Source organism: Agromyces sp. H17E-10 (assembly GCF_022919715.1).
Classification (GTDB): domain Bacteria; phylum Actinomycetota; class Actinomycetes; order Actinomycetales; family Microbacteriaceae; genus Agromyces.
This window is the reverse complement of sequence record NZ_CP095042.1, coordinates 2,786,079-2,842,369: the sequence shown is the minus strand read 5'-3', so window position 1 is coordinate 2,842,369 and position 56,291 is coordinate 2,786,079. Positions and strand designations below refer to the sequence as shown.

General features: G+C 69.1%; 54 protein-coding genes and 3 tRNA genes (2 of these 57 cut by a window edge). 21 read left to right on the top strand and 36 right to left on the bottom strand.

Annotated elements, in window-relative coordinates; genetic code table 11:
• Positions 1-520 carry the beginning of a C40 family peptidase gene (locus MUN74_RS12835; RefSeq protein ID WP_244852684.1) on the bottom strand. It extends 818 nt beyond the left edge of the window, so the window shows 520 of its 1,338 coding nt (coding positions 1-520); its start codon is at positions 518-520; its stop codon lies beyond the left edge, outside the window.
• Positions 513-1,811 (bottom strand): M23 family metallopeptidase, encoded by a 1,299-nt coding sequence (locus MUN74_RS12830; protein ID WP_244852682.1) that lies wholly within the window; start codon positions 1,809-1,811, stop codon positions 513-515. The genes MUN74_RS12835 and MUN74_RS12830 overlap by 8 nt, the downstream gene beginning before the upstream one ends.
• Positions 1,812-2,102: 291 nt before the next feature.
• Between MUN74_RS12830 and MUN74_RS12825 the strand changes: the two genes are divergently transcribed.
• From MUN74_RS12825 to MUN74_RS12815, 3 genes are all read left to right on the top strand, one after another.
• Positions 2,103-2,175, top strand: a tRNA-Glu gene (locus tag MUN74_RS12825).
• A 53-nt stretch (positions 2,176-2,228) separates the two neighbouring features.
• Positions 2,229-2,302: transfer RNA gene (locus MUN74_RS12820), tRNA-Asp, on the top strand.
• Positions 2,303-2,373: 71 nt separating this feature from the next.
• A tRNA-Phe gene (locus MUN74_RS12815) sits at positions 2,374-2,446 on the top strand.
• A gap of 37 nt (positions 2,447-2,483) precedes the next feature.
• On the opposite strand, the gene MUN74_RS12810 is transcribed toward MUN74_RS12815, so the two are convergent.
• Entirely contained in the window at positions 2,484-3,782 is a 1,299-nt protein-coding gene (locus MUN74_RS12810) for a tyrosine-type recombinase/integrase (protein WP_244852680.1), read from the bottom strand.
• Entirely contained in the window at positions 3,782-3,979 is a 198-nt protein-coding gene (locus MUN74_RS12805) for a hypothetical protein (RefSeq protein ID WP_244852678.1), read from the bottom strand. Before MUN74_RS12805 ends, MUN74_RS12810 begins: the two co-directional genes overlap by 1 nt.
• A 140-nt stretch (positions 3,980-4,119) precedes the next feature.
• Between MUN74_RS12805 and MUN74_RS12800 the strand changes: the two genes are divergently transcribed.
• Entirely contained in the window at positions 4,120-4,830 is a 711-nt protein-coding gene (locus MUN74_RS12800; RefSeq protein WP_244852676.1) for a hypothetical protein, read from the top strand.
• A gap of 362 nt (positions 4,831-5,192) precedes the next feature.
• Here MUN74_RS12800 and MUN74_RS12795 read toward each other — a convergent pair whose 3' ends face one another.
• On the bottom strand, positions 5,193-5,666 hold the full coding sequence (locus MUN74_RS12795) for a ParB N-terminal domain-containing protein (protein ID WP_244852675.1): 474 nt from the start codon (positions 5,664-5,666) through the stop codon (positions 5,193-5,195).
• 185 nt (positions 5,667-5,851) lie between these two features.
• Here MUN74_RS12795 and MUN74_RS12790 point away from each other — a divergent pair, with 185 nt between their 5' ends.
• Positions 5,852-7,231, top strand: coding sequence for a restriction endonuclease (locus MUN74_RS12790; RefSeq protein ID WP_244852673.1), 1,380 nt, complete (start codon positions 5,852-5,854; stop codon positions 7,229-7,231).
• Between the two features lie 370 nt (positions 7,232-7,601).
• Here MUN74_RS12790 and MUN74_RS12785 read toward each other — a convergent pair whose 3' ends face one another.
• Positions 7,602-7,760: a hypothetical protein gene (locus MUN74_RS12785; RefSeq protein ID WP_244852671.1), complete on the bottom strand. Its 159-nt coding sequence runs from the start codon at positions 7,758-7,760 to the stop codon at positions 7,602-7,604.
• A 22-nt stretch (positions 7,761-7,782) separates the two neighbouring features.
• Here MUN74_RS12785 and MUN74_RS12780 point away from each other — a divergent pair, with 22 nt between their 5' ends.
• Positions 7,783-8,112 (top strand): hypothetical protein, encoded by a 330-nt coding sequence (locus tag MUN74_RS12780; RefSeq protein ID WP_244852669.1) that lies wholly within the window; start codon positions 7,783-7,785, stop codon positions 8,110-8,112.
• Between the two features lie 80 nt (positions 8,113-8,192).
• Here the strand turns inward: MUN74_RS12780 and MUN74_RS12775 are convergent, their stop codons facing one another.
• Positions 8,193-10,598 carry a S8 family peptidase gene (locus MUN74_RS12775; RefSeq protein WP_244852668.1) on the bottom strand — a complete coding sequence of 802 codons (2,406 nt, stop codon included), beginning with the start codon at positions 10,596-10,598 and terminating at the stop codon, positions 8,193-8,195.
• Positions 10,599-10,738: 140 nt separating this feature from the next.
• The gene (locus tag MUN74_RS12770; protein WP_244852666.1) at positions 10,739-11,737 is read right to left on the bottom strand and encodes an AAA family ATPase; all 999 of its coding nucleotides are present in this window, start codon (positions 11,735-11,737) and stop codon (positions 10,739-10,741) included.
• Between the two features lie 195 nt (positions 11,738-11,932).
• Between MUN74_RS12770 and mobF the strand changes: the two genes are divergently transcribed.
• The gene (gene mobF / locus MUN74_RS12765; RefSeq protein ID WP_244852664.1) at positions 11,933-14,563 is read left to right on the top strand and encodes a MobF family relaxase; all 2,631 of its coding nucleotides are present in this window, start codon (positions 11,933-11,935) and stop codon (positions 14,561-14,563) included.
• Between the two features lie 124 nt (positions 14,564-14,687).
• Here the strand turns inward: mobF and MUN74_RS12760 are convergent, their stop codons facing one another.
• The 3 genes from MUN74_RS12760 to MUN74_RS12750 are packed head-to-tail and all read right to left on the bottom strand — an operon-like array spanning position 14,688 to position 15,538.
• Entirely contained in the window at positions 14,688-14,900 is a 213-nt protein-coding gene (locus MUN74_RS12760; RefSeq protein WP_092668337.1) for a hypothetical protein, read from the bottom strand.
• Between the two features lie 15 nt (positions 14,901-14,915).
• Positions 14,916-15,359, bottom strand: a complete 444-nt coding sequence (locus tag MUN74_RS12755) for a hypothetical protein (RefSeq protein WP_244852662.1) — start codon at positions 15,357-15,359, stop codon at positions 14,916-14,918.
• Positions 15,359-15,538 carry a hypothetical protein gene (locus MUN74_RS12750; protein WP_133988495.1) on the bottom strand — a complete coding sequence of 60 codons (180 nt, stop codon included), beginning with the start codon at positions 15,536-15,538 and terminating at the stop codon, positions 15,359-15,361. The genes MUN74_RS12755 and MUN74_RS12750 overlap by 1 nt, the downstream gene beginning before the upstream one ends.
• Before the next feature lie 155 nt (positions 15,539-15,693).
• On the opposite strand from MUN74_RS12750, the gene MUN74_RS12745 reads away from it, so the two are divergent.
• From MUN74_RS12745 to MUN74_RS12735, 3 genes are all read left to right on the top strand, one after another.
• The gene (locus MUN74_RS12745; protein ID WP_166670891.1) at positions 15,694-15,849 is read left to right on the top strand and encodes a hypothetical protein; all 156 of its coding nucleotides are present in this window, start codon (positions 15,694-15,696) and stop codon (positions 15,847-15,849) included.
• 57 nt (positions 15,850-15,906) lie between these two features.
• On the top strand, positions 15,907-17,001 hold the full coding sequence (locus MUN74_RS12740; protein ID WP_244852661.1) for a fatty acid desaturase family protein: 1,095 nt from the start codon (positions 15,907-15,909) through the stop codon (positions 16,999-17,001).
• 330 nt (positions 17,002-17,331) lie between these two features.
• Positions 17,332-18,306, top strand: a complete 975-nt coding sequence (locus MUN74_RS12735) for an epimerase (protein WP_244852659.1) — start codon at positions 17,332-17,334, stop codon at positions 18,304-18,306.
• A 51-nt stretch (positions 18,307-18,357) separates the two neighbouring features.
• Here MUN74_RS12735 and MUN74_RS12730 read toward each other — a convergent pair whose 3' ends face one another.
• Positions 18,358-18,924, bottom strand: coding sequence for a helix-turn-helix transcriptional regulator (locus tag MUN74_RS12730; protein WP_244852657.1), 567 nt, complete (start codon positions 18,922-18,924; stop codon positions 18,358-18,360).
• A 103-nt stretch (positions 18,925-19,027) separates the two neighbouring features.
• On the opposite strand from MUN74_RS12730, the gene MUN74_RS12725 reads away from it, so the two are divergent.
• Positions 19,028-19,963, top strand: a complete 936-nt coding sequence (locus MUN74_RS12725) for an NAD(P)/FAD-dependent oxidoreductase (protein WP_244852656.1) — start codon at positions 19,028-19,030, stop codon at positions 19,961-19,963.
• 15 nt (positions 19,964-19,978) lie between these two features.
• Here the strand turns inward: MUN74_RS12725 and MUN74_RS12720 are convergent, their stop codons facing one another.
• Complete coding sequence (locus MUN74_RS12720; RefSeq protein ID WP_244852655.1) at positions 19,979-20,569, bottom strand: dihydrofolate reductase family protein; 591 nt, start codon at positions 20,567-20,569, stop codon at positions 19,979-19,981.
• 62 nt (positions 20,570-20,631) lie between these two features.
• Complete coding sequence (locus MUN74_RS12715; protein WP_244852654.1) at positions 20,632-21,462, bottom strand: helix-turn-helix domain-containing protein; 831 nt, start codon at positions 21,460-21,462, stop codon at positions 20,632-20,634.
• 66 nt (positions 21,463-21,528) lie between these two features.
• Here MUN74_RS12715 and MUN74_RS12710 point away from each other — a divergent pair, with 66 nt between their 5' ends.
• The 3 genes from MUN74_RS12710 (at position 21,529) to MUN74_RS12700 (ending at position 23,470) form a co-directional block, all read left to right on the top strand.
• Entirely contained in the window at positions 21,529-21,798 is a 270-nt protein-coding gene (locus tag MUN74_RS12710) for a hypothetical protein (RefSeq protein ID WP_244852653.1), read from the top strand.
• A 171-nt stretch (positions 21,799-21,969) separates the two neighbouring features.
• Positions 21,970-22,761: a hypothetical protein gene (locus MUN74_RS12705; RefSeq protein ID WP_244852651.1), complete on the top strand. Its 792-nt coding sequence runs from the start codon at positions 21,970-21,972 to the stop codon at positions 22,759-22,761.
• Between the two features lie 124 nt (positions 22,762-22,885).
• Positions 22,886-23,470: a hypothetical protein gene (locus MUN74_RS12700; RefSeq protein ID WP_244852649.1), complete on the top strand. Its 585-nt coding sequence runs from the start codon at positions 22,886-22,888 to the stop codon at positions 23,468-23,470.
• Here MUN74_RS12700 and MUN74_RS12695 read toward each other — a convergent pair.
• Positions 23,460-23,834: a nuclear transport factor 2 family protein gene (locus MUN74_RS12695; protein WP_244852647.1), complete on the bottom strand. Its 375-nt coding sequence runs from the start codon at positions 23,832-23,834 to the stop codon at positions 23,460-23,462. The two genes, MUN74_RS12700 and MUN74_RS12695, sit on opposite strands and share 11 nt — an antisense overlap.
• A 76-nt stretch (positions 23,835-23,910) precedes the next feature.
• Here MUN74_RS12695 and MUN74_RS12690 point away from each other — a divergent pair, with 76 nt between their 5' ends.
• On the top strand, positions 23,911-24,165 hold the full coding sequence (locus MUN74_RS12690) for a hypothetical protein (RefSeq protein ID WP_244852645.1): 255 nt from the start codon (positions 23,911-23,913) through the stop codon (positions 24,163-24,165).
• Between the two features lie 22 nt (positions 24,166-24,187).
• On the opposite strand, the gene MUN74_RS12685 is transcribed toward MUN74_RS12690, so the two are convergent.
• The 6 genes from MUN74_RS12685 to MUN74_RS12660 form a co-directional block, all read right to left on the bottom strand.
• The gene (locus tag MUN74_RS12685; protein WP_244852643.1) at positions 24,188-24,730 is read right to left on the bottom strand and encodes a DUF1697 domain-containing protein; all 543 of its coding nucleotides are present in this window, start codon (positions 24,728-24,730) and stop codon (positions 24,188-24,190) included.
• A 15-nt stretch (positions 24,731-24,745) separates the two neighbouring features.
• Positions 24,746-26,218 (bottom strand): cardiolipin synthase, encoded by a 1,473-nt coding sequence (cls, locus tag MUN74_RS12680; RefSeq protein WP_244852641.1) that lies wholly within the window; start codon positions 26,216-26,218, stop codon positions 24,746-24,748.
• Between the two features lie 103 nt (positions 26,219-26,321).
• On the bottom strand, positions 26,322-27,083 hold the full coding sequence (locus MUN74_RS12675; protein WP_244852639.1) for a phosphotransferase: 762 nt from the start codon (positions 27,081-27,083) through the stop codon (positions 26,322-26,324).
• Positions 27,084-27,103: 20 nt separating this feature from the next.
• Positions 27,104-27,982, bottom strand: a complete 879-nt coding sequence (locus MUN74_RS12670; RefSeq protein WP_244852638.1) for a hypothetical protein — start codon at positions 27,980-27,982, stop codon at positions 27,104-27,106.
• The gene (locus tag MUN74_RS12665; protein ID WP_244852636.1) at positions 27,982-28,803 is read right to left on the bottom strand and encodes a hypothetical protein; all 822 of its coding nucleotides are present in this window, start codon (positions 28,801-28,803) and stop codon (positions 27,982-27,984) included. The genes MUN74_RS12670 and MUN74_RS12665 overlap by 1 nt, the downstream gene beginning before the upstream one ends.
• Positions 28,800-29,816 carry a PHP domain-containing protein gene (locus tag MUN74_RS12660; RefSeq protein WP_244852634.1) on the bottom strand — a complete coding sequence of 339 codons (1,017 nt, stop codon included), beginning with the start codon at positions 29,814-29,816 and terminating at the stop codon, positions 28,800-28,802. The genes MUN74_RS12665 and MUN74_RS12660 overlap by 4 nt, the downstream gene beginning before the upstream one ends.
• 119 nt (positions 29,817-29,935) lie before the next feature.
• On the opposite strand from MUN74_RS12660, the gene MUN74_RS12655 reads away from it, so the two are divergent.
• The gene (locus MUN74_RS12655) at positions 29,936-31,396 is read left to right on the top strand and encodes an MFS transporter (RefSeq protein WP_244852632.1); all 1,461 of its coding nucleotides are present in this window, start codon (positions 29,936-29,938) and stop codon (positions 31,394-31,396) included.
• 73 nt (positions 31,397-31,469) lie between these two features.
• Here MUN74_RS12655 and MUN74_RS12650 read toward each other — a convergent pair whose 3' ends face one another.
• The 4 genes from MUN74_RS12650 to MUN74_RS12635 all read right to left on the bottom strand — a co-directional run bounded on the left by MUN74_RS12650 (position 31,470) and on the right by MUN74_RS12635 (position 36,240).
• Positions 31,470-31,679, bottom strand: a complete 210-nt coding sequence (locus MUN74_RS12650) for a hypothetical protein (protein ID WP_244852630.1) — start codon at positions 31,677-31,679, stop codon at positions 31,470-31,472.
• Positions 31,680-31,768: 89 nt separating this feature from the next.
• Positions 31,769-32,521, bottom strand: a complete 753-nt coding sequence (locus tag MUN74_RS12645; RefSeq protein ID WP_244852629.1) for a DUF2510 domain-containing protein — start codon at positions 32,519-32,521, stop codon at positions 31,769-31,771.
• A gap of 76 nt (positions 32,522-32,597) precedes the next feature.
• Entirely contained in the window at positions 32,598-33,641 is a 1,044-nt protein-coding gene (locus MUN74_RS12640) for a zinc-dependent alcohol dehydrogenase family protein (RefSeq protein WP_244852627.1), read from the bottom strand.
• 97 nt (positions 33,642-33,738) lie between these two features.
• Entirely contained in the window at positions 33,739-36,240 is a 2,502-nt protein-coding gene (locus MUN74_RS12635) for an HAD-IC family P-type ATPase (protein ID WP_244852625.1), read from the bottom strand.
• Positions 36,241-36,346: 106 nt separating this feature from the next.
• Between MUN74_RS12635 and MUN74_RS12630 the strand changes: the two genes are divergently transcribed.
• Entirely contained in the window at positions 36,347-37,420 is a 1,074-nt protein-coding gene (locus MUN74_RS12630; RefSeq protein ID WP_244852623.1) for an EamA family transporter, read from the top strand.
• Positions 37,421-37,430: 10 nt separating this feature from the next.
• The gene (locus tag MUN74_RS12625; RefSeq protein WP_244852622.1) at positions 37,431-38,129 is read left to right on the top strand and encodes an alpha/beta fold hydrolase; all 699 of its coding nucleotides are present in this window, start codon (positions 37,431-37,433) and stop codon (positions 38,127-38,129) included.
• A gap of 18 nt (positions 38,130-38,147) precedes the next feature.
• Here MUN74_RS12625 and MUN74_RS12620 read toward each other — a convergent pair whose 3' ends face one another.
• From MUN74_RS12620 to pip, 3 genes are all read right to left on the bottom strand, one after another.
• Entirely contained in the window at positions 38,148-38,366 is a 219-nt protein-coding gene (locus tag MUN74_RS12620; RefSeq protein ID WP_244852620.1) for a hypothetical protein, read from the bottom strand.
• 154 nt (positions 38,367-38,520) lie between these two features.
• A complete protein-coding gene (gene ypfJ, locus MUN74_RS12615) occupies positions 38,521-39,414 on the bottom strand; it encodes a KPN_02809 family neutral zinc metallopeptidase (RefSeq protein ID WP_244852619.1) in 894 nt (297 codons plus the stop codon).
• Between the two features lie 9 nt (positions 39,415-39,423).
• Positions 39,424-40,497 (bottom strand): prolyl aminopeptidase, encoded by a 1,074-nt coding sequence (gene pip / locus MUN74_RS12610; protein WP_244852617.1) that lies wholly within the window; start codon positions 40,495-40,497, stop codon positions 39,424-39,426.
• Between the two features lie 124 nt (positions 40,498-40,621).
• On the opposite strand from pip, the gene MUN74_RS12605 reads away from it, so the two are divergent.
• The gene (locus MUN74_RS12605) at positions 40,622-41,632 is read left to right on the top strand and encodes a malate dehydrogenase (protein ID WP_244852616.1); all 1,011 of its coding nucleotides are present in this window, start codon (positions 40,622-40,624) and stop codon (positions 41,630-41,632) included.
• 29 nt (positions 41,633-41,661) lie between these two features.
• On the top strand, positions 41,662-41,844 hold the full coding sequence (locus MUN74_RS12600) for a YhcB family protein (RefSeq protein ID WP_244852615.1): 183 nt from the start codon (positions 41,662-41,664) through the stop codon (positions 41,842-41,844).
• A 48-nt stretch (positions 41,845-41,892) separates the two neighbouring features.
• Here the strand turns inward: MUN74_RS12600 and MUN74_RS12595 are convergent, their stop codons facing one another.
• The 6 genes from MUN74_RS12595 to MUN74_RS12570 all read right to left on the bottom strand — a co-directional run bounded on the left by MUN74_RS12595 (position 41,893) and on the right by MUN74_RS12570 (position 49,061).
• Positions 41,893-42,660, bottom strand: a complete 768-nt coding sequence (locus MUN74_RS12595; RefSeq protein WP_244852614.1) for a TetR/AcrR family transcriptional regulator — start codon at positions 42,658-42,660, stop codon at positions 41,893-41,895.
• Between the two features lie 58 nt (positions 42,661-42,718).
• Positions 42,719-43,462: an alpha/beta hydrolase gene (locus tag MUN74_RS12590; RefSeq protein WP_244852612.1), complete on the bottom strand. Its 744-nt coding sequence runs from the start codon at positions 43,460-43,462 to the stop codon at positions 42,719-42,721.
• A 101-nt stretch (positions 43,463-43,563) separates the two neighbouring features.
• The gene (locus MUN74_RS12585) at positions 43,564-45,696 is read right to left on the bottom strand and encodes an acyl-CoA dehydrogenase family protein (RefSeq protein WP_244852610.1); all 2,133 of its coding nucleotides are present in this window, start codon (positions 45,694-45,696) and stop codon (positions 43,564-43,566) included.
• A gap of 213 nt (positions 45,697-45,909) precedes the next feature.
• Complete coding sequence (locus tag MUN74_RS12580; RefSeq protein WP_244852608.1) at positions 45,910-46,308, bottom strand: DUF7144 family membrane protein; 399 nt, start codon at positions 46,306-46,308, stop codon at positions 45,910-45,912.
• A gap of 9 nt (positions 46,309-46,317) precedes the next feature.
• Entirely contained in the window at positions 46,318-48,195 is a 1,878-nt protein-coding gene (locus MUN74_RS12575; protein WP_244852607.1) for a glycoside hydrolase family 3 protein, read from the bottom strand.
• A gap of 2 nt (positions 48,196-48,197) precedes the next feature.
• Positions 48,198-49,061 (bottom strand): histidine phosphatase family protein, encoded by an 864-nt coding sequence (locus MUN74_RS12570; protein WP_244852605.1) that lies wholly within the window; start codon positions 49,059-49,061, stop codon positions 48,198-48,200.
• A gap of 148 nt (positions 49,062-49,209) precedes the next feature.
• Here MUN74_RS12570 and MUN74_RS12565 point away from each other — a divergent pair, with 148 nt between their 5' ends.
• Complete coding sequence (locus MUN74_RS12565) at positions 49,210-50,511, top strand: TetR/AcrR family transcriptional regulator (protein WP_244852603.1); 1,302 nt, start codon at positions 49,210-49,212, stop codon at positions 50,509-50,511.
• Between the two features lie 4 nt (positions 50,512-50,515).
• Here the strand turns inward: MUN74_RS12565 and recQ are convergent, their stop codons facing one another.
• Positions 50,516-52,594: a DNA helicase RecQ gene (gene recQ / locus MUN74_RS12560; RefSeq protein WP_244852601.1), complete on the bottom strand. Its 2,079-nt coding sequence runs from the start codon at positions 52,592-52,594 to the stop codon at positions 50,516-50,518.
• Between the two features lie 165 nt (positions 52,595-52,759).
• Positions 52,760-56,291, bottom strand: partial view of an ExeM/NucH family extracellular endonuclease gene (locus tag MUN74_RS12555; protein WP_244856448.1) — the 3' portion only. Its footprint extends 695 nt past the window's final position; 3,532 of the gene's 4,227 nt are visible here — the last part of the coding sequence; the start codon falls outside the window, past its right edge; the stop codon is at positions 52,760-52,762.

The following is a 56,291-nucleotide window of genomic DNA, read 5'->3' as shown; positions in this document are numbered from 1 at the left end:
CTCGCGCCTGCTCGTAGAGCCCCTGCGCCTGCTCGCCGATCTTCGCCGCGGTGCCGAGCTGGTGCAGCAGGTCGTCGGCCCGGTCGGGTGCGAACATGAGCTCGCTCGTGAGATCGCCGCCGCCCGAACGGGCGAGGTGTGCGGCGATGAGCCCCGCACGCATCTTGGAGATCTCGGCGACCGCCTCGGCCTCGTCGGCCTGCCGGGCGAGGGAGGTCTCGCGCGCGAGCGCCGCGTCGCGGGCGTCGACGGCCTGGCGGTACGCCTCGTCGGCCTTCATCGAGACCTCGATCGCGGCATCCGCCGTCGCCTGCAACCCGGCGATGAGCCCGCCGAGCCGATCGATCTCGGCCTGCTTCGTCGACTCGTTCTGCTTGGCCTGCTCGATCTCGCCCCACGACGGGTAGTCGGGGTCGGCCGCCGCCGACTGGCCCACGAGGCCGACCGACGCGGTCACCGCCATCGCCGACAGCACCACACCCGTGGTGCGGGCGACCGGCCCGGTGCGCTGCTCAGCCAATGTAGACACCCCGTGCAGCCATGAACGGCACCGGGTCGATGCGGCTCCAGCCGTCGTAGACCTCGAAGTGCAGGTGACACCCGGTCGAGGCGCCGGTCGTGCCGGTCCAGGCGATCTGCTGGCCGGCCGACACCCATTGGCCGTATCCGACGAGCAGGCCCCCGTCGACGATGTGCGCGTAACCCGTCGAGATGCCGCCGCCGTGGTCGATCTTCACGAAGTTGCCGTAGCTGCCCGACCAGCCCGAGTAGGTGACCGTGCCGCTGTTCGCCGCGTAGATCGGCGCCCAGCATCCGGTCGCGATGTCGGTCGCGTAGTGGAACGAGTTCGAGCAGTAGCCGTTCTCGCAGATGACCTCGCGAGGACCGTAGTCGCCCGAGATCCAGCCCGACGCGGGCAGCGCCCAGCCCGAGGTGACGACACCGCCGGCGCTGCCGCCCCCGCCGCCGGCTGCCGCCGCGGCCGCAGCCTCCCGGCGCTTGCGCTCCTCCTCCTTGCGGCGGCGCTCCTCTTCTTCCTTGCGCTTGCGCTCGCCCTCTTCGTACGCCTTCGTCGTCTTCGCCTCGGCGTCCTTCAGGAACTTCAGCTGCGCCTCGAGCTCGGTCTTGCGCGCCTGGGATTCGGCGAGTGCCGCCTCCGCCGCAGCCTGCGCCTCCTGTGCGGCGCGCAGCGCCTCCTCGGCCGCGACGCGCAGCTTCTCGCGCTCGGCCTTCGCGACCTCGGCCTGGGCGCCGAGCGACGCCGCCGCGTTCTGCTTCTCCTGCGCGAGCCGGTACACCTCGCTCGAACGCTCGACCATCTGGTTCATGCTGCCGAGCTTCGACAGCAGCGCGTCGGTCGACTTCGCGTCGCCCGCCTCGAGGAAGAGGTTGACGCTGAGGTCGCCCGCCCCGCTGCGATAGAGCTGTGCCGCGACCTGGCCGGCGTTGCGCTCGGCCTCGTCGGCCTCCTTCTTCGAGGCGTCGGCCTCGGCCTGGATGCGGTTCGCCTTCGTGACCGCGTCGTCGTACTTCTGCTGCGCGACCATGAGCTCGTCGGTGCGCCGCTCGGCCTCGGCTCTCGTCTCGGCGACGTTCACCTCGAGCTGGCTGATGAGTCCCGTGATCTCTTCGACCGCGGCGGCGCCGGCCGCGGTGTCGGCCTTCGCCTGCTCGACCTCGTCCCACGTCGGATAGTCGGCGGCCATGGCGGCCTGCGGTGCCGCGACGGCTCCCACGACGGCGACCGAGGCGAGCAGGGCGCCGGCCAGCAGCCGTCGTACGGCGCTCGTTCGTGGTGTGGTGCGGATCATGGTTTCCCCGTCCACGCGGGCCTCGGGTTCCCCGCGCTCCTCGCTCTCTCGATTCCAGGCACCGGCGATTCCAGGCACTGGCAGCAGCCTTCACGATAGGCACGGGGTGAGCGGATTCCGGGGATTTGGAGGGCATGTCCGAGGATGCCGCTACGCTCGTCTGCCTCGTTGAGGAGTGCACGTCAGCCCCCGCGAAACACCGGCCACGCGGCATCCGACCGCTCGTTTTGCACTCTCGCGAATCAGCACGTATGCTTGGCTCTCGGCGGTCGCGCCCCAGGCACGACCTCCGGCCCCATCGTTTAGTGGCCTAGGACACCGCCCTTTCACGGCGGCAGCACGGGTTCGAATCCCGTTGGGGTCACTGAATACGGCAAGTTACAATTGAATAGTCTCAGTGAGATTTCTCACACACGAGGCCCTGTGGCGCAGTTGGTTAGCGTGCCGCCCTGTCACGGCGGAGGTCGCGGGTTCAAGTCCCGTCAGGGTCGCTCAGGCGACAAGCCCTTTCCCTTACGAGAGAAGGGGCTTTCTCCTTATCGAGGCGCTTTCAGCGCTTCGAGGCTCTGTAGCTCAGTTGGTAGAGCGTTCGACTGAAAATCGAAAGGTCACCGGATCGATGCCGGTCGGAGCCACAGTCAAAACCCCCGGGAGACCGGGGGTTTTTTCGTGTCAGAGGGACATTCCTCGAGGGCGCTCGTGAGGCTGTGCCATTAATGTGCCATTAACTATTCGCCGGGTTCGGCGTTGTGCCATTTCTGGTTCTGGATGGGCCGGCTCGGCTTCACTGTTGGCGGCGGTCTTGGCGCCGGTCTTGGCTCCGCTCGCGTCGGTGCTTTCATCGGCTCGCTTGAGCGCATCGTTCAACGCGGCGCCGGCCCGGAGCGCGACGCCCTCGCGAGCGCGTGAGTAGCGCTCGGTGACCTGCAGGCTCGAGTGGCCGAGGGTCGCCTGCACGTCGGGCGCGGTGGCGCCGGCGTCGAACAGGATCGTCGCGAACGTGTGCCGCAGGTCGTGGATGCGCAGGTCGGGCCGACCGATGGCCTCGCGCAGCTCCTCCCAGTTCACCGCGCGGTGTGCGTTGTGATTCGTGAGGCGTCCGCCGTCGGGGCCGGCGAAGAGCAGGTCGCTCCCCCGCTTGCCGCGCGCGGCAGCTTCGGCGTACGGGCGCAGTGCGTCGATCAGCGGCACATCCCGCGACTTGTGGCTCTTGGGCGACTGCTCGATGAGCTCGCCGCGGATTCCCGGGCTCAGCGAGCGACTGACGCGGATGATGCCGCGCCCGAAGTCGACGTCGCCGACGCGCAGCGCGGTCGCCTCTCCCGCTCGCATGCCCGTGTAGACGAGTGCGGCGAAGTAGCGGCGGTAGACGCCGTCAGGAATCAGGCCGAGCAGAGCGCTGATCTGCTCGAGGGTGAGTGCCCGCGACACCGGCGAGATCGACTCGCGCATGCTCGGCCGCTTCACCTCGCGGGCCGGGTTGTAGTCGATGAACCGCGAGCGACGTGCGCCGTCGAGCAGGCGCGAGAGCACCGCAAGGGCGTCGTTCTTGGCGGATGCCGCGCCAGACCACGCGACCATCGCCGACTCGATCATGGGCGAGGTGATCTCGTCGAGCCGGTGCCGGCCGAGGCTCGGCTTCACCCGGAGTCGCCAGGCCACGCCGTAGCTGCGGGCCGTCGCCGGGCGGATGGATGACTCGATCGCCGGCCAGTACTTGTCGTACCACTGGTCGAGCGTCATCGATCCGTTCGGGTTGCGCCCGGCGACCATTTTCGCGAGTTCGCGCTTGGCCTCGGCGAGGGTGAGGAATGTGCGGGAGCGTTCGGCGGCGCCGCCTTCGACGCTGGGGCCGACGACGCGGATCTGGTAGCGCTGCCGGTCGGCGCGCCAGCGGATGCCTTCGGGCAGCGGCCGACCCGTGCGCGGATCGACCCGCGACGGGGTGTCTCTCGTCGGCCGCCCGGCCATCAGTGTTCCGTTCCACCCCGCGCGAGCAACTCGTCGATCGTGTCGGCGCTCCAGAGCAGGTGCTTGCCCATGCGAGCGTCGGGCTCGGGGATCAGCCCGTCGTGGCGCAGCTTGTCGAAGCTCGAGACCGGGATGCGACACCGCTCCGCCGCCTCGACTCGGCTCAGGTAATCGACCCTCCACGCGGTGTCAGCCATGACGCTCCCCCTCGACTCATCGGCCGCCGGCTGGCATCTCGTGCATGCCGACCCATGCGCGGCTATTTGCAAGTACCTGAGATTATGCCCTATGTCGCGGGTTTCGGCAAGTACCTGAGTTGTGTGGCTAGACTCGTCGCATGTCGGACTCCCCGCACCGCCCAGGCGACCAGTCGCACGACGGCCTCCTGCACCAAGACGACCTTCCCGAGGGCTGGTACCTGCCCAGCCGGTTTCCTGGTGAGCGTGACGACGATGCGAGCGCACAGATCGACGCGGTGCTCGGCTACGACGACAGCGCCACGACCGACTCACAGCTCGAAGACCAGCGCACCTCCGGTGAGAACGAGACGATCGACGGACGCTGGCGCTACCTCGAGCACGAAGCCACGCACACCCGCATAATGATCCGCCTCCAGCGTCAGCCGCTCGCCGTGCCCGAGGAGATCCGCATCACCGGCGTGATCTACCTCCCCTGGCGTCCGGGCGACCCGATCACGAGCCAGCTCCTGCGCGAGCTGCCCACCGCCCGCATCGAGGCCGCGATCAACAAGCGCCTCTTCGCGATGAAGCGCACCGAGACCATCACCGGCGGCAAGATCGTGCTGCCCTCAGGTCACAAGATCAGCGAGCGCGACCTGCTCAAACCCCTCGGCGACCCGAAGAAGGTGCCCGACTTCTACGAGCTGGTCGCGCTGCAGCACGGCCGGCTCACGCAGCAGGGCAACGCGAACCCGAGCGCGACGATGGCGGAGATCAACGGGGTAGCCCTCTCTACCGCTCAAGGTTGGATCACCAAGGCGCGCGAGCGCGGGCTACTGCCGCCTGGACGGCGTGGACGAGCGGGATAATCTCCACGACGCTGTCGGAGGCCCGCGCATTCAGCGGCAGCTTCGAAACGAGGCAAAGCGGATCGGCGCCTGAGACCCACCCGATCGCCGCTACCGTATGGCGCCCACCATTGCAGTAGGCGCTCCTCAAGGGCCAGCTTCACCGGGCGAGGTCTACGAAACGACAGCTCGCACGCTAAGGGGGTACGTGCGGTCGAGGCCGACCGACGGCTAACGACCGGCTTTCGGACACCGGACGCTCCCGGGTACGCCAGCGAGAAGAAGATCCATGCTCAGGACGCTACCGTCGGCGCATCGCCGGCCGACCGGTGACCTGTCAAGAAGGCGTGGGGAGCGGTGATCGAGAGCGAGACACCTGCAAGTCATTCTTGGCCGCCGGCGGCGTCGGGCCACGATTCCGCCCACGGATGAGGGTGAGCGATCTGGCTCGACTTATACATCGCGGTCAGCGTCGTCGGCGGAATCTCATCACCCGGATTCCAACGACCCGAGTCATCCGCTATGGCATCAACCGTGATTACCTCGACGAGAGGAAGATCGAGGCCCATTTCGACTGCCGCCGAGGCCCTGTTGTGGCCGTCAAGGAGTTCCCGCACGCGGAGATCGCCCCACTTGCGCGGATTGACTGTCCAACGCCACGGCAACGGTCGCACCCACCCATGTTGCTGGAGCGACTTCTTCACCGCTTCGTACCGTTCATCCTCCCGTACCCGCTCCAGCACGTGCCAAGCACCCGGGCATTGGTGACCACCGAATCCGCAGTCGTCGGAGGGGTGAAAGTGCGACAGGAACTCATTAGGGGCGTACCAAATCACTCCGGGCTCGACGAATTCCACGTCCGGCACACTACCCCGAACTCGAGCAAGCACTCGGCCGGTGTGCGACTCAGTCGCGGACGCCCGACGAAATGGGTCGGCCCCGACGTATTCGAGCAGCTCCTGAGTCCGACGACGCGATATGTAGGACGCCTCGTCACATCCGATACTGTGCAACGGCACGTGGCAATTGGCGAGGAGGACGTATGGGGTACGACACGTACTTGGAAGTCGCTGGGCGAACTGCCATTGAGTGGCGCAAGCAATCGAGCTGGCTCCCGCGGCTCTTGTTCAACTACTCGGACGCCGTGATCGAAGGGGGCGATCTCGAGTGCGATCCCGACGATGACACGACTCCCTGGCCAGTGATCGGGGAGCTCCGCTCAACGGTGGCGGGCGTCCGCAACGTGCTCGAGCAGAACGGGTTCGGGCGGATCTTTGTTGTGGGTGGGTATGGCGGCCTTAGGGGTGGTGCAGTCGCGGGGGCTCTTCTCACCGGGATGATGACCGCCAAACACATGATGGAGAATCCAGACGCCACGTGGGACGAGTCGCGTGCGCTTATTGAACACGAGATCGAGATCTCCGCAAGCGCCACACCAGAGGATGACCTTGATGCACTCGGTCGCCTGCTGGCCTCTGCCTGGTCGGACCCAGACCGAGAGGTCTTGCTGTTCAAGGATCTGCGGTACGGCAGTTTGCCGGAACCGTCGACGTCTGGCATCAGTCAGGCGATCTTTGCAGCGCAAGCGGCTGGCGACGACCCGCTTCCAGCCGGTCGTGCAGTTGAAGCGGTCACACTTCTCTTCCGCGAAGCGCCGACCATAGCGTGGCCGTTCCTGCTCGCCATTCTGCTCCGGCACTTACCGGATGAAGCCGAAGTTAGGTACGTCTTCACCGAAGAGCTCTGCGAGTACGACATAAACACCGTGGCGGACGCGAAGGCGTACCTCGACGAGTACTGGCGGTCGGCCGGGGCTGGACTCGCCGACTATTCAGAGCGCCTTGGTTCCCTGTATGGGGCGCTCGCGCAGTTTGAGAATCAACTTGGGTCTAACTACTGGTTTGGTCGCGCCGCCGCCGAACTAACGAGGTTGAAGGACCTCAACGGCGATCGCACCACTGCGACACGCAAGGCACGAGGGGATGCTCTCGAAAGCCTCGTCGATGCACTACTCCGAGCTGAAGGCGAGGATCTCGAACTGCTCAAGAAGAACTTCAGTACTGAGGAAGAGGAGATCGACCTTGTGCTGAGTAATGGGCTGAGCCATGCGTTCTGGGTAGCGCACCACAGCCCGTACATCCTCGTCGAGTGCAAGAACTGGGCGGAGAGAGTCGGAGTTAAGTCCTTGCGTGACTTCGAAGGAAAGCTTGAGGACCGCAAGGGTGCCGCGCGTGTCGGAGTATTTGTTTCGATGTCCGGTTTTACGAAGCCCTTCAAGCGGCGGCTCAAAACCGTTCAGATTCGAGGTGTCGGAACTGTCTTCCCAGTCACCGGTGCCGATCTGGAATCGATGATCGCCAGCAGAATCCGACTAAGCGAGTGGCTCCGAACGATCGGAGCTCTCGAGGCCCTGGGTGGTTGACACCCACGGCTCTCAAGGGCTGTGGTCGCCCACCTAGATCCCTTGAAATGGGTGCCCGGCCCGACTACGGATCGATGCGACGGTGCCATCATGGATCGATCAGGTGAACAGCTGGCCGTCTTCCATGGCCGGCTCGGTCGGGAGTTCCCCTCGGCGCGTCGCGTGCATGTACAACTTCGCGCGCAGCTCTCGTCGCTGCTAACGGCTAAGCTCGCGGAAGTCGACGAAGCAGTGCCCGGGGGCGCGGGTCTTACCCTCGGGAATCTGGCAAGCCAAGTCGTCGACCACCTACCGGGCCGACTCGACGACTTCGCCCGCGCTCACGCCATACACGCCGAGCGACTGATTCGATGGGTTGGCTGAGTGCCAGTCACGTGCCTGCTTGGGGCGTGACGAGCGACGATCGCGAGTACGACGGCTTGTGGGCGTCTGAGGTGTTGGGTCCGAACGCCGCCGGGGCGATCTTGCCGTCGTCGACGAGCATGTGCGGCGCGATCTGTCGAAGCGCGAGCTCCTCTGGCTCCATCATCAGCTGCTCACCCTCGCTCTAGGTGACCGCCCGCATCGAGGCCGCGATCAGCAAGCGCCTCTTCGCGGTGAAGCGCACCGAGACGAGATCCGGCGGCAAGATCGTGCTGCCGTGGGTCAGAAGACCAGCGAGGGCGACACTGCTCAAGCCCCTCGGTGACCCGAAGAAGGTTCCCGACTTCTACGAGCTTGTCGATCTCCTGCGCGGATACCTCGCACGGAAGGGCGACAGGAACCCGCGCGCGACGATGGCGGAGCTCAACGGCGTTGCCCTCTCCACCGCTCAGGGTTGGATCACGAAGGCGCGCGACCGCGGGCTCCTACCGCCCGGCCGCCGCGGACGAGCAGGGTAGCCGTCACACACCGCCCCTGCGCCGGCCAGGGTCCTGCAACTGGGACCGCACCGACACTTGGCGCAGAACTGTCTGCGAGCCTAGGTTGTGACGGCTACCGCGGTCAGCACCTGCTGGCTGACGGGCGTCCACAAGTCCGCCTCAACCTCCGGCGACTCAATACTTACGACCAACGAGTAGTCAACGCCCCGAGCGCTCTGGTCATCCCGTGCACGGTTCTTCCACCATCCCGCAACCGGGTACACAGCAATTGCTCCCTTGCTCGCTAGGGCGGCTGCAGGGCCTGTCCAGATGTCCGTGTGCAGGGAGCCCGCGGCTTGCTGTTGGTTGGTGCCGAAGAGCCAGCCGGATTCAGTCTCCAGACCCGGTGGCTTACGACCTTCGATCCGCGCCTTTGTGTTGATCCGCTGACGGAAGGAATCAACGCTCTCCTCAGGCCTGCGAGTCGCAAATCGGAGCCCATGGGAGGGATAGATGTATCGACCGCTCCAACCGCGACTTGAGGGGTTGGGTTCGACGAAGTAGGAAAGCGTGACCCGCATCCTCACTCTCGTCTCACCAAGCCCCTCAAGCACGTCAACCGGCCACGGCAATTCGTGCAGATTCATCTCGCGAGTACGACCCGCATTGCTTGCGCCATCTCGTTCGTACGGATGAATGCGCGCTTCGGAGACCAGAGTGAGCGCATCAGCTGCGCTATATAGGGCCCGATCGACGCTCGGAACGCCCATCCCGTAGCGCCGAAGCAAGTTCGCTAGCGCGCTCTTAGTTGATTCGGCATCGAAGCGGGCGCGCATGGCATTCGTCCATTCCGCTGAGTGGACTATTAGCGCTCGGACCGTCTCTGGGCGGAGCTCGGGATACACCGCGAAAATATCGGCCGCGAGCGCCGCCACCGACGCAGTCGCCGCCGAGGTGTCACGCGTCGTCGTAAAGAAGCCGTCCCCCGGGTTCCGGAACCTGGTGGTCAACAGGGCCAGATTCTCGGGCGTATCGACATGCGACCCGTCCTCAGATACCGCGACGTTTCCGCCATCCGCCACGACATCGGGCTTAAACGGCCACTTCTTCCGCTCGAAGAGGACGGACGTTCGGCTGACCGGAGAAAGTTCGCCACGCGGGGCAATCGGGCGGTAGCCCGCGAAATCAGCGGCGGCACCAGCCATGTCGTCGTTGCCTGCATAGGCCCCAACCGTAAGGGCATTCCAGGATTGAGCAGGATCCTCGACAGGCTCCAAATCGCTTCGCTCGAGGTAGTCATCCTGACCATCGATGTCGCGAATGTTCCCGGCGGAGACCACGAACAGCCTCGGCCTGCGCGGCTCGTCTCGATCAAGGTATGTGAGCTTCGGGTCGGTGTCGTCGATTGCTCGCCCGAAGGACAGCGCGTCGATGGCGGCCGACCATGATGTTGGCTTTCCGGATTCACCGGCAGCCCCGGAGCCCGAAGCTGAACCGGGGGCCGTGACCGCGAGCATGAACACACGTGATCTGTCGGCCGCCTGAATCTCTGGCTGATCGATGGCCCGCGCAGTAACGGCACCATAGAGATCTCTATTGTTGTCTCCACGGTCGGGCAGAAACTTGACCGATTCGAGTCGATGCGCCAGTTCAACTGTGCCTGCATCGAGCAACGCTCCGTGCAGGTCGCCGTAAAGCGCCAACCCGGCCATCTCCGTACCATGTCGATGGACCGGGCGAAGCTGCCAAGAAGGGTCGGCGACGTGTTGGTCGCTGGCATCAATCGAGCCTGCAAGCAACGGATGGTCACTCTGTATGCCCGTGTCGAGAAGGCACACAACTGGCGCACCACTCGCCGCCGGGCGAAGTCGTGCTTGCAGGTCATCCACCCACTCGGCCTGCTCTGACGCGGACAGTTCTGTTAGGAGCGTCGCAATCTCGTGCGGCTTCCGGAGCTCAGCGAAATCGTCCATCGATCGGAAGGCATCCGTGAGCTGATCGGCAGTCGCGTGCATCAGGACGACTGTGCGACTGCCGAACCCGAGATAGTGGCCGCTCATGCGGATTCCGTGAGCGTCCGCGAACCCAGTGAGGCGCTTCAATTCGTTGCCATCCCGTTTGCGCAACCACACCTCCCACCACGTTAGTTCGGTCCAAGAGGCGGGGAACTCAGAATCAGAGTCGGTCCAAAGCTCGCGAATCGTCGCTCGACGGATGGACTGGACTCCTTCCACAAGAGTCGCGTTGCTCGGCGATTTCGCGTCCGCCGTTTCGGTGTACTTCTGCAGACGCTGCAGGAAGTACTGTTTGCGGCCCTCAGGAACGAAGACGGTTGCAATCTGAGTCACACCGTCCTCGGACTGGACCTCTCGAACTGCCACCAACTCTGGCTGATCGCCGCTCCGCTGGACGTCAAGACTCTCGATTGCAAGCTCGACACCCGCAAACGACACGAACGACACGTATGTGCCAGACGGTTCAGGAATGGCAGAGGCCGACGAAACGACCTGTTCGTATTCGCCCACGAGCCGAGCGCCGTGACCCCGTCGGTCGCCCTCGAACGCGCGCCCTTCGTTTCCACCACCACCCGTGGGAATCGTGAAGGACTCAGACCGCATGCGGCCGGGCACAACAATGTGCGGGCGATCACGCTCACTCATCCCGCTTAGACGTCCTGGCCGAGTGAGCCTGCGGAACGTTGCCGCTCTACGAGGGCGGCGATCAGATCATCGGTCAACACACGAGTCCGATGAGCGAGAACACTACGCTTGGCAGCGTTTTCAGCAGCGGTTGCGATCTCCGCGTGACTAAGCCCTGCCGCAGCCGGCCCAATCCTTGACCAACTCAAGTTGCTCGTCTGGAACGTCGCCAGCCGGTTCTGAATTACTGCCTGCACGTTGTCCTGACTCGGGAGAGTGAAGTTCATTACTGTGTCGAATCGACGATATAGGGCTTTGTCGAGCAGCTGGGGATGATTGGTCGCCGCCACAATCAAGCTCTCGGACGTATCCTCTTCGAGAAACTGCAGAAACGAGTTCAGGACTCTTCGTATCTCACCCACGTCGTTCGGCGCAGCTCGATCACCGGCGAGCGCGTCCACCTCGTCGAAGAGATATACCCCGCGAGTTTCCACCAGCGCATCGAAGACCAGGCGCAGTTTCGCGGCTGTCTCACCCATGAATTTGGTGATTATGGTGTCCAACCGGATTGCAAATAGCGGCAGCCCAAGTTCGCCGGCGAGCACTCGAGCTGATGACGTCTTACCAGTGCCGGGAGGACCGATCAACAACATCCGTCGCGCGGGTGAGAGCCCATGCTTCGCTAGTGTGTCGCGCTGTCGTTGCTCCAACAAGACGTGCCGGAGCTGAGCCTTGAGACCATCCGATAGGACAAGATCACTCAGGCGAGCATCTGGATAAGTCACAGTGAGGAGTGACCCCAGCTCGCCGCGAGGTTGAGTTACAGGTACGACCGCCGCAACACGCGACGACGCCTGGCTCCGATTTCGTAGCTCATCGACAAGATCCCGAAGATCTTGAGCGAACTTCGACTGCCCTGCCCGTGCTGCCTTCGCAGCGACTTGCATCGCTACCGCGTAGAACTGGGGATCATCGCCGTCAGCATGGCTCTGAACCAGCGCCTTCAGTTGGTCGTTCGTCGCCACGATACGACCCCCTTCCGATGCATGATCATGCCCTGACCTACCCAGACAGCGTGCTCACAAAGTCTAGTCAGGCCCACCCACCCGGGCACACAGCCCACACCGGAAGATCCACCCGGAACTGGATGAATGGACGTATGCTACCGTAGGTAGTTGCAAGAACCTGAGATAGCTCGGAGGAAGGCGATGCGTGGTGGAGTGATCCTGTACCGGGGTTCCGGGGCCGACGCGCGCCGGTACCTCGAGTCCGATCGCTCCCGCGCCGACGACTACTACCTCGAGGGCGGCACGGCGCTGGCCGAGTTCTCCGTCGTCGATGGCAACGGCGACCTGATCGGCGAGGGCGCGCTCACACCCGGCCAGTACGCCCAGTGGGTCGACTGGATCAACCCGCTCACCGGCGAGTCGATGGGAACGCCCCGCCACGCCGGCGACGCACGCCACGGCTCACCGCGGTTCGCCGAGATGGTCGTCAACGCGCCGAAGTCACTGTCGATCGCCGCGGCACTTCACCCCGAGGTATCCGACGCCCTAGATGCGGCGCAGCGCGACGCGGTCGCCGAGATCCGCGTCTGGCTCGGCCAGCACTCGGTCACGCGAGTCGGCCCGCGCGGGTCGCAGCGGGTGGTGCCGGTCGAGCAGCTCGAGACGGTCGCGGTCTCGCACAAGACCTCGCGGGCCGGCGACCCGCACCGGCACATCCACTTCCAGATCTGCACGAGGGTCTGGGCGGGTGCCGCGTGGCGAGGTCTCGACACTGCCGCGCTGTTCCGGCAGCAAGGCGCGATCCGCGCGCTCGGCACAGCTGTGATCGCGGCGCACCCGCGGCTCGCGGCCGCGCTCAACGCGCATCGCCTGACGCTCGATCCGGTGACAGCCGAAGTCACCGAACTGCTGCCGTTCAACGCGGCGATGAGCAAGCGCGCCGAGCAGGTCGCGCGCAACCTGGCGCACTTCGAGAAGGACTGGCGTGCGCAGCATCCGGACCAAGAACCCGGACCCGCCGCGATGTCGCGACTGACCGCGATGGCGTGGGATCACGAGCGGCCGCACAAGAAGCCGACCCAGCTCGGCAGCGAGGATGCGTGGCGACGCGAGCTCGAGGCATCCGGCTATCGACCTGATCTCGACCGCGTGCGGACGCAAAGGGCCGTCGCGCTCGATGAACTGAGCGTGCAGGATGTCGCGTCCCGCGCGCTCGATCGATGCGCGGCCGCCGCGTCGACGTGGACGGTGCATGACATCCAGGAGCGCGTGTCGCATCTCGTGACCGAGACCGGTGTGCGTGCCGACCCGACACCACTGCGCGAGTTCGTCATGCTCGCGACGGACCTCGCGACCGAGGGCTGCGTGTCGGTGCTGCCGCCCGATGGGCCACGTCCTGAGCACGTCGCGCACCTGACGAGCGTGCACGTCATCGCCGTTGAGACCCGGCTGCGCGATCTGCTCACGGCCCGTGCCGAGCGGCCGCAGGTGCGCACGCCGGACCTGCGGAGCATTGCACAGCGACTCAGGCTCGACCCGGCACAGGCGCGCGCGGCTGCGGCCGTGGCATCCGCTCAATCGCTCGTTGTCGTGGAGGGCGCGGCCGGCGCGGGCAAGACGACGATGCTTGCCGCTGCGATCAGGGCGGCGGCGATGCAGGGTCGCAAGACGCGCGTGGTCACGCCGACGAAGAAGGCGGCCGACGTTGCGCACCAGGAGCTCGGGGTTGCGACCGACAGCGTCGCCAAGCTCGTGCACGAGCACGGGTGGCGGTGGAATCGCGACGGCGTGTGGACGCGACTCGCCATCGGCGACCACGACCCCGATACGGATGCCGCGTATGCCGGCCCTTCGGCATCCGCTCGGCTGCGCCGCAGCGAGCGAATCGTCGTCGACGAAGCGGGCATGCTCGATCAGGACACCGCGCTCGCGTTGCTCATCATCGCCGATGAGACAGGCGCTACGGTCGCCCTGGTCGGCGACCGTGCGCAACTCTCGGCGGTCGGCCGCGGTGGCGTGCTCGAGATGTCCGCGCAGCTGCTCCCCCGCGTGCATCGCATGACGGCCGTGCACCGATTCGTCGACCCGGAGTACGCCACGCTCACCGTGCAGATGCGGCGCGGAGATCGTCCGGAGGGGGTCTTCGATCGGCTGTGCGCGCTCGGACTCGTTTCGATTCACGAAAGCCCGGCTGCGCAGCTCGAGGCGCTCGCTGGCGAGTGGCGCGAGGGTTGCGCGATGACCGTTGCAACGAACGACGAGGCGCGCGAGCTGAACGCGCGGATTCGCGAGGAGCGAGTGCGCGTCGGCGACGTGGATGACGGCCGCACAGTGGTCGGGAGCGATGGTCTGAGCATCGGGCGCGGTGATGTGATTCAGACTCGGCGGAACGACTCGGGTGTGCGGGTGGCGAACCGGCAGATGTGGGTTGTTCGGCGCGTGGACGAGGATGGCTCAGTGTGGGCGACGGAGCGTGTCGTCGGCCATCGGCCACGATCAGTGCGAGTGCCAGCCGAGTACGTCGCCGAGCACACGCATCTCGCGTACGCCGCGACGGCGCACGGGGTGCAGGGCATGACGGTGGGCGAGTCGCACACGGTGGTCAGCGATGCGATGGGGGCGGCGGGCGTCTACGTGGGGTTGACTCGCGGGCGGCACTTGAACCGCGTGCACCTGGTGGCAGCGGGCGTGGATGAGGCACGCGAGCAGTTCGTGGTCGCGCTGGATCGAGATCGTGCCGACCGTGGGCTCGCGAAGGCGACTGAGGCTGCTCGCGATTCCGTATGGGGGCTCGCGACCGGCTCCGTACGGAGGCGGGCGTCGCAAGTTGGGCCCAGCCGATAAGCACCCGATGGCCGCTCAACCTGGCCGTTTGCGCTGAGCGGTGATGTCCGGTTCGGTTGTCGAGACGCGGGCGTATCCGATCACCACAAATCGAGCCGCCGGCCAGCACCTAGATAGATCTGGATCAGCGCTCCGTTGCCCGCCGTTTTGTCTCGTCGCTGGAGCCGCTGCCGTGCCAGTGCTCGGCGTTGGCGTCCTTCCAGCGCTTCGCTCGCTCTTCGGCCGGTGTCGTGTTCTCGGCGGCGGCATCGCTGGTCGCGTCACCGTCGAGCGTGCCTCCGTCCGTCTCCCAACGTTCGTCCGCGAGTGCGCCCTCTTTGCGCGTGCGCTTCGACATAGCCCTATTCCTCCGCTACTCATAGGTGGATCGATGCGGCCGGAAGTCGATCCGCGCTGCGGCAGCGACCACTGCGGCGGCTCTGCTGGTCTCTACGCGCACCTGCTCGGCCGCGGTCTCGTCTCGACGGACCTTCTCGGCTGCGGCCTGCGCTCCGATCTCCGCAAGGATCTGGCCAATCAGCTCCGCAAGCCCGTCGGCAAGTTCCTCGAGGTTCGTGCGCTCGATGATCAGCCGACGGTCGGCGACATGCAATCCGACATCGGCGTAGCCCGCTTCGACCAGCCTCGCGTGAACGGCTGGTTGCTCGAGCAGTTCGAGCTCACGCGGGTCCGGTCGTCGCGTGAAGACCGCGGCGACGTCATACCGGGCCGCCGCGTCTGGCGTGCCAAGATCGGCCGGCAACTCGTTCACGAGGATGTGACTGACCCCGAACTCCTCGTTGGCGTCGGGGGTCATCACATGCCCGCTTTACGAGCGGGAACCCACGACGCGCGCACGCTGTCGGCCCACCGCGTCACGCTCGACGGATGGCCGTCGAAGTGCACCCAGAACGCGTGAGCGCGGGCGATCATGGATGCCTCGACCCGAAGCGCAGCGCCTGCCGCGCCACCCGGCACAATCTGATAAATGTTCACGTTCTTAGAGTAGGTGTCGCGGATGTGAGCGCCCACAGGTTCGCACCGGCATAGCCTGCACGCGGAATGCGAACGGGGATGGATCACTCGCCGTGGGAGTTGTCAAGGACCTCTCGTCGTGGCCCCATTCTTCGTACTCTTCTAGTGTGTGGACCTTGATCATCGTGTTGCTCGCCGTCTGGGCGATCCTGGCGATCGTCGGGTTCGTCTTCGAGGGCCTACTGTGGCTCGCAATGATCGGTTCCGTCCTGTTCGTCGGCACCCTCATCATCGGCATCATCCGTCAACGCGCACGGAAGCCTCCCGCCTAGCGTTGCCGCCACCGCATGCCCAGCCTGGCGTGCGGTGTCGTAGAGAGCGGCCCCATCATGACCTCCGACATCTCCCCAGTCCGCAGGACGCGCAAGCCGTCGAGCGTGCCCGCGGAGTCATCCACCAGCTCGTTCACCGATCTGGCTCGCATCATCAAAGGTGCCGGCCTGATGCACCGACGATACGGCTACTACTGGACAAAACTGATCAGCGTGCCACTCGCCTATGCGGCCGCTATCGCACTGTTCATCTGGATCGGCGACACCTGGTGGCAGATGCTGAGCGCCGTCGGCTTCGCCGTTCTGTTCACGCAAACCGCGTTCCTCGGCCATGACGCCGCGCACCGGCAGATCTTCCGATCCGGCAAGTGGAACGACTGGACCAGCCTCATCCTCGGCGGGTTCGTCGGCATGAGCTACGGGTGGTGGCAGCACAAGCACACCCGGCACCATGCGAACCCCAACCAGATCGACGTGGATCCCGACATCGACCTGCCCGTGGTCGTGTTCACGCCGGAGCAGGCCGAACGCGACCGGGCGGCGATCTTCCGCTGGGTCATCGGGCACCAGGGCTACTTCTTCTTCCCGATCCTGCTGCTCGAGGGACTCTCGCTGCACGCGTCGAGCGTGCACCGGGTGTTCGCCAGAGCCCCTCTCCCGCACCGTTCGGTGGAGATCGCGTTCCTCGCCGTACGCATCATCGGCTTCCTGGCGCTCGTGTTCCTCGTCCTGTCGCCGGACAAGGCGGTGGTGTTCCTGGCGGTCCAGCTCGGCCTGTTCGGCTTCTACATGGGCATGGCCTTCGCGCCGAACCACAAGGGGATGCCGCTCGTGCCGAAGGGCGTGAAGCTCGACTTCCTCCGGCGGCAGGTGCTCATGAGCCGCAACATCCGCGGCAACCGCGTGATCGACGTCGTCATGGGCGGGCTCAACTACCAGATCGAGCACCATCTCTTCCCATCGATGCCGCGTCCGCATCTCCGACGCGCGGCGCCGATCATCGAGGCGTACTGCCACGACCACGAGGTCCCGTACACCCGAACCACGCTGTTGCGCTCGTACGTGATCGTCTTCCGGTACATCAACCGGGTCGGCCTCGGCGAACGCGACCCCTTCGAGTGCCCGCTCGTGATGCAGCGCACCAGCATCTAGACACCAAACCCTCGAATGGCTCCAGCTGCGCGGCCGCAAACGGCCAGATCACTCACCGTGCGCCCTTTAGCAACACGCCTTGATCCGGCGCCGGACTTCCGGCGCCACGAGACCCGCCGTCAGCCGAAATCTGTGCCATTAATGTGCCATTAAATGCGCGAAAAGTATCTGAAACCAACTGTGACCGTTTCGAAGAATCCCTGATCAGCGGGATATCGCAACCAAAAGAATTGAGCGAAAACCGCCCAGGCTCACTGAAAATCGAAAGGTCACCTGATCGGAGCTGATCACCCCAGTACGCTGTCGAAAGAGCCGGACGATGGGGGTCGCATGCCGAACACGCCCGCAGCAGTGGTCGCGGGCGCGAGCGGCTTCGTCGGCACTGCGCTCGCCCGAGCCCTGGTCGACGACGGTTACGCCGTGCGGCGGATCGGACGGATCGGCGAGACCACGTGGGATGATCCCGCCGCGATCGCCCGCGCAGTCGACGGGGCATCCGTGCTCGTGAACATGGCCGGCAAATCGGTGAACTGCCGTTACACCGACGCGAACCGAAACGAGATCCTCCGGTCCAGGGTCGACACGACACGTGCGCTTCGGGAGGCGGTTCGCACTGCCGACGCACCGCCGGCGGTGTGGCTCAACGCGTCGACCGCGACGATCTACCGGCACAGCATGGATCGCCCGCACACCGAAACAGACGGCGAACTCGGTGAGGGATTCTCCGTCGACGTGGCACGCAACTGGGAGCAGGAGTTCTTCGCAGGCGACCTCCCCCACACTCGTCGGGTCGCACTCCGCATGGCCATCGTGCTGGGGGCTGGACCGGCGACGAGGTCACTGGTGACGCTCGCGCGCCTCGGCCTCGGCGGCCCGCAGATCGACAGCCCATGGTTCCCTCACACGCGCTACCGGGGCATCGGCCCGTCCCCGACCGGCCCCGATCGGTTGGAATGGCACCGCACCCGCGGCCGGCAGAAGTTCAGCTGGATCCACCTCGACGACGTCATCGGTGCCATCCGTTTCATCCGCGACCGCGACGACATCGCGGGACCCGTGAACCTCGCCAGCCCGAATCCGAGTGACAACCAGACATTGATGCAGACCCTCCGCAGCAGCGTCGGGGCGCCCATCGGGCTCCCGGCTTGGCGGTGGATGCTCGAGCCCGCCATGTGGGTGCTCCGAACGGAGCCGGAGCTCGTTCTCAAGAGTCGGTGGGTGGTGCCCGGCACCCTCGCCGAGGTGGGCTACACGTTCGTGCACCCCGACTTGAGCGCCGCGATCACGAGCCTCACTGCTCGCTGAGGCGCGGGGCAGGACGAAACGCCGGCCGCGGGCACGCCCGGCCCGCGAGCTTCACGCGGATGCTCGGGTGTGGATGCGCGCACCTTCCGCGTTGAACAGGCACAGGACTTCGAGAACGTCAGGTCCCGGGTTACCGAACCCGTGAGGGACGTTCGTGTCGAACTCGGCGGCCTCGCCTGCCTCCAGGATGAGGTCGTCGTCGGCGAGGAGCAGCCGCATTCGTCCGGAGATCACATAGATCCAGTCCCAGCCCGGGTGCACCCACTGGGGGATGGCCTTGCCGGGCGCGGGTGGCAGCACTTGCTTGAACGCCTCCCACGATCCCACGCCGCCCGAGAGCGGAAGCGTGACGACACCGTCGCGAACTCGTGGCTTCGGATGGATCCTCGGATCACCCAGCGGCGGCGCCCCGACGAGGTTGTCGAGCGGCTGACGGTAGAACCGTGCGAGCGGGAGAAGGTGGTCGAGTTGCGGTCGCCGCGCACCGGACTCCAACCGCGACAGCGTGCTGACGGCGATACCGGTGGCATCGCTGACCGCCCGCAGGGTGAGACCGCGCGACTCCCGAATGGCCCGCAACCGACGCCCGATCCCCGTCAGCTCATCCGCCTCGGTCACGACTCCCCCACGTGTTGACGAGTTGGCAAATTCTGTTGTCACTCTACGCGCCTCGCTCCACGATGAAGCCATGGATGACACCCGACGCAACGTCGACACCGACGTGATCATCATCGGCGGCGGCCCGGCCGGCCTCAGCGCCGCGCTCTCCCTGAGACGTGCCCGTCGGCAGGTCATCGTCGTCGATCAGGCGCAACCTCGGAATCGGACGGCGCCTCACATGCACGGTGTGCTGGGGCACGACGGGCTTCCACCCCTCGAACTGCTCGAGAAGGGCCGCACCGAGGTCGCGAAGTATGGTGTGCGTGTCATCGTCGGGAACGTCATCTCGGCGCGGGCGGACGAGCAGGGTGTCGAGGTCACCACCGCCGACGGTGTCATCCGGGCGCGTCATCTCATCGTCGCGACCGGTCTGACCGACGAGTTGCCGGAGATCCCGGGCTTACGCGACCAGTGGGGCACGGGCGCTGTGGTGTGCCCGTACTGCGACGGTTGGGAGCATCGCCGCCACGTGATCGGCGTGATCGCCACCTCATCGCAGAGCGTCGGGCAGGCGCAACTGCTTCGTCAGTGGTCCGATCGCGTCGTCTACTTCGCCAACGTCGTCGGTGAACCCGATGAACCTGAGGCGGACGCTCTCGCACGTCGCGACATCCGGGTCGAACGGGGTGCCGTCGTGAGTCTCGTGACCGCGAACGGCCGGCTCGAAGGCGTCCACCTCGAACAGCGGACCGTGCCGGTCGATGTGGTCTTCACCGGGCCCGCGCTCAGGCCGAACGACGCCCTGCTGCGCTCCCTGGGTGCGACAACGACGGACGGCCCACTCGGCTCGTGGATCGAAGCAGACCGGGATGGACGAACCTCCGTGCCGCGAGTATGGGCGACCGGCGACGTCGTCGATCCCCGCGCGAACGTCTCGGTCTCACTCGGCCTCGGTACGCTGACCGCCGGCGCCGTGAACACCGACCTCGTCCACGAAGACATCGAGCAGGCGCCATCGGTGGGATCGTCGGCTCGGCCATCCGCGGCCTTGTCCTGATCGGCGCCCAACCGCTCAGCTCGGCCGGCGGCGTACCCGGTAGCGCAGGTGAAGCACCCGGTTGCCCTGAACGACCACGTCCGGGTCGTCCAGCAGGTGCTGCGAGTCGACGGAACCGAAGTAGCGCTTGCCCGAACCGAGCACGACCGGAGCGACATCCATGCGCACCTCGTCGACGAGGCCTGCGGCGAGCATCTGGCCGCCGACGTCACCGGCGGCGACCTCGACGGTGCGGTCGCCGGCGAGTTCCTTCGCCGTGGCCATGGCCGCCTCGATGCCATCGACGAAGTGGAACGGCGCGTCGGGGTTCCAGCCTTCGGGCGCCGGCCGGTGCGTCACGACGACGACGTGGTCGACCCCGCTCGGAGGAATCCCGTCCCAGCCGTCCGTCAGGTCGAAGACGTGGCGGCCGGCGATCGTCACCCCGATCTCGTCCCAGTACGGCCGAGTGTGGTCATAGGACGCTTGCGACACCTGTAGGGCCCCGCTGTCGTCGAGCGGCACGTCACCGCTGACCAGCCATTCGAACAGTGGACCGGGATCGTCGTTCTCCGCCGCGATGAAGCCGTCCACCGAGACCGACGCGTTCATGACCACTTTCCCCATGGGTTCCTCCCCTGTTCGGGTCCCCAGTCTCGCGTTTCACGAGCGGTCGCTCTTGTACGAATTCAATCGGCCGGCAGCGGCCAGCCCTCGAGCGCGTGATGGGGATGCTCCCGCAGGAAGCGTCGCCGCACTTCGACGTACCGGGTCGGCGTGAGCCCGGTGAACTCACGGAACTCCCGGACGAAGTGGGGCTGGTCGAAGTAGCCGGCACCGGCGGCGACCTCGCCCCAGTTGACCGGTGCGGCGACATCGAGCGCCAGCACGGTGACGGTGAACCGGTAGCTGCGCGCCAGCCGCTTCGGCGTGACGCCGATGACCTCCTTGAACCGCTTCGCCAGGTAAGTGCTGCTGGCATGGGCTGCGGCGCCGAGTTCGTTGATCGGCACCGCTCCGCCGGTCTCCGCGATCTCGCCCGCCAGTTGACGGACGATGTCGAGGCCGTCGATCGGGCGCAGTCGCCGCACCAACTCCTCCTCGAGCACCTGCAGTGCTTCGTCAGGTGTGCCCGCCAGGGCCAGTCGGTCCCGCAACTCGGCGAGGGCGGGGCCACCCCAGATGTGCTCCAACGTCGCCGGCCGGTCGCACAGCTCGACCGCGGGCATCGGGAGGAACGGAGCCAGCCCCCACGGCTTGAAGTGCACACCCACCGACCTGGTCGGGGTCGGATAGCCGAACTCCCAGGCACGGGTCGGGGTGGTGACCACGCAACCGTCGGCGTAGTCGACATCGTCGAGGTCGGCACTCGTGCGGATGAGGAACGGCGCTCCCAGGTTGACGATGAGCAGGGGCGCGGGTGCAGCCGGCAGCAGCAACCGGGAGTACGGCGGGGTTCCCTCCAAGTAGTAGAGGTCGTCGATCAGTCGGTCCAGCGCCGGGCCGGGCACCTTGGACACATACTCCACGCCGACATCTTCGCATCGAGCCGGGGCCGCGAACGGGGAACGCGACATAATGAGCCCATGTCTTCCTCCGCCGAGCGCCAATCCAATCCGACCGCCTGGGCCGCCTTCTGGTTCGCACTTGCGGGCCTCGTGCTCATGCCCATTCCACTGTTCATCGGGCTGATCGTGGGCGGCCTCCTCTCGATCGTCGCTGCGATCCTCGCCGTGATCGCACTCCTCAAGGGCCTCGCGCGCAGCGGCAAGGGCATCGCGCCCGTCGTGTTCGCCGCGATCTTCATCGCGCTCACCTGGGCCGGCATCGGGGCCGGCGGCGGTACCGTCTGGTAGTCGACCGCCCGCTGGGAAACAGAGCGCTCGTGGATCTCCATCGACGGCGCCCGAGACGAGTCGGGAGACGGTCGGACGGAACACCGACCCCCTATCCACCGGCGCTTGCTCCTGGGCCCGGAGTCACGTGGAAGCACGGCCGGCGGGCTCCGTCGAAATCGATGGGTGGCAATGGCTGACGAGACGGGCCTACTCGAGATCGCAGCGTGGAAGATGGCTGTCGGTCGCCTCGCCACCGAGAGTCTTCCTGAACTCGCTACCGAGGCGCTCGTGAGCGGGTGGGATAGTCCCGCGCTCCGCACACTCGCCGGACAATCGCCCAGTGACGTGCGGGACTCAGCCGATCTGTTTCGGCTAGCGCTGAGCGAACTCGACGTGGAACTGCCGGACGCCGAAACAGCGGAGTGGCGGTTGGCTCGGCACGTCGCGGGCATGATCGTGGCTGGGACTCTCAGCGGTGCGAGCGGGGCAAGAGAGCTCTGGAACACCTACCTGAATGTCAGCGACAACGGTGACCTCCGCGTATTCGTCGGGCTCGTCTCAGAGCTCGACGACCATCCGGAGCAAGTTGATGCCATCGAGGCCGCCATCATTGCCGCGGCTCACGAGTTCGTCACGCGTCGAGAGCCACGACGGTGGATCAGGCTCATGGCTGCGTCCGGACGATCCTCGCTGACCCAGACATCGGGACACGACGACATCGAGATCGACCCCGCAACCCTCGGCCTCACTGACGAGCTTCGTTCCGACCTCGCTCGGTGGGATGTGGCCTATCTGCGCACGCTGTCCGCTTGGCCGGTCGAGGGCGGATTCGAAACCGAACGCGACGCCGAAAGATTCGTCGCAGCCGGCCGTGGACTCTCAGAGCGGCTCCAGATCGAGCTGGGAAGCGGCTACCACGTCGAGTACATGCCTGAGCCGATTCGCCAGCCGGGAGTGAAGCTGCGTGCAGTTGATCGGTGAGCAATCACCGGGGGCGCCAATCTCGGAACCCGGCATCGGCGCCGGAATCTGCATCCGAGTTGGATGGTCAACAGATCTATCATGAAGTCGACCCGCTCGCAGGGCGGGGAGAAGAGGTGCCGTGATGGGCACGCGAGCATGGACGACACAGGCACTCATCGGCGCCGTCTGCGGTTTGGCTTGGGCTTGCGCGCTGCGCGCCTACATGGCCGGCATCGCCGGCTTCGAGTCGGCCTTCTCGTGGTGGGGCACCTTCGTCGCGATCCTCGTGCCGGGGGTGCTGGTGGGCACCTTGCTCGGGTCGGCGGCGGCCTTGCCTCCGCGGCGAGTCTCGACCCTCCGCTGGATCGCGGCGTCGCCGATGCTGTTCGCGGTGTTCACGTTGCCGCTCCCCGGCGTGCTGGTCGCCCTCGTGACGACCGGCATCGGCGGCGGCGCGATCGGTGTACCCGTCGCAGGCATCGCGGGTGGCTACGCACTCGCTGGGCTGCGGCTCTGGCTGCGCGTGATCACGGGCGTCTTCGCCGTGCTCATGCTCGCCGGCCTCATCGCGACCGTGCCGATCGTCGCCGGGAAGTCGCTTGCGACCCCGGATGGGGCGTGGCTCGCCGCGCTCGTCGGCTCACTCATGATCGTGCTGATGCTCGCGTCGGCGATCCCCTTCCGAGCTCTGTCGAGCGGACACCGGAGCGCGACCCTCAGTGCGTGATCGTCGTCTGCTGGTAGAGCGCGAGGCGCGGCCGGCCGTCGACTCGACGGTAGACGCTCGACATGAGCGCCTCGAACGGCTCACCGCCGTCGTCGCGTGACGAGACGGCGTGGTAGACGAGGGCCGCGGCATCCTCGCCGAGGTCGACGAGGCGCGCGTCGCTCAGTTCGTACCGCGCCCATGGTGGCGCGTCGTCGAGCGAGCCGGCGATCGTCTCGCGGTCGAGGACCATGCCGTTGACGAGCACCATCACTCCGTCGGCCGTCATGAGTTCGCCGTAGAAGGCGCCGCCGGTGCCCGAGCACAATGACGCCCATCCGTCGTGTTCGAGGGCGAGCAGTTCGTCGAGGCTGAGATCACTCATGCGGGCGATCCGAGCACACTCCGAACCGAATGTGAAGGGGGTTGGCGGCATGCCGGCGAACTGCGACCATCGCTCGATGGACACGAACGACGACCGCAACCAGCCGAACGACGACGTGCAGAGCGAGCCGGTCGAGGCCGGCCACGACGACGCGACCCGCGCCGAGCAACTCGAAGGCGTGATCGACCAGGTGCGCGGCGACCTGCTGCTCGGCCACGTCGACGACGCACGCGGCATGGTGCGCGACCGACTCGCCGATGCCGGGCTCGGCGCCGACGAGAGCGACGTGGACGCCGTGCTCAGCGCGGTGCAGGGCGGCACGACCGCCTGAGAGCGGTGCTTCCGGCGACAGCTCAGCGAGCGTCGAGCAACTCCAAGAGCCGCGTCGTGACGCGCCACGTGCGTACAGTCATCTGCTGGTACACCGGCATCGCGAACAAGCGCTGGATGCGCGTCTTCGTCGCCAGCTTCGCGACGCGCGAGAAGTAGAGCACTCCCCGGCCACCCGCGATGGAGTCGACGCCCTCCTTCAACTCGGGCAGCTCGGCGAGCACGTCGTCGGCCGTGAGCGGATGCTTGAGGAAGAAGCAGTCGCTGCGATACCGGTCCGATCCGAAGTCGCTCGGCGCAGCGTCCACCGTCTCGGCGAGCTCGGCTCTCGATCGCACCACGACCAGCAGCGGCATCCCGAAGCGGTCTTCGAGCGCGCCCTCGAGCGCACGCTCGAGGGCCGGCCCGCTGCGGCGACCGGATTCGAACAACACGTTGCCGCTCTGCCCGTGGGTCCTGACGTCGCCGTGGCCGGCGTCACTGAACGCCTCAGCGAGGTCGGCCATCGACATGAGGTTCTTGCCGCCCACGTTGATGCCGCGCACGAGGGCGACGAACGACGTCATGGGCCGGCCTTCCGCCTACTCGAGCGCCGAGGTGAGCCGCGCCACGCCGTCGAGGAACTTCGCCCGCGTGGGCTCGTTCAGCCAGTCGTCGAGGGTGAGCTCGCGGCTGATCTTCCGGTAGCCCTCCTCGACCTCGCGCATGTCGCGCACGAACGACTCGCCGCGCACGACCATCGAGATCTCGAAGTTGAGCAGGAACGAGCGGATGTCCATGTTGCTCGACCCGATGAACGCGGTGTCATCGTCGATCGTCATGTGCTTCGAGTGCAGGATGAACGGGCCCGGGTACATGAAGATGCGGACGCCCGCGCGCAGCAGCGGCTCGTAGTACGAGCGCTGGGCGTGCCACACCATGCCCTGGTCGCCGATCTCGGAGACGAACAACTGCACGTCGAGGCCGCGGAACTTCGCCGAGGTGATCGCGTACATCATCGCCTCGTCGGGCACGAAGTACGGGCTCGTGATGATGACCTTCTCCTGGGCCGCGTTCACGAGGCCGAGGAACATGCGCAGGTTGTTCTCCTCGTCGAACGACGGCCCGCTCGGCACGACCTGGCAGACGAGCGCGTCGGGCGACTCGTCGAACTCGAGCTCGGTCACCCCCACGTGCGCCGTCTGCATGAGGTTCTCGCCCGTCTCGGCGTACCAGTCGGAGAGGAAGACGGTGTTGATCGCCGCGACCGTCGGTCCCGTGACGCGGGTCACGAGCTCCTGCCACTTGAGGCCGCGCTTCTGGTTCTTGGGCGAGTCGTAGTCCCGCGAGATGAGGTTCTGCGAGCCGGTGTAGCCGACGTGTCCGTCGACGACGACGAGCTTGCGGTGATTGCGCAGGTCGGGCCGCTGGAACTGCCCCTTGAACGGCTTCACGGGCAGCAGGTACTTCCACTCGACGCCGATGCGGTCGAGCTCGGCGATCGTCTGCTTGTGGATCGGCACCTTCGCCGAGGCGATGTAGTCCATCATCAGGCGCACCTTGACGCCGCGCTGCACCGCGCGCTCCATGGCGGCGAAGAACTCGCGCGTGGTGTCGTCCCACGCGACGATGAAGAACTCGATGTTGACCCACGACTGCGCCGTGTCGATCTCGGCGGCCATGCGGTCGATCGACCCCTGGTAGTCGCCGATGAGCTCGGCCCGATTGCCGCCGGAGGCGGGCAGCGCGCCGAGGGTGCGGTTCTGCTTCACGATCGAGGCGAACCACGCCGGCCACGTCGAACGGTCGACCGTGTAATCGTGGGCATCGACGTTCTGGGCGATGAGCGCGTCGACCTCCTTCTGCCGCTCGCGTCGCTTCTTCGGCAGCTTCGCGTTGCCGATGATGAGGTACAGCAGCACGCCGATGAACGGGATCAGGAAGATCGCGAGCAACCACGCCATCGCCGCGGTCGGCTTGCGGTCCTTCGGCACGATGAAGAGCGCGATGATGCGGATGGTCCAGTCCGCGAGGATGAGCACGACGGTCCAGAACACCGTCGGATCGAAGTTCACGAACGCCGCCCGTCGGTCTCACGGCTGTAACGGATCATGGCTCCTCCTCGGGCCCGGCGGCACCCCTCGCCGCCGCGGGTGAGACAACGATAGCGGTCGGCGGTTACTCGAACGAACGCAGGCGCGCGGCATCCCGCCGGTACATGGCCGCATGCTCGACGAAGTCGGCCCGCCCGGTCGCTGCCGCGCGGTCGTCGGTGAAGGCGGCGAGCTCGTCGAGGAAGCCGGCGGCGGCCCCGAGCACCTCGCCGACCGGGTAGTCGGCGCCATAGGCGGCGACGAGTCGGCGCACCCGGTCGACGGGCGTCTCGCCGTCGGACGTCGCCTCGGGGTCGAACCCCTCGGCGTCCTCGGCGAACGGGGCGATGCGGTACGCGAGATAGGCGAGATCGCGCAGGCGCGGCCCGGGCGAGGCGAAGTCGAAGTCGATGGCCCCGACGAGACGCCCGCCGTCGACGACGAGGTTGTACGGCGCGAAGTCGTTGTGGCACACGACCTCGGACGGCTCCCGGGACGGCGAACGCCAGGTGCGCCCCGGGTCGTGCGCGAGCGGCACGGATGCCTCGTGCACCTGTCGCAGCAACCGGCCGGCCTGCTCGACGATCGTCGTCGACCACTGCACCCGGGCGGGAGCGTCGACGAGCATGCCGCCCGCGATGAAGCCCACGATCTCGCGGCCGGAATCGTCGAGGCCGAGCGGCTCGGGCACCTCGTCGACGCCAGCGGCCCGGACGGCGGCGAGCAGGGCGTGCACGGCGGGCGTCCACTCCCCCGCGACGCGTCGCACGGTGTCGCCGACGCGCACCACCGGCTCCATGTTGCCGCCGGTCAGCGGAATCGCGGCAAGGGTCGGCTCGTCGTCCACTTGGCCATGATGGCAGCAGTTCAGCGCGCGTCGCCGAACAGCAGCGGCACGAGTTGGATGCCGAGGCCGCTCGCGACGAAGCGCAGCCGGCGGTCGCTGCGCAACCGCGCCACCCAGTCGAACCGGCCGAGGTCGGCGATCTCGACGAAGTCGCCGGCCGGATCGTGCGCGCCGAAACCCACCCGGAGCCCGCAGTAGTAGGTCGACTCGAGCGTCTCGGTCGTCGTCTCAACGTGCGGCATCCGTTCGGCGATGCGCCCGCTGATCCGTTCGGCGAGCGCCTGACCGTCGGGCGCCGTGCGCACGATCGCCCGGCGATCGGGGAACGCGAGCCCGAGCTCGGCGGCGCAGGCGTCGAAGAAGCGGTCGAACGCGCCGAGCTGACGCTCGACGGCGTCGACCTCGAAGCCGTCGTCGGGCCGTGCTCGCCCGGCCGCGGCGAGCGCGAACAGCCGGAAGTGCCGCGAATGGGACGGCTTGCCGCCCGTGAGCGACTGCGCCCGCATCGTCTGGTGCACCGTCGCGAGGTGCACCGGTTCGGGTGAGTCCGCGAGCCGCGCAGCGCACTCGAGTGCGAGCACGTTCGTGGGATCGGAGACGACCTCGGTGGTGCGGATCGTCGAGACCGTGCGGTCCTGCGAGGTCGGTGCGACGACCGAGTTGGTGCCGAGCGGCGTCACGGGCGAGAGCAGCAGCGCCTCGGCGAACGGGGCGGCGTTGAGGGCGAGCCGGTCGAGCGCGGTGCTGAGGCGCTGGTCGATCGGGCTCGGCGCGACGAACCCGTCGTCGCGATACTGGCGCATCAGGTCGGCGGGACGGCGGCGGGCGGCCTGCCCGCGCAGGAGAGCGAGCAGTTCGCCGCGCGTCTCGCTCGGCGACTCGCCCCGGCCCGGCCGCATCAGCCGATCGCCCCGAACTCGACGAGCTCGTGCGCCGGCACGACGGAGGCATCGAGGATCACCCGGTCGCCGAGCTCGTGGTCGAGCTCGACGGTGAACGGCGTCGGCGGGTTGCTCGGGCAGTCGTGGTTGCCCGGGTTCGGGGCCACGCCGACGACGAGCTCGACGGTCGTGCTCGTCTCCTCGACGTCGATCACCTCGATGCGGCCGGTCGCAGGTTCGCCGGCGTTGCAGGTCCACTCGGTTGCGAGCAGTTCGAGCTCGCGATCGCCGGGCTGGGGCAGCGCCTCGGGATCGAGCGCCAGCATCGCGGGCGTGCGACCGCCGAGGTCGATTCGAGGCGTGCAACTCGTCGACGCATCGACGCCCCAGGTGTCGTCGATCGGCATCGCCCCGGGCGAGGCGGACGCCGAGAACAGGTCGAAGTCGCGCACATCGCCGCCGCCGAGGTCGAGGGGCGGGTCGATTTCGCGCATGAGCACGACGTGGTCGTCGCGTTCGACGGCGACGAACCAGTCGTCGAGGTCATCGATGGGCACCACGGGCGAGTCCTCGAGAAGCGCTGCGAGCTCGGCAGGCAGCGCCGTCGCCGGTGTGCGCTCGACGAGGGCACCAGCCGTCAGCTCGATGCCCTGGCAGTCGAGCACGGTGTCGGGGTCGAGCGCGGCCTCGCGGCCGGGCGCGGTGGAGGCTTCGGCCGTCCGCTCGCCCGACGATGCCGGCGCACCACCGGCGCCGACTCCGGCGCAACCCGTGAGTGCGACGAGCGCGAGCAGTGCCGTCGTCGCGGCCGCCATCCGAGTGCGCGCCGTGTCCGTCATCCGCGCGCCCACTCGAGCAGGCGGTCGGCCGGCCACGTCGTGACGATGCGTTCGGCGGGCACGCCGTTCGCCTCGGCACGTGCCGCGCCGAGCTCGAGGAACGACAGGTGACCCGGCGCGTGCGCGTCGCTGTCGATCGAGAACAGGCACCCGGCCTCGAGCGCGATCGCGATGAGGTCGTCGGGCGGATCCTGACGCTCGGGCCGGGAATTGATCTCGACCGCGACGCCGTGCTCGGCGCACGCGGCGAAGACGGCCTCGGCGTCGAACTCGGACTGCGGCCGGGTGCCGCGCGAGCCTTCGACGAGCCGGCCGGTGCAGTGGCCGAGCACGTTCATGTGCGGATCGGCGATGGCCCGGAGCATCCGTTTCGTCATCTCGGCCTTCTCGGTGCGTAGCTTGGAGTGCACGCTCGCGACCACGATGTCGAGCCGGTCGAGCATCTCGGGCGTCTGGTCGAGCGAACCGTCGACGAGGATGTCGACCTCGATGCCCGCGAGCAGGCGCAGGTTCGGCATGCCCGCCTGCACGACCTCGAGGAGTTCCTGCTGCTCGGCGAGCCGCTCGGCGCTCAGTCCGTTCGCGACCCGGAGGCTCGGCGAGTGGTCGGTGATCGCGAGGTACTCGAGCCCCTGCGCCTCTGCGGCCTTCGCCATGACGGCGAGGCTCGTCGTGCCGTCGGACCACTCGGTGTGAGCGTGCAGGTCGCCGCGCAACTCGGCACGGAGCCCGGTCGCGGCGGTACCCGCGGGCGAGAGGCCGGCCTTGGCGCGCAGGTCGGCGAGCCGCTCGGGCACCTCGCCGGCGAGCGCCTGCGAGATGACCGCGAAGGTCGAGTCGCCGACGCCGGGGGTGCGGCGCAGGCGGCCGTCGGCGGCGCGGGCGGCGAGCTCGTCGGGCGAGATGTCGCGGATCGCGTCGGCCGCCTTGCGAAAGGCCTTCGACTTGTACGCCGAGGCGCGGTCGCGCTCGAGCAGGAACGCGATCTCCTCGAGGGCCGTCACGGGATCCATACCCCCGATTGTGTCGCGAGTCGGGTGTATCCCGCTTGACGCCGTGCCGATTCGTCGGTATATCTATACCCCCTAGGGGTATTAAATTCCTGAACCAGATCACGAAGGAGCCGCACATCATGTCCACCTCCACAGCCGCCGCACCACGTCGGTGGCTCGGGCTCGCGCTCATCGCCGCGGCCCAGTTCGTCGTCATCATGGACACGTCGATCATCGGCGTCGCCCTGCCCGACATCCAGGCCGAGCTCGGCTTCACGCCCGAGTCGCTGTCGTGGGTGTTCAACGCGTACGTCATCGCCTTCGGCGGGCTGCTGCTGCTCGGCGGCCGGCTCTCCGACCTGTTCGGCGCCCGCCGCATGTTCATCACCGGATGGCTCGTACTCGCCGCCGGCTCGGTGCTCGCGGGCGCCGCCTCGAACGTCTGGCTCGAGATCGCCGGCCGCGCAGTCCAGGGCGCGGGCGCCGCGCTCATCGCGCCGGCCGCGCTCACGCTGCTCATGGTGCTCTTCGGCGGCACGCCCGAACTCCCCCGCGCCTTCGCCGTCTACGGCGCCGCCGCCCCGATCGGCGGCACCGCGGGCGTCTTCCTCGGCGGCGTGCTCACCGAGTACGCGAGCTGGCCGTGGGTCTTCTACGTGACCGTGCCGATCGCCGCCCTCGTCATCGTGCTGACGCCGTTCGCCCTGCCGGTCGTGCCCCGCGGACGCGGATCGGTCGACGTCGCCGGCGCGATCACTGCGACGCTCGGACTCGCCGCCGTCGTCTACGGGGTCGTGCGCGCCCCCGAGGTCGGGTGGGCCTCGGCCGAGACGATCGTCGCGCTCGCGGCCGGTGCGGTGCTGCTCGCGCTGTTCTTCGTGATCCAGGCGCGCAGCCGCCAGCCGCTCCTGCGTCTCGGCATCTTCCGTGCGCCGCGCCTCGGTGCCGCGAACCTCGCGCAGCTGCTGCTCGGCGCGGCTTGGGTGCCGATGTGGTTCTTCCTGAACCTCTACCTGCAGCAGGTGCTCGGGGCCGGCGCATTCGCGTCGGGCGCGGCGTTGCTGCCGATGACCGCCCTCATCGTGATCGGCATGGTCGCGCTCGCGCCGCGCCTGCAGGCCAGGTTCGGCGCCAAGCCGCTCATCGTCACCGGCTTCGTGCTGCTCGCGATCGGCCTCGGCTGGCTCTCGCTCGCTCGGCCAGACGGCAGCTACCTCGCCGACGTCCTGCCCGCCTCGCTCGTCGCCGCGCTCGGCATGGCGCTCGCGTTCGTGCCGTCGCTCGGCACGGCGATCGGCGCGGCGAACCCCGAGGAGACGGGCGTCGCCTCGGGCCTCGTCAACACGAGCTACCAGATCGGCTCGGCCGTCGGGCTCGCCGTGCTCACGGCGGTCGGAGCGGCCGTCACGGCGGGCGGCACGGATGCTCCGGCGCTGACGGCCGGCTTCTCGGCGGCGTTCCTCGGGGCCGGCGTCGTGGCGGTCGTCGGGTTCATCGCGACCGCGGTGCTCCTGCGCGGGGCACGCACCGGGGCCGCGGGCTCGGCCCGATCGTCAGGCGAGGCGGCTGAGACGGACACGACGGTCGCCGTCGACGTCTGAGGGGCACGTCCCGTTGCAGCGTCGCGGCGCCCGCCCGGTCGAACCGGTGCGGGCGCCGCGGCGCGTCGGTGTGTCAGATTCCGCCGCTGCCGCCGTTGTCGCGAACCGCATCGACGGCGAGCGCCCGGCCCATCGCGTCGCTGTGCGCGCGATCGCCCGAGTACAGCGCGACGTGCGGGTCACCGGGACGGGATCGGGTGCGACGGTCGCGCAGTGCGAGCCAGATCGCCGAGGCGATGATGACGACCACGACGCCGATGATGGCGATGATGCCGAAATCCATGAGCCGACCTCCCCTGTCCGTATGGCGCCAGACTAGTGCCGTCGGAGCGCGGGCGACAGCCCGAAATCACCTGACCACGCCCGGCAAGGTCAATAGGTCGGCACTGACTCCATCACCATGCGGAAGACCTCGGCCATCATCACGAACACCCACGCGACGACGAGGACGATCATCACGGCGCTGACGGCGATCGCGACCCACATCGGTGCGCTGCCGCGGCCCGCCTGGCGCTTGACGACGACCGAACGCCCGATGACGTAGACGAGCGAGCTCAGGAACGCCCACGCCCAGTGGAACGTCCGCCCGAATCCTCGCCGAGCAAGGGTGGCCCGATCGAGGTAGGCGAACCAGACCGCGACACCGTACAGGACGTAGCCCAGGACGCTCAGCACGAGGTACCACGGGTCCGTGTAGGGCCCCAGAGCCTGCTCCATGGTCGACATCGACGGGTCGAGCGAGATCGAGCGCTCGAAGTATCCGCGCCAGTTCCAGAAGAAGAGCGGGAGCACGCCGAGCAGCGGCAGGAAGATGATGAGCCAGATCCAGACCGTGTCGGTCGGGGTGCCGGCCGCCACGGTCTGCGAGGCACTGCCGTAGGGAGCCGGCTGCTGCGGCGAAGCGTAGGCACCGTACTGCGGCTGCTGCTGCGCATATGCCCCGTACTGAGGCTGCGGCTGCGGCTGCGGCTGCGCGTACGCCCCGTATTGCGGCTGCACCGGCTGGGGCGGCGGCGCCAGCGGCGTCGCGTAGTCGGTCCACCGGGTGCCGTCCCACCAGCGCTGGCCCTCCGCACCGCTCGGCTCGGGGTACCAGCCGGGCGGCGGCAGCTGCGGATCCGTCATCGTTCCTCCAGTCGGGTCGAGCCCTATCGTAGGCGGCACGACCGTGACACGGCGAGGACCGGGCGAGACTCGACGACTACAGCTCGACGACGGTCATGCCCGAGCCGGAGGCCCCTGCCGTGCCCATCGCGGCGAGCGCCGCCGGCACCTCGTCGAGCGTGATGCGCCGCCCGACGAGCTCGATCGGGCGGAAGTCGCCGGACGCGACCGCGCCGAGCATGGACGGGTACTCGTGCGCGGCCATACCGTGGCTGCCGAGCAGTTCGAGCTCTCCCGCGATGACCGCGTCCATCGGCATCGCTGCGAGCGCGGAGTCGCCGACCATGAGCCCGATCTGCACGTGGCGTCCGCGCTTCTTCAGGCTCTGCACGGAGGCGAACGACGTCTCGCTCGAGCCGAACGCGTCGACCGAGACGTCGACGCCGCCGCCCGAGGCCTCGACGATCCGCGCGGCGGCCCCGTCGCCGCCTTGGATGGGCACGGCGCCGAGCGACTCGGCGGCGGCGAGCGCCGCGTCGGCGACGTCGACGCCGTAGACCTTCACGCCGGCCGCGACCGCGATCATGATCGCCGAGAGGCCGACCCCGCCGCATCCGTGCACCGCGATCTGCTCACCGGGTGCGAGTCGGCTGCGCGACACGATCGCCCGGTAGGCGGTCGCGAAGCGGCAGCCGAGCGAAGCCGCCTCGACGAAGCCGAGCGACTCGGGCAGGCGGATGAGGTTGAGCTCGGCCTCGTCGATCGCGACGAGCTCGGCGAACGAGCCCCAGTGCGTGAAGCCCGGCTGCGACTGGTGGTCGCACACCTGCTCGTTGCCCGACAGGCACTCGTCGCAGCGTCCGCACGCGCAGATGAACGGCGCGGTGACGCGGTCGCCGACCTTCCAGCCGCTCTCCTCCGAGACCTCCGAACCGAGTGCGGCGATCTCGCCGGCGAACTCGTGGCCCGGCACGTGCGGCAGGCTCACGGTGTCGTCGTGCCCCATCCACGCGTGCCAGTCGCTGCGGCAGAGGCCCGTCGCACGAACCCGGATGACGGCGCCGCGGGGCGGGCAGGCGGGTTCGGGCACCTCGGTGAGGCGAGGCTGGGCTCCGAATTCGTCGAAGAGCACGGCGCGCACGGGGGTCCTCTCGGTTCTGCGGTCCCGTCGGGTCGGGAGGGCGGGCGCCGCTCGACCCGGCGGCCCCACCCGCGCCGCGCGCGCGACATCCGTGAGCCTACCGGCCCGCGGCCCGCTTCCCGACGCGGTGGTGCTCCTGCGGCGCGATCTCGCTGGCCGTGCCGAACCGCCGACGATGCCAGACGCCGACGAGCTCGATCAGCACGCACGCGATGGGCACCGTGATCGCGATGTCGACGATCACCTCGACGGGCAGCGGCTGCAGCTCGAGGAACGCGACGGCGATCGGCACCGTCAGGACGAGTACGAGGCCCGCGACCATCGCGGCGAGCACCGCCGCCTTGACGAGCGTGAACGGACGCGAGAGCACGGCGAGGATCCAGAGGCCGACGAGGGCGAGCGTGATCGTGCACGCGGTGCGCACCACCGCCTCGGGCTCGCCGAGCGCCCGGGCAAGACCCGACACGACCGTGATCGCCGCGGCGACGACGAGCCCGGCGGGGATCGCGAACGAGAGCGAGCGCTGCAGGAACCCGGGTACATAGCGCCTGCTGTTCGGCAGCAGTGCGAGCAGGAACGCCGGGATGCCGATCGTGAGCCCGTCGGTGACCGAGAGCTGGCGCGGCAGGAAGGGGAAGGGCCAGAGCAGGATGCCGAAGACGACCGCCATCGCGATCGCGTACGCCGTCTTCGAGAGGAACAGCATCGAGACGCGTTCGATGTTCGCGATCACGCGGCGCCCCTCGGCGACGACGCCCGGCAGGTGGGCGAAGCGGCTGTCGAGCAGCACGATTCGCGAGACCGCCTTCGTCGCGGCGGAGCCCGACTCCATCGCGATGCCGAGGTCGGCCTCCTTGATCGCGAGCGCGTCGTTCACGCCGTCGCCCGTCATCGCGACCGTGTGCCCGCGGGCCTTGAGCGCCCGCACCATCGCACGCTTCTGGGTCGGCGTCACGCGGCCGAACACGCGGTTCGCCTCGAGCACCTCGCCGAGCGCGCCCTCGTCGTCGGGCAGGTCACGGGCGTCGAACCCGTCGCCGGCGTCGAGCCCGACCTCGCGGGCGACCGCCGCGACCGTGCGCGGGTCGTCGCCCGAGATCACGCGCACGGCGACCTGCTCGCGGGCGAAGTACTCGAGGGTCTCGGCCGCGTCGTCGCGCACGGCCTCGCGGAAGGTGACGAGCGCGACGGGGCGGAGGCCGGCCGGCAGCCGGGCGGCATCGGCCTCGGCCTCCGTCAGCGGGGTCGCGACGTGCGCGAGCAGCAGCGTGCGCAGCCCGCTCTCGGCGAGCACGCGCGCACGGCCGAGGGTGTCGTCGGCCGCGGCATCCCCACTCGGCCCCTCGACCGCGAGCACGAACTCGGGCGCCCCGAGCACCCAGGTGCCGGGTGCGCCGGCCCCGAGCGCGACGGCGCTCCACTTGCGGTCGGACGAGAACTCGATGCGGGCGATCACCTCGGGGTGGTGCCCGAGGGGATACTCGTCGGCGAGACCACGGGCGGTGGCGTTCGCGTCGGGCTGCGCGCCGTTCCAGGCGAGCGCGGTGCGCCACCCCTCGGGTTGCGCGTCGCCGAGCGGATGCTCCCCCGCGAACCGCACGTCGCCGGTCGTGATCGTGCCGGTCTTGTCGAGGCAGATGAGGTCGACGCGCGCGAGCCCCTCGACCGCGGGCAGCTCCTGCACGAGCACCTGCCGCGCGCCGAGCTTCACCGCGCCGACCGCGAAGGCGATGCTCGTCATGAGTACCAGCCCGAGCGGGATCATGGCGATCACGGCGGCGACCGAGGCGACCGCTGCATCCCGCCATTCACCCGTCTCGATCGCGTGCTGCCACCCGCCCGCCGCCTGCATGTTCGCGTTGACGACGATGAGCATGATCGGGAAGATCGCCCACGTGATCCACTTCAGGATCCGGTCGATCGAGCCCCGCAGCTCGGAGTTCACGAGCGAGAACCGCTTGGCCTCGGCGGTGAGCCGGGCCGCGAACGCGTCGTCGCCGACCGCGGTCACGCGCACCCGGCCCTCGCCGCCGACGACGATCGAGCCCGACAACACGTCGTCGCCGACCTCCTTGGCGATCGGCTCGGACTCCCCCGTGAGCAGCGACTCGTCGACCTCGAGACGCACGCCGTCGAGCACGCGCCCGTCGGCCGTCACCTGATCGCCGGCCCGCAGCACGACGAGGTCGTCCTGCACGACCTCGCGCACCGCGATGACCTGCTCGGCGCCGTCGCGCACGACGCGCGCGCGGGGCGCGTGCAGGAGCGCGAGCCGGTCGAGCGAGCGCTTCGCGCGGTACTCCTGCACGACGCCGATCGCGGCGTTCGTGATCGCCGCGAGGCCGAAGAGCGCGTCCTGCCAGCGGCCGAGCACGAGCAGCAGCAGGAACCCCGTGACGACGATGCCGTTGAAGAGGGTGAAGACGTTGGCCCGCAGGATGCTCCAGATGCTGCGGCTCGAGGCGTCGTCGGCCACGTTGACTCGGCCGTCGCGCACGCGCTCGGCGACCTCGTCGGCGGTGAGTCCCTCGTTGTGCACGTCGGTGATCGCGGATGCCTCGCCGCGATGACCCGCGCCTGCGCCCTGCACGTCGTCCATCGAACCCCCGTTCGGCGTGACGAGGTCGAGTCTGTCACACGAGCTGTGGCGGGCCGAGCGTCCGTCGCGCACTCGCCGCGGCATCCAGATTGTGTAACAATCTCTCATGCGTTTCGTGTTCGCCGTGCTCCTCGCCGCCGTGTGCTTCGGCACCACGGGCACCGCCCAGGCGCTCGGACCCGACGCGAGCGCGCTCTCGCTCGGCGCCGCCCGGCTCGTCATCGGCGGCGGCGCGCTCGGCCTGCTCGCCCTCTGGCTCCGGCGGCGGCGCGGCGCGGACGGGACACCCGCCGTGCCGCCGACCGGCCCCGCGCCGACCGGCCTGGCGCCAGCGCCCGCGGCGCGCCGCCGGGTGCCGTCGTGGCTCGTCGTGCTCGCCGGCGCGGGCGGTGTGCTCGCCTACCAGCCCGCGTTCTTCGCGGGCACAGCGGCGAACGGCGTCGCCGTCGGCACGGTCGTCGCCCTCGGCTCGGCTCCCGTGCTGACGGGAGCCCTCGACTGGATGCTGCGACGGCGCTACCCCGGACACCGCTGGGCGCTCGCGACGACGATCGCCACGGTCGGCGTCGCGATCCTGGCGGCGAGCACTGCCGGCACGGCGGGCGGAGCGGGCGCGGCGGCCGGGCCGCTCGGCCTCGCCGCCTCGATCGCTGCGGGCGCCTCGTACGCCGTCTACACGCTCGCGGGCAAGGCGCTGCTCGACCGCGGCTGGACGGGCACGGGCAGCATGGGCGCCCTGTTCGGCACGGCGGCGGTCGCGAGCGTTCCGGTGCTCCTCGGTTCGGATGCCTCGTGGCTCGCGACACCCGCCGGACTCGCGACGGCCGCCTGGCTGGGGCTCGTGACCATCACGCTCGCCTACGTGCTCTTCGGGTACGGGTTCAGCGGACTCGCACCCGCCACGGTGTCGACCCTCACGCTCGCCGAACCGCTCACCGCCGGCGTGCTCGGCGTCGCGCTGCTCGGCGAGCAGCTGACGTTCGGCGCGGCGGTCGGACTAGCGGTGCTCGCGGGCGGCATCGTCGTGCTCGCGGCGGGCGGAGCGGGAGGGTCTCGTGCGTCGCGGCGATCGCACCGGTCGGCTTCCCGGCGCCTTCACACGGGTGCCCCGGCGGGCGCGGGTGCCCGGGCGGGCGCGGGTGCCCGGGCGGGCGCGGCCGGTGTCGGGGGTGCGGACTAGCGTCGCGCGTATGGACGTCATCCTCATTCCCGGATTCTGGCTCGACGCGTCATCCTGGTCGGAGGTGGTGCCGATCATCGAAGAAGCGGGGCACACGGTGCATCCGCTGACGCTGCCCGGCCTCGAGTCGGTCGACGCCGACCGCTCGGGCATCGGCCTGCGCGACCACATCGCCGCCGTCGTCGCCGCGGTCGACGCACTGCCCGGGCGGGTCGTGCTCGTCGGGCACTCCGGCGGCGGCGCCATCGCCCACGGCGTCGCCGACGCACGGCCCGACCGCATCGCCCGCGTCGTGTACGTCGACGCCGGCCCGCTCGCCGACGGCGACCCCATCAACGACGAGCTCCCGATCGTCGACGGCGAGATCCCGTTGCCTGCGTGGGAGGTGTTCGGCGACGAAGACCTCGTCGACCTCGACGAGTCGCTTCGGGCAGAGTTCCGCGCCCGGTCGGTGCCCGAACCGGTCGGCGTCGCGACCGACCCGATCGAGCTGCACGACGAACGCCGATACGGCGTGCCGATCACGATCATCGCGTGCGAGTTCCCGAGCGGGATGCTCGTCGAGTGGATCGCCGGCGAGGTGCCGTACGTGCGCGAGCTCGCGAAGGTCGAGCAGGTCGACTACATCGACCTGCCCACGGGTCACTGGCCGCAGTTCACGAAGCCCGTGCAGCTCGGGCAGGCGATCGTCTCGAGCCTGTCGAGCTGACGGCCGACGCCGGCAGCCTCAGGCGTCGTGGGTGGCGCGTGCGTCGGCGGCATCGGCACCCGGCTCGGTGTCATCGGCAGTCTCCACCGCCTCGGTCGGACCAGTGATCGTCTGCGGTTCGGCGTACCAGTGGTCGACTCCTCGCGGACAGGTGCACGCGAGCACCACCGTCTCGTCGATCGTCACCGCACGGAAGAACTCGCGGTGCGGCACTGGAATCCGCCGGCGTCGAGGCATGAGATCCGCTCCCTTGCGGGGCACGCGTGCGGTGCCCGTCACCTGAGAGACGTGCCGCCACCGAGATCATGACGCGAGTCGCGCGAATCGGGTGCGTCGTGCGATCGGCATGAGACGAGCGAGTGGCACCGATCGAGTGAGGCGCCCGTCGCGGTCAGAGCTGCCCGGCCGACACCGAGAACGTGTCGCACGCGCCGGCGCCCTCCTCGAAACCGGTGCGGAACCAGTCGACGCGCTGCGCGCTCGTGCCGTGCGTGAAGGTGTGCGGGTTCACCTGGCCCTGTGCCGCCTGCTGGATGCGGTCGTCGCCGACGGCGGCCGCCGCGCTCAACGCGTCGCGGTACTGGGCTTCGGAGATCGGGCGGAGGAACGGCACGCCGTTCACGTCGGGCACCGACGAGGCGTTCGCCGCCCAAGCACCGGCGAAGCAGTCGGCCTGCAGTTCGACGCGCACCGAGTTCGAGGCCGGTCCGGTCTGCCCGTCCTGCGCGCGCTCGAGGATGCCGAGCTCGTTCTGCACGTGATGTCCCCACTCGTGCGCGATGACGTACATCTCGGCCAGCGGTCCGCCGCTCGACCCGAACCGGCCGCGCAGCTCGTCGAAGAAGCTCACGTCGAGGTAGATCGTCTGGTCGGGCGGGCAGTAGAACGGCCCGGTCGCCGCCGACGCGTTGCCGCACCCGGTCGAGGTCGCGGTGTCGAACATGACGAGATCGTACGGCGCGGCGTAGTCGAAGCTGAGCTTCTGCGCCTCGCCCTCCCAGTACTCCTCGAGCGAGGCCGACGCCCCCTTCATGCGGCACTCGACGTTCTCGTTGGCGTCTTCGCCCGTGAGGCACTGCTCGAGCGACGCGTCGCTCGACGAGCCGCCGCCACCGCCCGCGTCGACCCCGCCGCTGCCGAGCAGGCCCGTCAGATCGACGCCGAGCAGTTGCGAGATCACGACGAGTGCGAGCGCGCCGAGGCCGCCGCCGACGGCGATGCCCGTGTTGCGCCCCCGCTTCGAGGCCTTGCCCCGCGAGATGTCCGCATTCGGATCGAACGTCATGAGCCGACGCTACTCCGACGCCGGCGCGTCCGCTGCCCCATCGACAGGCTCAGGGGGCGCCGGATAATCTTCGGCGAGCGCGCCACCGCCCTCACCCGTGCCGGACGACGACGACAGCACGGCGCCCTCCTCGGCGAACCGGTCGGTCGCCGTGATGAGCGCGTCGAGGATGCCGGGTTCGTCGAACGCGTGGCCCGCGTCGTCGACGATGATGAACTCGGCCTCCGGCCACGCGAGGTGCAGGTCCCACGCGGTCATCACGGGCGTGCACACGTCGTACCGGCCCTGCACGATGACGGCGGGGATGTCGCGCAGCCGCGTCGCGTCGCGGATGAGCTGCCCCTCCTCCCACCAGCCGCCGTGCCGGAAGTAGTGGTTCTCGATGCGGGCGAACGCCGTGGCGTACTCGGGCGCCGTGAAGCGGGCGATGTTCTCGGCCTGCGGCAGGAGCGTGATCGTCGACGACTCCCAGCGCGACCACGCGATGGCCGCGGGCTCGTGCACCTCGGGGCGAGGATCGGCGAGGAGCCGCCCGTACGCCTCGATGAGGTGGGCTCGGTCGGCTGGGTCGATCGGGGCGACGAACTCCTCCCACAGGTCGGGGAAGAGCGCCGACGCGCCACCCTCGTAGAACCAGTCGAGTTCCGACCGCCGCAGCGTGAAGATGCCGCGCAGCACGAGCTCGGTGACGCGTTCAGGATGGGTCTGCGCGTAGGCGAGCGCGAGGCCGCTGCCCCACGAGCCGCCGAACACCTGCCAGCGGTCGATGCCGAGGTGGGCCCGCAGCCGTTCCATATCGGCGACGAGGTGCCACGTCGTGTTGGCCGAGAGATCGGCCTCGGGCTCGGAGGCGTGCGGGATCGACAGCCCGCAGCCGCGCTGGTCGAACAGCACGATGCGGTACCGCTCGGGGTCGAAGAGGCGGCGGTGCGACGGCGACGTGCCGCCACCGGGACCGCCGTGCAGGAACACCACCGGCTTGCCGTGGCGGTTGCCCGACACCTCCCAGTAGATGTGCTGTCCGTCCCCCACGTCGAGCATGCCGGTCTCCAGCGGCTCGATCTCCGGATACATCTCTCGCATGCGGCAACGGTAGCGATCGGCGGATGCGGCGGGCCGATGCCGCGCCGCAGCGGGCAGCGGGTTGACAACGGGCGGTCGATCGGCGCAGGGCGGCCGCGGGTCGACACACGGTTAGGCTCTCGGTATGGCTTCGACGAAGCCGGTCACCGTCACGCTCACGGGCGCCGGCGGACAGATCGGATACGCGCTCCTGTTCCGCATCGCCTCCGGGGCGATGCTCGGCCCCGACACCCCGGTGCGGCTCAACCTGCTCGAGATCCCGCAGGGCGTGCGCGCCGCCGAGGGTGCGGCCCTCGAACTGCAGGACTCGGCGTTCCCGCTGCTGCGCCACGTCGAGGTCTACGACGATGCGAAGGCCGCCTTCTCGGGGGCGAACGTCGGCCTCCTCGTCGGCGCTCGCCCGCGCACCGCAGGCATGGAGCGCGGCGACCTGCTCGCCGCGAACGGCGGCATCTTCGGCCCGCAGGGCGCGGCGATCAACGCCGGCGCCGCCGACGACATCCGCGTCGTGGTCGTCGGCAACCCGGCCAACACGAACGCGCTCATCGCCGCCTCGAATGCTCCGGATGTCCCGGCCGAACGTTTCACCGCGCTCACGAGACTCGACCACAATCGAGCCCTGGGTCAGCTCGCGGTCACGGTCGACACCCCCGTCGCCGACCTGCGCGGCGTCACGATCTGGGGCAACCACTCGGCCTCGCAGTTCCCCGACCTCGCGCACGCGACCGCCGCCGGCGACTCCGTGCCGGCCCTCCTCACCGCCCGGTTCGGCACCGACGGCTACCGCGAGTGGCTCGTCGACGAGTTCATTCCGCGGGTCGCCAAGCGCGGCGCCGAGATCATCGAGGTGCGCGGCTCGTCGTCGGTCGCGTCGGCGGCGGCCGCGACGATCGACCACGTGCGCGACTGGGTCGGCGGCACGCCGAACGGGTGGACGAGCGCCGCCGTCGTCTCCGACGGGTCGTACGGTGTGCCCGAGGGGCTCATCTCGTCGTTCCCGGTCGAGTCGGTCGACGGCGCCTGGCGCATCGTGCCGGGACTCGAGCTCGACGCGTTCGCGCGGCATCGCATCGAGGCATCCGTGGCCGAGCTCGCCGACGAGCGCGAGGCGGTGCGTTCGCTCGGGCTCATCTGACGCGAGCGTGCGGCGCCTAGGCTTGGAGCATGGCCGAATCCCCCAGCCCGTCACCCGCCGCCCGCCGCAAGCAGCTCATCGTGGGCCTCATCGTGGGGCTCATCATCGGCGTGGTCGTGAGCCTGTGGACGACGTTCTGGCTCTGGCTGCCGGCCGGCCTCGTCGTGGGTGCGGTCGCCGGCCTCATCATGAAGCCTCCGGCCGACAGCTGAGTTCTCGAGCGGGTTTCGAGACGCGTCGCCGCTGCGCGTCGGCGCTCCTCAACCAGCGGTGGTGGTCGCGAGGTACGCCTCGATGCCGTCGATGAGGCGGGCGAGGGCGAACTCGAACGCCTCAGTCGGCGGCGCGACGTCGATCGCGCCCGCGGCCTGCCCGACGCGACCCGAGACGGGGTAGCGCTCGGGATCCATGATGCGGTCGAGCAGCGGCGCGTTGCGCTCCCACCAGTCGTCGTCGGACTCGGCCGAGGCCCGCTGCAGGCGCTCGGCGTCGAGGTGCGCACGGGCGGGGCCGGCGACGAAGCCGAGCAGCATCGTGAGCACCCGGTCGAGGTCGACGTCGTCGAACCCGAAGCCGTCGATCGCGCGCAGGCACCACTCCCAGTGGTCCGAGATGTGCGGGCCGAGCGGCGGACGGCTCGTGTCGATCGCGAGCAACCACGGGTGGCGCAGGTACTCGTTCCACTGCAGGCGGGCAATGAGCGCCAACCGGTCGCGCAGCGACCCGGTCGCGACCGGCAGCGGCACCTCGCCCGCGACGTGGTCGACCATGAGCTCGATGAGCTCGGCGCGGCCGGGCACATACGTGTAGACCGACATCGGCTTCATGCCGAGCCGGTCGGCGATGCGGCGCATCGAGAGCGCCTCGAGCCCCTCATCGTCGGCGAGCAGCACAGCGGCCTCGACGACCTCGTCGACGCTCGAACGCTGCTTCGGGCCGCGGGTGCCGACGGGCCGTCCCAGCCGCTCGCGCCAGAGCAGTCGCAGGGTGAGGTCGGGCTCGCCGAGCCCCGTGGAATCAGCGGGCATGCGCGCTAGCCTACATTCTGCGTACGCCTCACGGTGTTCAGACTGACGCGTGCCGGCCTCAGCCGACGAACTCGGCGACGACCGTGCCGAGCTCGGCGCGCACCTCGGCGTCGTCACGCGTCGACACCCCGTCGCCGGGCTGTGCGCCGTAGTCGCCGAAGTCGGCGTGGTTCACGCCCGCGAGCTCGACGAACTCGGTGTCGGCGGGCAGCAACGGAGCGGCCGCCGCGATCTTCTCGGGCGTCGACAGTCCGTCGTTCGCCCCCGAGATGCTCAGCACGTCGAGTCCGGACTCGCTGAGGTCGTTCGCACAGTACGAGCCGAAGAGCACGAGCCCGACGACCGACGGCTCGCCCGCGGCATCCGACCCGCCGCCCGCGAGTTGGCACGCACGCACCCCGCCGAGCGAGTGCCCGCCGACGTACCACTCGTCGACCTCGGGTGCGAGGGCGGTGAACGTCGACAGCGGCCGCTGATCGAAGAACGCGAGGTTGAGCGTGGGCTTCGTGATCACGACCGTCAGCCCCGACGCCTCGGCCACGCCCGACAGCTTGTACAGGTACGCGTACGGGTCGACCTTCGCGCCCGGGATGAACACGAGCCCCTCCCCCGTCGCGCCCTCGACGGGCTCGATCACGATGCCCACGTCGGTGCTCGTGATCTCGACCGCGTCGTCGCGCCACGCCTCGAGCGCGGCCGGGCGCTCGCCCTGCATCACCGTGTGCGCGTAGACGAGGAAGACGACCACGACGAGCGCGAGCACCGCGACGACGGCGGCGAGGATGCGGAGGAAGCGAGCCATGCCCACAGTCTGCCGGGCCGACGCCGCCCGGCGCGAACGGGCGAGGGCCGGAGCATCCCGATCATGGATGCCCCGGCCCTCGCCGCTCGACGCCTGCGGCGCTACTTCTTCTTCTTGGCCTTCGACTTCTCGGGCACCGGCAGGGTGCCGGCCTTGCGCTGCGCGTCGAAGTAGGCGCGCGCCTCGTCCTGGCGCTCCTGCTCGATGCCGGTCGCGATCGTCGCGCGCAGGTGCTCGGGCTTGAAGCCGAACGCGTCGACCAGGTCCTGCGCGTGCGGGCGCAGGCGCTCGATGAGCCGGTCGATGTAGGCGGTCACGGCCTGGGCGCGCTGCGGCGACAGGCGGCCGTTGATGAGGTACCACGCGAGGTGCTTCTCGAGCAGGCCGAGGCCGAACAGGTCGCGCACCCACGTGAGCACCTGCTTCGTGCCCGGGTCGGTCGTCTGCGCGAGACCCCGGGTGAAGGCCTCCCACTGCAGCAGCTCGCCGTGGGCGCGGGCCGCCTCGATGAGCTCGTTCTGGTTGCGGTTGAACGCCGCGGCCGCGTCGGCCTTGGGCAGCTTGCGCGCGTCGCGCAGGCGCCCGGCGATCTCGGCGATCATCGTCTCGACGCGGTCGGTGAGCAGCTCCCGCTGCGTCTCCTCGTCGCGCAGCTCGCTCACCGAGCGGGCGGTCGAGCCGAAGTCGGCGATCGTCTGGCCGAGGCGGCGCAGGCCCGTGCCGTGGTACGCGCGCTCGGCGGTCTGCGCGACGACGTAGCGCGCCATGGCCCCGGCGTCGGCGTTCTTGAACTGCTTCGAGAAGTCGGTGAGCAGGCGCTTGGCGACGAGCTGCAGCAGCACGTTGTTGTCGCCCTCGAACGTCACGTAGATGTCGAGGTCCTGGCGCAGGCCCACGATGCGGTTCTCGGCGATGAAGCCGGCGCCGCCGCAGGCCTCGCGCGCCTCCTGCAGGGTGTCGAGCGCGTGCCACGTCGAGAGGGGCTTCAACGCGGCGGCGATGGTCTCGAGGTCCTGGCGGTCGTCGTCGGTGTCGGCCTTGCCGCTGAACACGGCGTCGAACTTCACGAGGAACTCGTCGTGCGCGAAGTACTGGGCGTAGGTCGTCGCGAGACGCGGCAGCAGGCGGCGCTGGTGACGCTGGTAGTCGAGCAGCACCTCTTCGTCGGTGTCGCTCGACGCGGTGAACTGGCGGCGCTGGTTGCCGTAGGTGATCGCGATCGCGAGGCCCATCGCGCTCGCGACGGTCGAGGCGCCGTCGAGCGAGACACGGCCCTGCACGAGCGTGCCGAGCATCGTGAAGAAGCGGCGGCCGGGGCTCTCGATCGGCGACGAATAGGTGCCGTCGGGGGCGACGTCGCCGTAGCGGTTGAGCAGGTTCTCGCGCGGGATGCGCACGTTCGTGAAGTGCAGGCGCCCGTTGTCGATGCCGTTGAGGCCGCCCTTGAGGCCGTCGTCCTCGCCGCCGACGCCCGGCAGGAACTCGCCCTCGTCGTCGCGGATCGGCACGTAGAAGCAGTGCACGCCGTGGTTGACGCCCTTGGTGATGAGCTGCGCGAACACGGTCGCGTGCTTGCCGTGCAGGCCCGCGTTGCCGAGGAACTCCTTCCACGCCGCACGGAACGGCGTGTGGATGACGAACTCCTCGGTCTCCTCGTCGTAGGTCGCCGTCGTCGCGATCGAGGCGACGTCGGAGCCGTGCCCGATCTCGGTCATGGCGAAGGCGCCGGGCACCTCCAGCGACATGATCGCGGGCAGCCACTTGTCGTGGTGCGGCTTCGTGCCGAGGTGCAGCACGGCGGCGCCGAAGAGGCCCCACTGCACACCCGACTTGATCTGCAGGCTCGGGTCGGCCATGACGAGCTCTTCGAACGCGGCGATGTTGCCGCCGTGGTCCTCCTGGCCGCCGAGCGACTTCGGGAACGCGCGGTGCACGGCCCCCTCCTCGACGAGGAGCTTCAGCTGGCCCAGCACGCGCTCCCGGTGCTCCGCCATCGGCTGGCCCTCGATGCGCTGCAGGTCGGGCCGGGCGGCGCGCTCGCGCGAGGCGATGCGGATGTCGGCCCAGGTGCCGAGCAACTGCCGGCCCAGCTGCTCGACATCGATGCTCGGCTGGCCGGATGCCGCGGGGCGGGCGCCGTTCGCGGGCGCCGCGCCGCTCGTGGCGGCGGCGTTGCGTGCGGGCGCGGCCTGCTCGGCGCGCGCCTTCGAGGTGCGTGGTGCGGTGTCAACCATCGTCGGTCTCGTCCTTCGTGTGGAGTCGGTGTGCGTGACATGGCGGCGCTGGACCCCCGGCGTCGCTGAACCTCTCTCCACGGTAGGACGGCGCTCCCGTACCCCGAAACGGTGCGTTCGCGCCCTACAAACGAGCGCCGGACGCCTCCGACGGGCACTGTACGCCCTCTACAAAGCGGGGCCACGCCGACGCAGTGGCATCCACAATCGCACTCAGTCGCGGAAGAACGCGCTCGCTCGCCGGGTCCAGAGCATCGCGATCACGATGACCGAGATCACGGCGCTGAGGTACTCGCCGATCGCACCGGCCGGATAGGCGATCGCGAGGAAGATCGACGAGGCGATCGAGATCACCTCGATGATCGTCACGACGAGGCGCGCCGCCGAGCTGCCGCGCAGCAGGCCCGCCGCGACGATCATGACGACGACGCCGATGAGGATCGACACGATCGCCGATGCGATGAGCTGGCTCGCACCGCCGAACGACTCGACGGTCGCGGCGACGCTCGTCTGGAAGAGCAGGATGGTGCCGCCGATGATGTCGAGCAGCCCCGAGATCCAGACCAGCACGGCGATGAACGTCACGCCACCCGGGCGTTTCACGGCTCCCATGCTGCGATGCTAGCGACGATTCGCCGCCGAGTAGCGCAGGCCGTGCCCGTGCCGGAACAGCGGGTCGGCCGTGTCGAACGGCACGTCGGGACGGCTCGCCTCGACCGCGGCCATGCTGCGCGGCAGGTCGAACGGCAGGCTGCCGCGCGGCTCGGCGGCCCCGGTCAGCACGTCGAGGAGGGCGTGCGCGTCGGCGCCCCAGTTCGCGGTGAGGGCCGCGACCTCGTCGACGATCGGGGTCAGGATCGCCGGCCGGTCGAGGAACACGTCGACGACGGTCGGCACCGCGGCCGCGACCTCGCGCAGGTGATCGAGCACCCCGGCCGGGAAGTCGAGCGAGCCCGAGTGGAAGAAGTTCTCGAAGAACGTCGGCCGCTCCTCGAACGGGGCGGCGAGGCGCAGGATCGCGACCTCGGCCTCGGCCGGCGTGTCGACGACCTCGCCGTACTCGGCAGCGACGTCGCGTTCGATGCCCTCGACGTAGAGCTTCAGTCCGCGCGCGATCGGCAGGGTCGGCGAGGATGCCGCGGGCGAGGCATCCGCCTGCTCGGTGTTGACGAGCAGGGTGATCGCCGCCCGCTGCGCGGCCCGCCCGGCCTCGACGAACTCGGCGGAGCCGACGACGCGACGTGCGGCCTCGACGTCGACGAAGCGGCGGTCGAAGAGTCCGAGCACGAACTTCTCGCGGAGGAGCCGTCGGGCCGAGGCATCCACCCGCTCTTCACTGATCTCGCCGTCGCGCACGAGCCCGACGACGAGCTCGGGGCAGGCCTCGCCGCCGAACTGGTCGCAGCCGGCGTCGATGACCTTCTTGACGCGCTCGCGCGGGCTGAGGTGCTCGACGCCCCACGCGCGCGCCGGGAACGGCTCGCCCATGATGTCGTCGTCGTTGATGAGCCCCCAGTCGGTGCAGACGATGCCGTCGAAGCCGTAGCGGGCGCGCAGGAGCCCCGTGATGACCGACTTGTTGAACCCGAAGCCGACCTCCTCGTACTCGGTGCCGACGGGCATGCCGTAGTACGGCATGATCTGGCTCGTGCCGGCCTCGAACGCCGCCTCGAAGGGCTTGAGGTGCAGCTCGAACTCGCCGCCCGGGTAGACCTGCTCGCGTCCGTGCGCGAAGTGCGGGTCCTCGCCGTCTCGCTGCGGCCCGCCGCCCGGGAAGTGCTTGGTCATGGTCGCGACCGAGTCGGCCCCGAGCGTCTCGCCCTGGAAGCCGCGGATGTAGGCGGCGCCGAGGCGGCTCGCGAGCTCGACGTCCTCGCCGAACGTCTGCAGTGCACGCGACCAGCGCGGCTCGGTGGCGAGGTCGATCTGCGGGTGCAGCGCCACGCGGATGCCCACGGCCGTGTACTCCTGCCGGGCGATGTCGGCGAAGCGCTCGACGGTCGCCTCGTCGCCGATCGCGGCGAGGCCCATGGGCTCGGGCCACACCGAGAACGCGCCGGCGAAGAGCGCGGCGAGCGGGTTGTCGCTGTAGGAGTTGCGCGGGTCGGACGAGATCGTCACCGGGATGCCGAGCCGGGTCGCCGCGGCGACCTCCTGCAGGCGGTTGTGCCACTCGGCGAACAGGCCCGGGTCGGTGGGGGCCTGGTGGATGTTGAAGTGGTTCAGGTGGAGGCCGTTGACGAGGTGGTCGGTCGAGTCGGCGGCGGGGGTGTCGGCGGCGGGGGTGTCGGCGGCGTCGCCGGCTGCCGGCTCGACGAGCGTGCCGTCGGGGTTGATCGCGATCACCGTCTGGAAGAGCAGGCCCGCCTTCTCCTCGAGCGTCATCTGCGCGAGCAGGATCTCGACGCGCTCGGAGACGGGCAGGCTCGCGTCGAGGTAGCGGGTGTCCACGAGCGCGGGCGCCGTGTGCTGCAGGTCGGTCACGGTCAGGTCGGTCACGGTCAGTTCGCCCCGGCCTCGACGTAGCCGAGGTCGTTGACGGTGAGCACCTTCCACTCGCCGCCGCGATACTGGAGCTCGGAGACCGCGCCGTTCTCGATGCCCTCGACGACCTCGCTGAGGTCGGCGCCGAGCGCGTCGAGCGCGGCGATGATCGTGATGCCGCTCGAGACCACGAGCACGTCGCCGCCCTTCTTCGACTGCTTCGCGGCGATGTCGTCGAGTGCGGCCAGCGCACGGTCGGCGACCTCGCCGGGCGTCTCGGCCTTCAGGCCCGAGCCCTCGTTGAGGCGGGCCATCGCCTCGAGGGCCGCGTTCATGTCGAACGCCTCGTCGGAGAACATCTCGCCGACATCGGCGTAGCCGAGCTCGACCGCGATGTCGTTCCACATCTCGAGTCCGTCGCCGCCCTCGTACTTGCCGAACGCGATCTCGCGGAGCCGCTCGTCGCGCACGATGTCGCCGGAGTAGGCGAGCTCGCCGAGCGCGATCGACGCCGTCTCGAAGTGGCGCACCATGTCGGCCGAGTAGGCGGCCTCGAAGTCGACGCCCGCTTCGGCCAGCCCTGCGCCGAGGTGCTCGGCGACGGCGCGCCCCTCGTCGGTGAGCGGCGAGTCCGACCAGCCCTGCACGCGGTCGAGAGCGTTCAGCATCGTCTCGCCGTGCCGGGTCAGGTAGATCGTGACGGTCTTGCCCTTCGGCTTCTGGCCGGCCTTGTCGGCCGTACTCGCGCGGTCGATTTTGGTCGGTGCAGCGGCCTGCGCCGTGTCGAGGGCGGTCGGCGCCGAGAAGGCGGCGAGCGAGCACATGGCGGCCACAGCGACGGTGCCGGCGGCGGCGATGCGGATGAGGCGACGTGACGTCATCGTCATCGAGTCCTTTCGGGGGTCTGTTGTCGGGTGCAGAGATGGGTGCGACGTTCGGGTTGGCGAGAGCCTAGCTGATTTTCGACCGAATGGTAACAATCGTGGATGCCGCGGGCACGGGTAGCCTCGAAGCGATGAGGAGCGCCCGATGAGTTCGGGGCCGGCCCAGCGCCCGCCGGCCGCGTTCGGCGACGCTTCGGCACCCACGCGTCAGGCGCGATCGACCGCGACGCGCTCGCGCATCATCGACACCGCGACCGCGGCGTTCGTCACCGGCGGCATCGCCTCGGTGTCGTTGCGGGACATCGCCGCGCAGGCCGGCATCACGCACCCCGGGCTGCTGCGCCACTTCAGCTCGAAGGAGACGCTGCTCGGGGCGGTCGTCGAGCAGCTCGACCGGGCGAACACCGAGTGGATCGACCGGCTCGAACCCGGCCCCGACTCGCTCGGCTTCGCAGCGCTGGCCGCGCGCAACGCCACGACGCCGGGCTACCTCGAGCTCTACACCGCCCTGTCGGGCGAGGCCACGAGCCCCAGCCATCCCGCGCACGAACACCTGCGCGAGCGATACGCCCGCGTGCGGTCCGCGATCGCCGAACAGCTCGCGACTGCGCCCGTGCGACCGGGCCTCGCGCCCGAGGCGCACGCGGCGCTCGTCGTCGCCGCCTGGGACGGCCTGCAGTTGCAGCAGCGCTATGACCCGGCCATCGACGTCGTCGACCAGCTGGCGCACTACGAGCGATGGCTGCTCGGGCTCGCCCCCGCCGACGAACCGCGCGAGGCGACGACGCCGGCACGACGGGTCCCACCGACGGTGATCATCGATGACGAGCCGCCCGAGCCGCCGCTCGGCGCGTCGGAGCACGCCGGTCGCATCGGTCGCGAGCGACGAGCGCAGATCACGGCGAGCGCCATCGAGCTCTTCGCCAAGGGCGGCTACCACGGCACCAGCCTGCGCGAACTGGCCGAGCACGCCGGCATGTCGAAGGCGACGCTCGTGCACCACATCACCTCGAAGGACGAGCTGCTGACCGCGGTGCTGCGACTGCGCGACCGGCGGACGATCTCACCCGAGCCCGCAGGCGCGACCGCGGTCGACGGACTCTACCGACTCGCCGATGCGGCCGACCGCACCGCCCGGTCGGAACCCGGGCTCATCGAGCTGTACGCCGTGCTCTCCTGCGAGGGGGCGACCCCGGGGCATCCGGCCCATGACTACTTCGCCCGCCGGTTCCGGGAGAGCCGGCGGTACTTCGGCGACCTGTTCCTCCGGCTGCGCGCCGAGGGCGCGCTGCGCCCCGACCGGGATCCGGTGCGTGAGGCGGCGTGGCTCCTGGCGACGTGGGACGGGCTGCAGGTGCAGTGGCTCTACGACCCGGCGATCGGGGTCGGCGAGCACCTGCGGGTGCACTTCGACGACCTCGTCGTGCCCGAGGCGCGACGCTCGTGAGCGCTCAGCCGCCGACGACGGCGATGAGCGCCTCGCCGTAGGCCTCGCGCTTCTTGGCGCCGATGCCGGTGATGCCGTCGAGCTCGCCGAGGCTGGTCGGCTTCGCCACCGCGACGGCGCGCAGCGTCGCATCGCCGAAGACGATGTACGCCGGGACGCCCTGCTCGCGGGCCTCGCCCGCCCGCCAGGTGCGCAGCCGCTCGAAGAGCTCGGCCTGCGCCGGCTCGAGGTCGGCCGCGGCCGGCGCAGCCTTCGCCCGCGACCGCGGCGCGCGCTCGACCTCGGTGCGGAGCATGACGCTGCGCCCGCCCGCGAGCACCTCGCTCGCGGCGTCGGTGATCGCGAGGGTGCCGTACTCGCCCTGGGTGGCGAGCAGGCCCTGCGCGAGCAGTTGGCGCACGACGCCGCGCCACTGCTGCTCGCTGAGGTCTTGGCCGAGGCCCCAGGTCGAGAGCGTGTCGTGGCCGTACTGGCGCACGCGCGGCGTCTCTTTGCCGCGCAGGATGTCGACGAGGTGACCGGCACCGAACTGCTGGCGCCGCTCGCGCTTGAGCCGAACGATCGTCGACATGAGCTTCTGCGCGGGCACCGTGCCGTCCCACGAGGCGGGCGGTTCGAGGCACGTATCGCAGTTGCCGCACGGCTCGGACTGCTCGCCGAAGTACGCGAGCAGGTTCTGCCGGCGGCACTGCACCGTCTCGCAGAGGGCGAGCATCGCGTCGAGGTGCGCCGACATGCGGCGCCGGTGCGCGAGGTCGCCGGGACTCTCGTCGATCATGCGCCGCTGCTGCACGACGTCTTGCAGGCCGTAGGCGAGCCACGCGGTCGCGGGCGCACCGTCGCGGCCGGCGCGCCCCGTCTCCTGGTAGTAGCCCTCGACCGACTTCGGCAGGTCGACGTGGGCGACGAAGCGCACGTCGGGCTTGTCGATGCCCATGCCGAACGCGATCGTCGCGACGACGACGATGCCGTCTTCGCGAAGGAACCGGTCTTGCGTCGAACGCCGCAGCTCGGGGTCGAGGCCCGCATGGTACGGCAGGGCGTTGACGCCGTTGGCGGCGAGGAACGCCGCGATCTTCTCGGTGCTCGCGCGGCTCAGCGCGTAGACGATGCCCGGCACCGCGTTGCCGTCGGCGTCGACGCCCTCGCTGCGCACGAAGTCGAGCAACTGCTTGCGCACCTCGAGCTTCGGGGCGATGCGGTACTGGATGTTCGGCCGGTCGAAGCTCGACACGAAGTGCTTCGCGGCACCGAGGCTCAGCCGTTCGGTGATCTCGCGGTGCGTCTGCTCGGTCGCCGTCGCCGTGAGCGCGATGCGCGGCACGTCGGGCCACCGCTCGGCGAGCTCGGAGAGCGCGAGGTAGTCGGGGCGGAAGTCGTGGCCCCACTGCGCGACGCAGTGCGCCTCGTCGATCGCGAAGAGGGCGACCGTGCCCTTCGCGAGCAGTTGCTTCGCCGACTCGGTGTTGAGCCGCTCGGGAGCGATGTAGAGCAGGTCGAGCTCGCCAGCGAGGTAGGCCCGCTCGACGGCGGCGCGCTCACCCGGCTGCTGGCTCGAGTTGAGGTAGGCGGCGCGCACACCGTTGCGCACGAGCGCGTCGACCTGGTCGTGCATGAGTGCGATCAGGGGCGACACGACGATGCCCGTGCCCTCGCGAAGGAGCGCCGGCACCTGGTAGCAGAGGCTCTTGCCGCCGCCGGTCGGCATGAGCACCACGGCGTCGCCGCCGTTCGCGACCTGGTCGATGATCGCCGCCTGCTCGCCGCGGAACGACTCGTAGCCGAAGACGGTGTGCAGTGCGTCGAGGGCGCTCTCGAATCGAGCCGGCGCGGCGACGGCGGGGCGCTGCAGGCCGGATGCCTCGTGACGGACGGCATCGCCCGCCGAAGGGTGCCCGGGACGAGCCGCGGGCGCACTCGCCGAGGGCCCGCCTGTGGGCGCGGGTGCCGACCACTCGACCGCGCCGCCCCGATACTCGTCGGGCGGAGGCGGAGGGGCCCACTCATCATCGGGCGGCGGCGCCAGTTCGTCGGGGTCGAACGGGACCTCGTCGGTCCAGTCGGGTTCGGCGCTCCAGCTCACCCGGTGAGTCTACCGAGCGCCTCCGACGGACGACCGGCTTCGACGACGTGCGCGCGACCCCGCGGCATCCGACCGGCTGTGGAGGATGAGTCACCGCGATCGCGACGACGGGAACGGCGAGGGCCGGGTGCTCGCGCACCCGGCCCTCGTCGCGTCGGATTCGGGTCAGCCGACGTTGAGCGTGAACGAGCTCACCGTGCCCGTGGCGGGCACCGTGATGTCGAACACGGTCGGACCGCTCGCGCCCGCGGGAACCGCGAACGTGACCGTCGCCTTGCCGATCTCGTCGACCAGCGGGGTGTAGGCCCGGTCGACGGCGGCGTCGGTGAGGTTCGTACCGCCCTGCGAGATCACGACGGTGCCGGCGCCCGTCTCGGAGCGGCTGAAGTCGAGCGACGACAGCTTCACCGTGACGGTCTCACCGGGTGCGTACGTGCCGTCGCCCTGTACGTCGACTCCGACCGCGCGCTGCGCCGTGTCGGGCGTGACGGTCTGGTCGGGCGCCGCTGCGAGGTAGTCCACCATCGACTGCAGGTCGATCTTGCCCGAGTCGGCCTTGTTCGTGCCCTTGCCAAGGGTGAAGAAGTTGTCTCCGCCCGCGGCGAGGAACGAGTTCGCGCCGACCAGGTACGTTGCCGCGAGGTCGACCGGCTCGCCGTTCAGCCACATCTGGGTGATGTGCGAACCGGCGTCGGCGGTCGGGTCGTAGGTGTACGTGAACTCCTTGTTGAGGCCGAGCTTCAGGAACGGACGCGACGAACCGGCCGGCTGCCACTGCTCCTCGAGCACCTGCTTGATCTGCGCACCGGTGAGGTTGAGCGTCACGAGGGTGTTCGCGAACGGCTGCACGTTGGCGGCCTGGCGGTAGGTGACGTCACCCGAGGCCAGGTCGGCCCGGAGACCGCCCGGGTTCATGAACGCCACGTCGACCTTGCGGCTGCCGTCGGCGTTCAGCGACCAGAGCTGGGCGTCGGCGACGAGGTTGCCGAGCGTGGACTCGCCACCGCGGTTCTCGGGGAACGACGGGGCACCCGTCGGGTCGGACGCGACGGCCCGCCCGAAGGCGCCGTTCGCCGTGCCGAGCTTGACGCTGCCCAGCTCGTTCGCGACCTTGACCGCGTCGTCGACGATCGGCTTGACGGCCGGGTCGTCGGCGAAGAGCGGCGTCGTGCCGTCCATGAGGGTGAACAGCTCGTTCTTCATCGTGAACGACTTCGTCTTGCGGTCGTACTGGATGTCCATCTTGCTGTACCGCTCGCCGTACTGACCGCTCGAGATGACCGGCATCGGCTGGTGGTCGGCACGCGTCACCACGTGGTTGTACGCGAGGTGCGTGTGGCCCGAGACGATCGCGTCGACGTTCGACGTGACACCCATGACGATCTTGCCGAAGCGCGACGACGCGTCGGTCGCGCTCGAGATGTCGGTCGTCGCCGCACCCTCGTGCACGAGCGCCACCACGATGTCGGCCTCGCCGTTCTCGTCCTTGCCGTCGCTCAGCTGAGCGGCGACGCGGTTGATCGCCTCGGTCGGGTCTTCGACCGAGATGTCGGCGATGCCGGCGGGGCTCACGAGCGACTCGAGCTCGTCGGTGACCGCACCGACGAAGCCGATGGTCACGCCGTCGAACGTCTCGGTGTAGTACTCGGGCAGCGCCGCAGCGCCGGTCGCCTTGTCGCGGATGTTCGCACCGAGGTACTCCCAGTCGGCCATCGGCATGACGCGGTCGGTGAGGTCGGCGAAGCCCTGGTCGAACTCGTGGTTGCCCACCGAGCTGACGTCGAGTCCGGCCGCGTTCAGCGCCTTGATGGTCGGCTCGTCCTTCTGGATGAAGGACGTGAACGTCGAGGCGCCGATCATGTCACCGGCGGCCGCGAACACGGTGTTCGGGTTGCCGGCGCGGATCTGCTTCACCGCAGTCGAGAGCGCCGCGATGCCGCCCGACGGCGCCGACTGCTCGATGCGACCGTGGAAGTCGTTGACCGTGACGAGGTCGATGTCGACCTTGCCGGGCACGCCTTCAGACCCGACGCCGACGAGGATCGGGTCGTGGTCGCTCGAGCGGAACGGGGTCGCCTCGGCGACCGTCTCGGCAGCGGGGCCCCAGTACTCGCGACCCGCCCACTCGGGCGAGTTGATCGACCAGACGCCGACCTTCTGCACGCGGCTCGCCGCGGCCGGCGACGCGATCACGTGGTCGAGCGAGCCGAGCTCACCGTCGAACGTGTAGGTGTACTGTCCGCGCGCCCTCTGGAAGACGAGGTCGCTCCAGCCCGCGTCGGTGAAGACCTTGATCGGGTCCTCCTTGGCGTACGAGTTGAAGTCGCCGACGAGGTAGATCGCGTTCTTGCGGTCCTCCGAGAGCGAGTTCGCGAACGCGAGCAGCGACTTCGCCTGGGCGACGCGCTCGTCGTTGAAGGCGTCCTGGCCCGGCTGGGGTGTCGGGTCGGTGCCGCTCTTCGACTTGAAGTGGTTCGCGATGACCGTGACGAACTGCTTGCCGTACTTGAACGTCTGGGCGATCGGCTCACGCGCGATGTCCCACACGGTCTCGTCGACGATCGTTTGCGGGTCGCCGCTCGGCTTGACCGAGGCGGGCTTGTAGATGATCGCGTTCGTGATGACGTCGGTGATCGCCGGGTCGTGCAGCACGTCGGGGGTCTTCACGTACTTCCACGTGCCGGCGCCGGCGGCCGAGTTGAGGCCGGCGACGAGGTTCGCGAGCGCCTCGTCGGGAGTCTCGCCGAGGGCGGCCGAGTTCTCGATCTCCTGCAGGGCGACGATGTCGGCATCGAGGCTGTTGATCGCCTTCACGATCTTGGCCTTCTGCACCGCGAACTCCTCGGCGGTGTCGGCGCCGCGCGCCTCGGGGTTCTCCGACGTGAGCGTCGTGAAGTAGTTGAGCACGTTGAACGACGCGACCGTGATGTCGCCGCCGACCGCGGGAACCGCGGGGCGCGGGTTGGTCGCGGTGTAGGTCGGCTTCAGCGACGCGGGGCTCGCGTCGTTGATCGGCGTCGTCGGCTGCAGGCGCCACTCGTTGAAGCCCCAGCCGAGCACGTAGCCGGCGGTCGGGAACTTCACGGTGTCGCCGTTGCGCACGACCGTGCCCTTGGTGAAGTACGGCTGGTCGCCCGGGTGCGCCGGGTTGTCGGTGCCGTTCGAGTTGCGCACGGCGATGCTGTAGCCGTCGTCGAGCAGGATGCGGCTCGCCTTGTTGGCCGCAGCGATGTCGCTCGCGCCCTTGGTGTTCGGCAGCTGCGTCTCGGTCGACTTGACCGGCATCGCGCTGCCTGCGTTCAGCCAGAGCTCGCCGAAGCGGTTGAGGTTGTGGCTCGAGATCACCTTGTAGGTGCCGTCGGGGACGACGAGCATGCCTTCGAACACCTCGCGGGCCGCGTTGCCGACGGCGGTCGCGGGGAGCTTCGTCGGGGCGGGCACTCCGACGCCGGCCTGGACGAGCTCGACGTCGGCGGCCGTCGCGGGCTTGATCTGCGTCTGGCCGTTGAACTCCTCGACGACGCCCGTGACGCGCACCCTGTCGCCGATCGCGACGTCGGGGTTCTCGCCGTGCAGGTAGACGAACACGCCGTCGGAGGCCTTGGGCGTGGTGTCGGGGCCGGGCGTCTGGATGTAGATGCCGTCGTAGCCGCCGACACGGTGATCGGCGGTGACGACGCCTTCGGTCACGACGGCC

Coding starts and splice junctions, on each gene's coding strand:
- MUN74_RS12830 (WP_244852682.1), bottom strand. CDS start 1,811: ATGATCCGCACCACACCACGAACGAGCGCCGTACGACGGCTGCTGGCC.
- MUN74_RS12810 (WP_244852680.1), bottom strand. CDS start 3,782: ATGGCCGGGCGGCCGACGAGAGACACCCCGTCGCGGGTCGATCCGCGC.
- MUN74_RS12805 (WP_244852678.1), bottom strand. CDS start 3,979: ATGGCTGACACCGCGTGGAGGGTCGATTACCTGAGCCGAGTCGAGGCG.
- MUN74_RS12800 (WP_244852676.1), top strand. CDS start 4,120: ATGTCGGACTCCCCGCACCGCCCAGGCGACCAGTCGCACGACGGCCTC.
- MUN74_RS12790 (WP_244852673.1), top strand. CDS start 5,852: ATGGGGTACGACACGTACTTGGAAGTCGCTGGGCGAACTGCCATTGAG.
- MUN74_RS12785 (WP_244852671.1), bottom strand. CDS start 7,760: ATGATGGAGCCAGAGGAGCTCGCGCTTCGACAGATCGCGCCGCACATG.
- MUN74_RS12760 (WP_092668337.1), bottom strand. CDS start 14,900: ATGTCGAAGCGCACGCGCAAAGAGGGCGCACTCGCGGACGAACGTTGG.
- MUN74_RS12755 (WP_244852662.1), bottom strand. CDS start 15,359: ATGACCCCCGACGCCAACGAGGAGTTCGGGGTCAGTCACATCCTCGTG.
- MUN74_RS12740 (WP_244852661.1), top strand. CDS start 15,907: ATGACCTCCGACATCTCCCCAGTCCGCAGGACGCGCAAGCCGTCGAGC.
- MUN74_RS12735 (WP_244852659.1), top strand. CDS start 17,332: ATGCCGAACACGCCCGCAGCAGTGGTCGCGGGCGCGAGCGGCTTCGTC.
- MUN74_RS12720 (WP_244852655.1), bottom strand. CDS start 20,569: ATGGGGAAAGTGGTCATGAACGCGTCGGTCTCGGTGGACGGCTTCATC.
- MUN74_RS12710 (WP_244852653.1), top strand. CDS start 21,529: ATGTCTTCCTCCGCCGAGCGCCAATCCAATCCGACCGCCTGGGCCGCC.
- MUN74_RS12705 (WP_244852651.1), top strand. CDS start 21,970: ATGGCTGACGAGACGGGCCTACTCGAGATCGCAGCGTGGAAGATGGCT.
- MUN74_RS12700 (WP_244852649.1), top strand. CDS start 22,886: ATGGGCACGCGAGCATGGACGACACAGGCACTCATCGGCGCCGTCTGC.
- MUN74_RS12695 (WP_244852647.1), bottom strand. CDS start 23,834: ATGAGTGATCTCAGCCTCGACGAACTGCTCGCCCTCGAACACGACGGA.
- MUN74_RS12690 (WP_244852645.1), top strand. CDS start 23,911: ATGGACACGAACGACGACCGCAACCAGCCGAACGACGACGTGCAGAGC.
- MUN74_RS12685 (WP_244852643.1), bottom strand. CDS start 24,730: ATGACGTCGTTCGTCGCCCTCGTGCGCGGCATCAACGTGGGCGGCAAG.
- MUN74_RS12670 (WP_244852638.1), bottom strand. CDS start 27,982: ATGCGGCCGGGCCGGGGCGAGTCGCCGAGCGAGACGCGCGGCGAACTG.
- MUN74_RS12665 (WP_244852636.1), bottom strand. CDS start 28,803: ATGACGGACACGGCGCGCACTCGGATGGCGGCCGCGACGACGGCACTG.
- MUN74_RS12660 (WP_244852634.1), bottom strand. CDS start 29,816: ATGGATCCCGTGACGGCCCTCGAGGAGATCGCGTTCCTGCTCGAGCGC.
- MUN74_RS12655 (WP_244852632.1), top strand. CDS start 29,936: ATGTCCACCTCCACAGCCGCCGCACCACGTCGGTGGCTCGGGCTCGCG.
- MUN74_RS12650 (WP_244852630.1), bottom strand. CDS start 31,679: ATGGATTTCGGCATCATCGCCATCATCGGCGTCGTGGTCGTCATCATC.
- MUN74_RS12645 (WP_244852629.1), bottom strand. CDS start 32,521: ATGACGGATCCGCAGCTGCCGCCGCCCGGCTGGTACCCCGAGCCGAGC.
- MUN74_RS12635 (WP_244852625.1), bottom strand. CDS start 36,240: ATGGACGACGTGCAGGGCGCAGGCGCGGGTCATCGCGGCGAGGCATCC.
- MUN74_RS12630 (WP_244852623.1), top strand. CDS start 36,347: ATGCGTTTCGTGTTCGCCGTGCTCCTCGCCGCCGTGTGCTTCGGCACC.
- MUN74_RS12625 (WP_244852622.1), top strand. CDS start 37,431: ATGGACGTCATCCTCATTCCCGGATTCTGGCTCGACGCGTCATCCTGG.
- MUN74_RS12620 (WP_244852620.1), bottom strand. CDS start 38,366: ATGCCTCGACGCCGGCGGATTCCAGTGCCGCACCGCGAGTTCTTCCGT.
- ypfJ (WP_244852619.1), bottom strand. CDS start 39,414: ATGACGTTCGATCCGAATGCGGACATCTCGCGGGGCAAGGCCTCGAAG.
- pip (WP_244852617.1), bottom strand. CDS start 40,497: ATGCGAGAGATGTATCCGGAGATCGAGCCGCTGGAGACCGGCATGCTC.
- MUN74_RS12605 (WP_244852616.1), top strand. CDS start 40,622: ATGGCTTCGACGAAGCCGGTCACCGTCACGCTCACGGGCGCCGGCGGA.
- MUN74_RS12600 (WP_244852615.1), top strand. CDS start 41,662: ATGGCCGAATCCCCCAGCCCGTCACCCGCCGCCCGCCGCAAGCAGCTC.
- MUN74_RS12595 (WP_244852614.1), bottom strand. CDS start 42,660: ATGCCCGCTGATTCCACGGGGCTCGGCGAGCCCGACCTCACCCTGCGA.
- MUN74_RS12590 (WP_244852612.1), bottom strand. CDS start 43,462: ATGGCTCGCTTCCTCCGCATCCTCGCCGCCGTCGTCGCGGTGCTCGCG.
- MUN74_RS12585 (WP_244852610.1), bottom strand. CDS start 45,696: ATGGTTGACACCGCACCACGCACCTCGAAGGCGCGCGCCGAGCAGGCC.
- MUN74_RS12580 (WP_244852608.1), bottom strand. CDS start 46,308: ATGGGAGCCGTGAAACGCCCGGGTGGCGTGACGTTCATCGCCGTGCTG.
- MUN74_RS12570 (WP_244852605.1), bottom strand. CDS start 49,061: ATGACGTCACGTCGCCTCATCCGCATCGCCGCCGCCGGCACCGTCGCT.
- MUN74_RS12565 (WP_244852603.1), top strand. CDS start 49,210: ATGAGTTCGGGGCCGGCCCAGCGCCCGCCGGCCGCGTTCGGCGACGCT.